Consider the following 55,731-nt stretch of genomic DNA (forward strand, 5'->3'; position numbering starts at 1 on the left):
TATCTGTCGCAACGACGGTTCGCCCGAGACCGGCGGCGATCGCGCGCTCGGCGACATGCACGATCATCGGCTTTCCCGCAATATCGGCCAGTGGCTTGTTGGGCAGCCGGGTCGAGGCCATCCGGGCAGGGATCAGGGTCAATATTTTCATCGTTGCACACGGTCTAAGGTGTCAAAAAGTCTCAGGCAGAAGCGCCCTTATATGTGTTGCAAGTCTTCAGCAAAAGACCTAGTTTCCGCGCGATCACGAGGGGACTCTTGTCAAGAAATGCAGCGCACTGCATTGACCAGATATTGAGAACCTCCGCAAGTGTGCTGAACATCGAGCCCTGCAATTGCTCCAGGCAAGCGTCAGAGTGGACTTGATATTGAGCGCACTTGAACAGGACACAAGTGGAGCACTGATCGACGATGGAATCGACCCCGTTCAACAAATATGCCATGGCGTTTCTGGCAACCGTGTTCGTTGTCATGACGGCAGGTATCCTGTCCGATTCTATTTTCGACTCGCATGCGCCAGAAAAGCCCGGCTTCATCATCCAGGCCGCCGAGGCCGGTGGTGAAGGCGAAGCCGGCGCTGCTGCACCCGCTGCAGAAGCCGTGCCGATCGCGACGCTGCTGGCTTCAGCTGATGCAACCCGCGGCGAAGCCGTTTTCAAGCGCTGCGCTGCCTGCCACACCGGCGAAAAGGGTGGCCCGAACAAGGTCGGTCCGAACCTCTGGGACATCGTCGATCGCCCGATCGCGACACATGAAGGCTTCAGCTATTCCTCGGCCATCAAGGATTTCTCCAAGGGCGGACAGGAAAAGTGGACTTTCGACCATCTCAACCACTTCCTGACATCGCCGAAGGGCTACATCAAGGGCACGGCAATGGGCTTTGCCGGCGACAAGAAGGATAATGAGCGCGCCGACCTCATTGCCTATCTGCGCACGCTGTCCGACAGTCCGAAGCCGCTTCCGACCGCTGATGCCGCACCTGCAGGCGGCGATGCCGCCAAGCCTGCCGACGCAGCAGCACCTGCCGCTCCTGCCGCGCCCGCTGCGGAGAAGCCGGCCGACGGCGCTGCTCCCGCTGCTCCGGAAGCACCGAAGAACTAAATCCGTCACAATTGCTTTAAAAAAGCCGGGCCTGCGCCCGGCTTTTTTGCATCAACTGCGCGTGTTTTTAACGTGAAGGCCTGTTCTCTGCCGCAATTTCTCTTAGAATTGTGACTGTAGAGAATCCGTGGAGACCTGATTTGCGATTTCGCCCCCTCATTGCCAGCCTTGCCCTTTTCGCCGCTTTCAGCGTCGCTTCCCATCAGAGTGTACAGGCTGCGGAACCCGAATGGAGAAAGGCCGCGAGCGTCCTCGGCGAACCAAAATACGGCGACGATTTCAAGCACTACGACTACGTCAATCCCGATCCGCCGAAAGGCGGGACGCTCAACCAGACCGCGTACGGATCGTTTGACAGTCTCAACCCCTTTGTCGTGCAGGGAACGCCAGCAGCGGGGCTGCCTGCCACCGTCGGCGGTGGCTTGCTTTACGATACGCTGCTCAGCCAATCCCTCGATCAGCCAGCGACAAATTACGGGCTCATCGCCGAGGCTATCGCCTATCCGGATGACTATTCCTCGGTAAAATTTCGCCTGAACCCCGCTGCGAGGTGGCATGACGGCCAGCCGATCACCGTGGACGATGTCATCTGGTCCTTCGACACGCTGAAAGCCCAAAGCCCCCTGTACAATAAATATTATCACGATGTGACCAAAGCGGAGAAAACCGGCGACCACGAGGTGACGTTCACCTTTTCGAGCGGCGGCAACCGCGAACTGCCGAGTATCATGGGCGATTTCCCGATCCTGCCCAAGCATTGGTGGGAGGGTAACGACGCGAGCGGCAAGAAGCGCGATATAAGCAAGCCAACAACAGAAATCCCACTTGGCTCATCCGCCTACAAGATCGAGAGCGTCTCACCCGGCAATACCATCGTCTGGAGCCGTGTGGCGGACTATTGGGGCAAGGACTTGCCGGTAAATATCGGCCGCAACAATTTCGATCGTATTCGCTACGAGTATTTCCGCGACCAGAATGCCGAGTGGGAAGCCTTCAAGAAGGGAGGCTTCGAGGACTACCGCCCGGAAGCCAGTATTGGCAAATGGATGCGCGGTTATGACTTTCCGGCCTTCCAGCGCGGCGATGTGGTCAAGGCCGTGTTTCCGCTACGTTCATCCGGGCGCATGCAGGGTTTCCTGATCAACACCCGGCGCGACAAATTCAAGGATCCGCGCGTCCGCCAGGCTCTGACCTGGGCTTATGATTTCGAGAGCATGAGCAAGAATCTCTTCTTCGGGCAATACAAGCGCATAAACAGCTATTTCTCCGGTTCGGAACTCGCGTCGAGCGGCCTGCCGACGGGCAAGGAGCTTGAAATCCTTGAAACAGTGAAAGGCGACGTGCCGGAGGAAGTTTTCACCAAGGAGTTCAAGCTGCCCGTATACGATACGCCCCAATCGCAGCGGGACAATCTGCGCCAGGCCGTCACGCTGCTGCGCGACGCGGGTTACGAGCAGAAGAACGGCAAGCTCGTCAATGCCAAGACCGGCGAACCATTCACCATCGAATTCCTGGCGGACGATCCGGCGGATGAGCGCTTTATCGGGCCGTTCATGGCCAGCCTTCGAAAGCTCGGCATCGATGCCCAGATCAGGGTCGTGGACAACGCCCAATATACCGCCCGGATCAATGATTTCGATTTCGATATCACCACCCCGAACGTCGTTCTTTCCCAAAGCCTGTCGCCGGGCAACGAGCAACGCGATTTCTGGGGTTCGGGCGCTGCCGACACACCCGGCAGCCGCAACTACATGGGCATCAAGAATCCGGCCGTCGACAAGCTGATCGACCGGATCATCTTTGCCAAGGACCGGGATGAACTCGTCGCCGCCACCCACGCTCTCGACCGGGTATTGTTGTGGAACTACTACGCCGTCCCGCAATGGTATGACGATCGCATCAAGATCGCCTACTGGAACAAATTCGGCATGCCGGCCAAACAGCCGGACTATGCAGGTATCGACCCGTTCTCATGGTGGATCGACACGGCCAAGGAGCAGGCGTTGAAAGCGCGCGCCGAATGACGCAGCTCAACCGGCGCGATCTTTTGAAGTTTTCGAGCGCAACACTTCTGACCGCTTGTTCGCCGCGCATTGCGTTTGCAGAGATTGCCACCGGGGTGCCGTTGCACGGTCTGTCGGCGTTTGGCGAGTTGAAATACCCGAAGGATTTCAAAAACTTCGACTATGCCAACCCGGATGCGCCGAAGGGCGGGACCTTCGCCTTTTCTCCGGCGAACTGGCTCTATAATCAGTCGCCACAGACCTTCAACACGCTCAATACCTATTCGGCCAAGGGTGATGCGCCGCCGCGCATGGAAATCTGCTACGACACGCTGATGGAGGAAGCGCTCGACGAGCCGGACTCGATCTACGGCCTCGTCGCGGAGAGCGTCACTGCCACGGCCGATCGCAACACATTCACCTTCAAACTGCGCCCCGCAGCGCGTTTCCACGATGGGTCGCCCCTAACGGCCCACGACGTCGTTTTCAGCTTCCAGTCGATCAAGGAGAAAGGGCATCCGGAGCTTCTGCTGTTGCTGACCGAGATGAAGGAGATCGTCGCCGAGGATGACCAGACGCTGCGCATCGCCTTTACCGGCAAACATTCCGACCGCGCGATACTCGATATCGCCAGCAACATGCCGATTCTTTCAAAGGCGTGGTTTGCTGGCCGCGCGTTCGATGCATCGACGCTCGAGACCCCGCTCGGCTCCGGCCCTTATCGTGTCGGCCGGATGGCACCGGGCAAGGGCATCGAATACCAGCGTGTCGATGAATACTGGGCGAAGGACCTTCCGGTACGGCGCGGACTGAATCACTTCGATACGATCAAGATCGAGTTCTACCGCGACCGCCAGCCCGAGTTCGAAGCCTTCAAGAAGGGTGACATATTCTGGCGCATGGAGCACACGGCAAAGACTTGGGTCACCGAGTATAATTTCCCGGCCATCCAGCAGAAGCGCGTGATCCAGCGTGAGTTTCCCGACGAGAAACGCCCGCACTTGCAAGCATGGGCGGTCAACCAGCGGCGGGAGCGCTTTCGCAATCCGAAGGTGCGGGAGGCCATTGCGCTGTGCTTCGACTTCGCGTGGACCCGGAAGAACCTGTTCTATGGCATGTACGAGCAGTCGCAGTCGCTGTTCGAGATGTCGGACTTTCGTTCGAACGGCATGCCCTCCCCGCAGGAACTTGCCATAATGGAGCCGCTGCGCGATCGCCTGCCGGAGGGCATTTTCGGCGAAGCGGTGATCCAGTCGACGACCGATGGTTCAGGGCGCGACCGCAAGAATTTACGCCGCGCTGTCGAGCTTCTACAGGAAGCAGGGTTCAAACGTGAGAACAACCGATTTGTCGACGGTGCCGGCAAATCGTTCGGCCTCGAAATACTGATCCAGGCGGAGGTGTTCACCCGCTCTTATTCGCCTTTCATCAACAATCTCCAGGCAATCGGCGTCAATGCCTCCCTGCGTCTTGTCGATCCGGCTCAATACCAGCTTCGGGTACAGGATTTCGATTTCGACATCATCGGTGTAGCCGTCATGCTGAACGCGACCCCGACGTCGGAATCGCTCACATCAATGTTCGGCTCGCGGTCGGCCTCGGCGCCGGGTTCCTATAACCTTCCCGGAATCGCCGATCCCGTTATCGACGCACTGATCGAGAAGGTTGGCGAAGCGCGTTCCCGCGACGATTTGGTCACAGTCATGCGTGTTCTCGATCGACTCTTGCGTATAAGACGCGACTGGATTCCAAATTGGTACTCAGCGAATCACCTCGTCGCCTATTGGGACATGTTCGGCTTCAAGGAGCCCAAGCCCGATTATGGCTTTCCGGTTGAGTCGCTGTGGTGGTTCGATGAAGCAAAGGCAAAGGCTATTGGCAAGGCTTGAAGATCAAGGAAACGTCCTGCGCGTTTCGTCTATCGATTTAATCTTTGGCGGAGTCGTTGCCTGATGGGAGCCTATATTCTCCGCCGTCTCCTGTTGATGGTTCCCACACTTTTCGGCGTCCTGCTTGTCTGCTTCGTGATCGTGCAATTCGTCCCTGGCGGCCCGGTCGAGCGCATCATCGGCCAGCTTACCGGTCAGGGCGGCAATGCGATGGACCGCATCGGCGGCGGCGGCGCTGACCTTGGCCAGTCGCAGGAACAGCTTGGGCTCGGCGAAGGCAATTCGAAATACCGTGGCGCCCAAGGCCTCGACCCTGCATTCATCGCCAGCCTCGAGAAGCAGTTCGGACTCGACAGGCCTCCGCTCGAGCGGTTTGGGCTGCTGGTATGGAATTATGTGCGCTTCGATTTCGGCAAGAGCTATTTCCGCGATATCAGCGTCGTGAATTTGATCAAGGAGAAGCTGCCGGTATCGATTTCGCTCGGATTGTGGATGACGCTGCTCTCCTACATGATCTCGATACCGCTCGGCATACGAAAAGCCATCAAGGACGGCTCGTCATTCGACATATGGACCAGCGGCATCATCATCGTCGGCTACGCTATACCAGGCTTCCTCTTCGGCATCGCGCTGATCGTATTCTTTGCCGGCGGGTCCTTCTTTGACTGGTTTCCAATTCGCGGGCTGACATCGAACGATTTTGAACAGCTGTCGCTGGGCGGAAAAATCATCGACTACGCATGGCACCTCGCTCTGCCGCTGACGGCCATGCTGCTTTCCGCCTTTGCGACGACGACGCTTCTGACCAAGAACTCGTTCCTCGACGAAATCCGCAAACAATATGTGACGACGGCGCGCGCCAAGGGCCTCAGTGAACGCCGTATTCTTTACGGCCATGTCTTCCGCAATGCGATGCTTATTGTCATTTCCGGTTTTCCGAGCGCCTTCATCTCGATCTTCTTTACCGGCCAGCTCCTGATCGAGGCGATCTTTTCGCTCGATGGACTTGGCCTTCTCGGCTACGAATCGATTATCAACCGCGATTATCCAGTGGTGATCGCGACCGTCTATATCTTCGCCCTTGTCGGCGTCGTCGTCAGCCTGCTTTCCGATCTTCTCTATACATGGATCGATCCGCGCATCGACTTTGAGCGGAGGGATGTCTGATGACCGATATTATCGGCACGACCCCAGCCCTTCCCGTCAAACGACCGCGACTTTCGCCGCTGAATGCCCGGCGCTGGCAGAACTTCAAGGCGAACAGGCGCGGCTGGTGGGCCCTGTGGATCTTCCTGTTCCTGTTCGTTGCTTCGCTCCTTGCCGAGTTCATAGCCAACGACAAGCCGATCATTGTTTCCTACAAGGGCGAGACCCTGTTTCCAGTCCTCGTCGATTATCCGGAAGAGAAATTCGGCGGCTTTTATGCCGTGACTGACTACCGCGATCCGGTGATCCAGGAGGAGATCAACCGCAATGGCTGGTCGATCTGGCCACCGGTCCGCTATTCCTATCGGACGGTCAATAATGAACTGCCCGATACGGCGCCATCGAAGCCGTTCTGGCTGTTTACGCCGGAGGAGCGCTGCGCCCGCTATCCGCAAGGCGTGGACGATCCAAACTGTGTTTTCGGCAACATGAATATTCTCGGCACTGACGATCAGGCGCGCGACGTCTTTGCCAGGGCGCTCTACGGGTTCCGCATCTCGGTGCTCTTCGGCCTGATCCTGACCGCAGCGTCTGCCGTGATCGGTGTCACCGCCGGCGCATTGCAAGGCTACTTCGGCGGCTGGCTCGACCTCATCGCGCAGCGTTTCATCGAGATATGGTCCTCCATACCGACGCTTTACCTACTGCTGATCATGGCATCGATCCTGCCGCCGGGCTTCTGGATCCTGTTGTGTATCATGCTGCTGTTCTCGTGGGTAAGCTTCGTCGGCATCGTTCGCGCCGAGTTTCTGCGCGCCCGTAACTTCGAATATGTCAACGCTGCACGGGCGCTTGGCGTGCGCAACCGGACCATCATGTTCCGCCACCTTTTGCCGAACGCCATGGTGACAACGCTGACCTTCCTGCCGTTCATTCTCAACGGATCGATCACGACATTGACTTCGCTCGACTTCCTCGGCTTCGGCTTGCCCCCGGGATCGCCCTCGCTCGGCGAATTGCTCGCACAGGGCAAGAACAATCTGCAGGCGCCCTGGCTCGGGCTTACAGGCTTCATCGTGATTTCGCTGATGCTGTCCTTGCTAATCTTCGTCGGCGAAGCCACGCGCGATGCCTTTGACCCGCGCAAGGCGTTCAAATGACCGCCCCGCTTCTTTCAGTTCGCGATCTTTCCGTCGCCTTTTCGCAGGGCGGCAAGGAGACGCTTGCCGTGGATCGCATATCCTTCGATATCGGCGAGGGCGAGACCGTGGCGCTTGTCGGCGAATCCGGTTCCGGCAAATCGGTCACGGCCCTGTCGGTCCTGAAGCTTCTGCCCTATCCGCCGGCGTCGCACCCGTCAGGACAAATTCTGTTCGGCGGCAAGGATCTTCTTGCAAGCAGCGAAAACGAGCTGCGCCGGGTGCGCGGCAATGATATCACCATGATCTTCCAGGAGCCGATGACGTCGCTCAATCCGCTCCATACGATCGAGGACCAGATCAGCGAAATCCTCAAGCTGCACCAGGGCATGGCTGACAAGGCGGCGCGGCAGCGCACGCTTGCGCTGCTGGAGGAGGTAGGCATTCGCGACCCGGAAAAGCGCATGAACGCCTATCCGCACCAACTGTCCGGTGGGCAGCGCCAGCGCGTGATGATCGCCATGGCGCTTGCCAACAAGCCGAAGCTTTTGATCGCCGATGAGCCGACCACCGCCCTCGACGTCACCGTGCAGGCGCAGATTTTGCAGCTTCTTGCCGATCTCAAGGCAGCGCAGGGCATGTCGATGCTGTTCATCACCCACGACCTCGGCATCGTGCGCAAGATCGCAGATCGCGTCTGCGTCATGACCGGCGGGAAGATCGTCGAAACCGGGCCGACGCGGGAGATATTCGAAAACCCGCAGCACCCCTATACGCGCCACCTTCTCGCCGCCGAGCCGAAGGGCAACCCGCCGGCGGCAAATGCTGCGGCGGCGCCGGTCATGCGCGGCGAAAATATCAAGGTCTGGTTCCCGATCAAGCAGGGCTTCCTGCGCAAGACGGTCGATCATGTAAAGGCGGTCGACGGGATCGATGTAACGATCCGCGCCGGCCAGACGCTTGGCGTTGTTGGCGAATCCGGGTCGGGCAAGACCACGCTCGGCCTGGCACTGTCGCGCATGATATCGTCGGAAGGGGTCATCCGCTTCGGCGAGACGGACATCAACAAATATTCATTCCGCGAGATGCGGCCGCTGCGCCGCGAATTGCAGATCGTTTTTCAGGATCCCTATGGGTCGTTGTCGCCGCGCATGTCGGTGGCCGATATCATTGCAGAGGGTCTTGAAGTGCACGAACCAAAACTCTCCGCCGATGAGCGCGACGCGCGGGTCGTCGCCGCCCTCAAGGAGGTCAACCTCGACCCGGAGAACCGCTTCCGCTATCCGCACGAGTTTTCCGGGGGCCAGCGCCAGCGTATCGCCCTCGCACGCGCCATGGTGCTCAATCCCCGTTTCGTCATGCTGGACGAGCCAACATCGGCGCTCGACATGAGCGTTCAGGCCCAGGTTGTCGACCTTTTGCGCGCATTGCAGCAGAAGCACAATCTGGCTTATCTTTTCATCAGCCACGATCTCAAGGTGGTGAAGGCGCTTGCCAATGAGGTGCTGGTGATGCGCAATGGCAAGGCAGTGGAATACGGGCCGTCGGAGGAGATTTTTGCGCGGCCCAAGACCGATTATACGAGAGCCCTGATGGCGGCGGCCTTCAGGATAGAAACTGCCGAACAGGGAGCGGTGAGTGAATGACTGGCAATGCAACCGATACGATCCTTTTGGCCGTGACGGGATGGGACCCGGACGTTTGGGTGTCCGAATTTGCCAAGGCCGCGCCGAAACGCAAACTGGTTCTCAACTCGACGGACAAGGATAAGATCCGCTACGCGCTCGTCTGGAAACAGCGCCAGGGCTCGTTGGCCGGCTTGCCTAACCTTGATGTTATTTTCTCGCTCGGTGCCGGCGTCGATCACATCTTCCATGACCAGCAGATACCGGACGTGCCGATCGTAAGAATCGTCTCGCCGGACCTGACTATGCGCATGAGCGAATATGTGGTGTGGCAGGTGCTCGACCATCACCGGCTCGGGATGCGCTATCGCCAGCAGCAGGGCCAACGCGTCTGGCACGAGGATCGGCGCCAGCCTGCGGCGCACGAGGTGAATGTCGGCATTCTCGGGCTCGGCGTGCTTGGCCGCGATGCGGCGCAGAAGCTGCGCGCGCTCGGCTTCCGCGTCAGCGGATGGAGCCGCCGCCTGCAGACCATGGAAGGCATTACGACCTATTACGGCAAGGATGGCCTCAAGGACTTCCTCAAGGATGTCGATATCGTCGTCTGCCTTCTGCCGCTGACGCCCGACACCAAGAGCATTCTTTCAATGAGCATGTTCGCGCAGATGAAGCAGCACGGGCCGCTAGGCGCCCCGACGCTGATCAATGCCGGACGCGGCGGGCTGCAGAACGAGCCCGATATTCTCGCGGCGCTCGACCGCGGCATGCTGTCGGCGGTGACGCTCGATGTGTTCAACCGCGAGCCCCTGCCGAAGGACAGCCCGCTGTGGACGCATCCGCAGGTAACGATCACTCCGCACGCGGCGGCAAGCTCGAGCCCGCAGGCGCTGGTCCCAGAGATCGTCGCCCAGATCGAATCCTTTGAACGCGGCGAACCGTTGAAGAATATCGTCGACCGCGCGGCCCAATACTAGGCTGGGCTTGACCACCTGGACCAATTCACTAGGGTGCAATCGTTAGTGTTCTCAGGGCGGGGTGAGATTCCCCACCGGCGGTAATCACCTTGCATCACCCGATGTCTGGTGCGAGCCCGCGAGCGCCTCCCGGTCATCCGGGAGGGTCAGCAGATTTCGGTGCAATTCCGAAGCCGACGGTATAGTCCGGATGAAAGAGAACAATCGAAAGTGAAGGCTGGCTCCGTGTCAGCCTTGCGCCTTTTTGGTTGTGCCCTGATTCACGTCCACTCGAAGGAGAAAGACATGGATCAGTTCCAGAATAACGTTCCCCAAGACCCAGCCCCGCGTATCGCCTTTGTGCAGGCGCGATGGCATGCAAACATTGTCGACCAGTGCCGCCTCGGCTTCGAGGAAGAACTGCGCCGGCAAGGTGTGACACCAGCCCGCTTCGATGTCTTCGACGTGCCCGGCTCTTTTGACATTCCGCTCCTCGCCAAAAAACTTGCTGAAAGCGGCCGTTACGACGCCATCGTAAGTACCGGGCTCGTCGTCGATGGCGGCATCTACCGGCACGATTTCGTCGCCGGCTCTGTCGTCAACGCGCTTTTGACCGCGCAGATGCAAACAGGCGTGCCGATGCTGTCGGCCGTTCTGACGCCGCACCACTTCCAAGAGACCGAGCAGCATATCGATTTTTTCACGCGGCACTTCCTCGTGAAGGGCGAGGAGGCGGCGCGGGCCTGCCTCCAGATCATCCGCACCTTGCGGCAGGTGAGCGAACTCACCGCCGCCTGAGTGCACAAACGGGTTGTGCCCGCTGCGCAGGTGGCGGGCACATCACGTGAGGCGACGAACGGCGGTCGGCTTGCCGTAGAGATAAGCGATGCGTTCGATCGCGTCGCGCAATGGCTCAAGCGTCACGCTCATCGTATGTCCGCTGGCGTGGAGCAGCGTCGAGTGGCTTGCCATCATTGCGGCGTGGCCTTTCCAGAAGACGAAATCGCCGCGCCTGAGATTATGATAGTCCGGGTCCGGTTCGATCGCCTCTCCGATCGAGGCTGCCTGCATGTCCGAATCCCGCAGGACGCCCTGCCCGGTCATGAGCAATGCCAGCTGAACGAGGCCCGAGCAATCGATGCCGAAGCCTGAAACGCCACCCCAGAGATAGGGCGTGTGCATCAGCGTCTCGGCGACGGCCACGTGGTCTTCCGCAACCTCGTCGATCGGCACCAGATGCTTTGCGATGATCGCCTCACCGCTCGGCAGCATGGCATAGAGTGTGCCCCGCCGTTCCTCACCGCCCGTAATCGTAACAAGCGAACCCATCGACAGGGCTTTGGTGCGCGGGAATTTCAGATCGGATCCGGGATAGACGAAGGTGCGGGGGGCAATGACGATATGCGTGGGATCGCCGGTTCGCCGGTCGAGACTCGTATCCACGACATAGCCCACATAGCCGTCGCGCTCATTCTGTATCCAGCACCAGCCATTGTCGTCCTCGAAAACGAGGACGTCGTCGCCATAGAGGAATTGCGTGGTGATCGGGGCATCGCCGCGCGGCTCGGACCTCACATCGACCACCGGGTCGGCAATGCGCATGGGCTTGCCGGGAACGAAGCGTTCCGCCTGCACCAGCCCACGCAGGCTTTCATCGGCTCGGTCGGGCCGATATGCATTCAGTCGTTTGTCCAGCGACACTGTTGGATCTGTCAAAGCGGTAATCCTCTTGCCTTGGCAATCACGAGATCGCCAAGCTTTTCAACATAAAGCGCACCTTTTACCGTTCTCTTGACGAGAACGTTGCGCTTGTCTTTTTCATCGCGATGCCGGTCAACCAGACCATAGCCGCCCATCGTATCGAGCGCGCGGGTTATGACCGGCTTGGTAACGCCGAGTTTCGCCGCCATGCCGCGTATCGTGTGCGGCGGCGGCTCGAGATAGACCGTCAGCAAGACGGCCATCTGCCGCAACGTAAGGTCATGTGCATCATCGCGCACCTCGGAGATCGCGATTTCCTTCCACAGCGTCAATGCCTGGATAGGCTTCAGTTCGATGAACATGGACGGTATCCGAGATCATTTCGGTTCCGTTCCATTCTACCCCCTTGGCCGACCCAGGCAAGCCGTTCATTTGCTGAGATAACGATGCTTCAGAAGATGGTAAAGGGCGCGTATCGCCTGAGCCTCACCACCTACCGGGGAATGCGGTTTCTCGACGGGATTCCAGCCGTAAATATCGAAATGCGCCCACACCTTGGCCTTGCCGACGAATTTCTGCAGGAAAAGCGCTGCGGTAATCGATCCGGCAAAGCCATCGGTGGTGACATTGTTGGTGTCGGCGACGCGTGAGGACAGTTTGCTTTCGTAGGGCTGCCACAACGGCATGCGCCAGACAGGATCGGCAACGGTGTCCGCCGCCCGGGCGACCTCGGCGGCGAACGTTTCGTCATTGGTGTAGAACGGCGGAAGGTCGGGGCCAAGCGCCACCCGGGCTGCGCCGGTCAGGGTTGCCATGTCGATCAGGATTTCCGGTTCCTCGTCATCCGCAAGCGCCAGCGCATCGGCAAGCACGAGGCGCCCTTCCGCATCGGTGTTGCCGATCTCGACAGTCAAACCCTTGCGGCTTGCAAGGATATCGCTTGGTCGAAATGCATTGGCCGAGATCGAATTCTCGACAGCCGGGATCAGGACGCGCAGCCGCACCGGCAACTTCGCATCCATGATGAGGCTCGCGAGCGCCAGGACATTTGCCGCTCCACCCATGTCCTTCTTCATCAAAAGCATGCTGCTCGAGGGCTTGATATCGAGCCCGCCTGTATCGAAGCAAACGCCCTTGCCCACTAGCGTCACGCGCGGCGCATCCTTCTTGCCCCATTCGACGTCGATCAGGCGCGGTTCCTCGCTCCCCGCACGGCCAACGGCATGGATCATCGGAAAGTTCTGCTTGAGAAGTGCGTCGCCCTTGATGACGTTCACCGAAGCCTTGTAGTTATCGGCAACCTTGCGGACCGCCTGTTCCAGCGCCTCGGGGCCCATATCGTTCGTCGGCGTGTTGATCAGGTCACGAGCCAGGGTGACGGCATTGGCAAGACGCCTCACATCGACCTTGTCGGCCCCTGCAGGCGAGGCAAGCGTCACATCCAGTTCGTCCTTCTTGCCATATTTTGTGAATTTGTATCCGCCGAGTAGAAAGCCGAGCGCGGCAAGGTTGGGCTCGCCCACGACATTGGCGAAATGCCAGCTCCCCTTGGGCAGACCCGTTGCAAGCTTGCCGGCAACAAGACGTGCATCGTCTTTGCCGGTACCGAGCAACGCTCCGGCAACTTCACCCTTGTCGTTGGGAATGATTAACAGGCGCGCGGACTGACCATCAAAACCGTTTGCCTTGGCCCAGTTCAGCGCACGGTCGTCTAGTCCCGCGTCGTTCAGTCCTCCGCTTCGCACCAGCCAGACGGGTTTGCTGCCATCGGGCATTTTGCCTTTGATTTCAATCGGCATCGGCGAATTTCTCCTTGGTCATTCTTGTGCTGCACCGCGGGTCGTTAACGGTCCGTTAGGGTTAACAGAATATTTCTAGTCCTGGGATTGGGTTAACACAGCTGATTTGCGTGGGTACGGGGCAAACTATGGTAATCGCAGGCATTATTCAACGTAATCGCCGCATGCTTTTCTCTGTGGCGATAGCGGGGCTCGTGGCGGGCATATCGGGCTGCACAACCACCGACAAGACGACGACAGGTTCCATTTCACCCGCTGTAGCGGCGACGGCAACGAGCGCAAGCGGCGATTTCGACCAGATGAACGAACAGCAGTTGATGCAGGCATCGACCAGCCTCGGTTCGCGCTATCAGGCTAATCCAAAGGACAAGGTCACGGCGATGAAGTTTGCCGCGGTCCTCAGGATGACCAATCGCAGCGATCAGGCCCTTGCCGTCATGCGCAGCCTCGCCATCGCCTACCCGCAGGATCGGGACGTGCTCGCCGCTTACGGCAAAGCGCTGGCAAGCGCCGGCGAGTTCGAAGCAGCGCTTGATGCGTTGCGACGGGCCCAGACGCCGGAATATCCGGACTGGAAGCTCTTGTCGGCGCAAGGCGCTATCCTCGACCAGTTGGGCAAGGAAAGCGAAGCCCGCGACCTCTACCGGCAGGCGCTGCAGATCAATCCCAACGAAGCCTCGATCCTTTCCAATCTCGGCATGTCCTACGTCCTCTCGGGCGATCTCGCCAGTGCCGAAAACTACATGCGCCAGGCGGTAAAGGCACCGGGGTCCGACAGCCGCGTCCGCCAGAACCTTGCGCTCGTGGTCGGACTTCAGGGTCGCTTCGACGAGGCCGAGACCATCGCCAACCAGGAGCTCTCGCCGCAGCAAGCGCAGGCTAATGTCAAATATTTGCGCACCGTCCTGGCCCAGCAGAATTCCTGGACCATGCTGAAAGACAAGGATAAGGCAAAGCCGAAAAGCTGAGTGCCACCAGGCCAACCAATAAAAAAAGCCGCCCCGAACCGGGCGGCTTTTTCGTTGATGGAAACGCTTCGATTTACTTCGGTGTTGCGTCGCCAAAGATGCCGCCTTGGGCGGAAATCTGGATGAAGGCCGGCCCCAAGATCACGGCGAAAAGCACCGGCAGCAGGAAGACGATCATCGGTACGGTGAGCTTCGGCGGCAGGGCCGCCGCCTTTTTTTCGGCTTCCATCAGGCGGGCGTCGCGGCTTTCATCGGAAAGGACGCGCAGAGCACCCCCGATCGAAGTACCATAGCGTTCCGATTGGGTCAGCGCCTGGACGACGGATTTGACCGGTTCGAGCCCGGTGCGGTTGGCGAGGTTCTCATAGGCCTGCCGGCGCTCGGGCAGGAACGACAGTTCGGCATTTGTCAGTACCAGTTCTTCGGCAAGTTCTGCGGATTGCGCGCCGATTTCCTCGGAAACCTTCTTGAACGCTGCCTCGATCGACATGCCGGATTCGACGCAGATCAACATCAGATCGAGCGCATCCGGCCACGCAAGCTTGATCGATTGCTGCCGCTTGGATCCGACGTTCTTGACGTAGAGATTGGGCAAGTAGAAGCCGACATAGGCACCGGCGAAGCAGGCGGCCATCCGTATCATGGTCGATTGTGCCGCAAGCCCGTCCATGCCGAAGATCCACAGTGTCGTCAGGCCGAGCGTGACAAAGGGCAGGCCAAAGCGAGCCGCAAGGAAGATATTGAGGGCGTTCTGCCCGCGAAAGCCGGCAATACGCAGAGAATTGACGGTATTCTCGTCGGCAAGAGCGCGCTGGAGATCAAGCCGCTCGACCAGTTGCCTGACACCCTGCCGCTCGGTCACGCGCAATGAACTCGCTCCATTCTTGCGCCGCGTCTCCGCATCCGCAGCCATGCGGGCCCGTTCGCGCGACCTGATCTGGTCGCGTTCCAGGGCAACCGACTTCATCCGCGTCTTCAGGCTGGTGCCGGAGAACATCGGCATCAGAAAAGTCATGAGCGTTGCAAATATCGATATGCCAACGAGCACCGCAAAGATGAAGGCGGGGTTGTGCATGGCTTTGGCGATGGTGGTGATCATTGATGGGCCTCGACTTTTCCGCTCAGAACTTAAAGTTGATCATTTTTTTCATGACCAGGATCCCGAGTGACATCCAGACGGCTGCGCAGCCCATGATGACGTGACCAGTGTCGGTCGTGAACAGAACCATGATGTAACCGGGGCTCGACAGGTAGACGAGCAAAGCAACCGCGAAGGGCAGTGAACCGATAATATAGGCAGAGGCCTTGGCCTCCATGGACAGCGCCTGAACCTTGACCGCCATCTTCTTGCGATCGCGGAGCACGCGGGAAAGATTGCCGAGCGCTTCCGAAAGGTTGCCACCGGCCTGCGACTGAATCTGGATCACGATCCCGAAAAAGCTTGCTTCCGGACAAGGCATGTATTCGGCCATTCGCATCGCGGATTCCGGGATGCTCACGCCGACCTGCTGCGCATCGACCATGCGCCGAAACTCGGCCTTGACCGGCTCTTGCGCCTCCTGGGCAATGAGCCGGATACCGTCATTGAGCGGCAGGCCGGATCGAAGCGCTCGCACGATGACATCGATCGCGTTCGGAAACTCCTTGAGGAATGCCTTTATCCGGCGGCCGCGGCGATAGTAGACGAACCAGCGTGGCAGGCCGAAGATGCCGGCAAGCAGCAAGCCCGGTGCAAGATAGAGCGGCGAGCCGAGGAAAAGCCCGGCGAAAGTAACGACAACGCCAACCACTGCGGAGTAGATATAAAAGCGCTGAACAGTCACCTTCATCCCGGCCTGCATGAGCAGCATCTTCAAGGGCGGCGACTTGGCGTTCTTGTCGCGCTGTTTCTGACGCTTTTCGATATCCTTCAGCGTATCCTGAACGGATCTCCGGCGCTTCTGCGCCTCTGCCAGCTTGTCGCGAACCACAAACTTGCCCATGCTTTCGCTGGCAGAGAGTTTGACGGAGTTCAGCCGTTCCTCCGTGCGCTTCTGCGATGCGATCGAATCGAAGAAGAAGACGTAGGCAAGTGCAGCGAAGGTAAGCGCTACCAGGGCAACGAAGACGATCTGCGGAAGGCTAAGCCCAAACATGGTGGAATTCTCCCGGCGTCATCATCCCTGCATGATTTCCATGGAATCAAGCGCCTGGGCGAGGCGGCGATCTTCGTTGAAATAGCGCGCGCGCTCCCAGAAATGCGGCCTCGCGATACCCGTCGAAACATGCTTGCCGATAAGGCGGCCATTCGCATCCTCGCCGGTGATCTGGTAGACGACGAGGTCCTGCGTGATGATGACGTCGCCTTCCATGCCGATGACTTCGGTCACATGCGTGATGCGACGCGAGCCGTCCCGCAGACGCGCCGCCTGGATGATGACATCGACCGAGCCGACGATGATTTCGCGCACTGTCCTTTGCGGCAGCGAAAAGCCGCCCATGGCGATCATGGATTCGATACGGCTCAGGCACTCGCGCGGACTGTTGGAGTGGATCGTTCCCATCGAGCCGTCGTGACCCGTGTTCATCGCGGACAGCAGATCGAATACCTCCGGTCCGCGCACCTCGCCGACGATGATCCGCTCGGGGCGCATGCGCAGGCAGTTCTTGACGAGATCGCGCATCGTGACCTCGCCCTCGCCCTCAAGATTGGGCGGGCGTGTTTCAAGACGCACCACGTGCGGCTGCTGCAGCTGCAGTTCGGCCGAGTCCTCGCAGGTGATGACGCGCTCGTCCTTGTCGATGTAATTCGTCAGGCAGTTGAGGAGCGTCGTCTTGCCCGAGCCGGTACCGCCGGAAATGACGAGATTGCAGCGGACGCGGCCAATGATCTGCAGCAGTTCGGCACCGGCCGGCGAGATCGCGCCGAAGCGCACGAGTTGATCGAGCGTCAGCTTGTCCTTCTTGAATTTACGAATGGTGAGGACCGGCCCGTCGATTGCGAGCGGCGGCGCAATCACGTTGACGCGCGAGCCATCCGGCAGGCGCGCGTCGCATATGGGGCTTGATTCATCGACGCGGCGGCCGACCTGGCTCACGATGCGCTGGCAAATATTGAGAAGCTGCTGATTGTCGCGGAATCTTACACCTGATTCCTGCACCTTGCCCTGCACTTCGATATAGGTCTTGCGCGCGCCATTGACCATGATGTCGGCGATGTCGTCGCGTGCGAGCAATGGTTCGAGCGGTCCATAGCCGAGTACGTCGTTGCAGATATCGTCGAGCAGTTCCTCCTGCTCGGAGATCGACATGGCAAAGTTTTTGATCGCGATGATGTCGTTGACGATATCGCGAATTTCCTCGCGCGCGACATCGGGATCGAGCTTCGACAATTGCGCAAGATCGATCGTGTCGATCAGTGCCGTGAAGACTTGCGATTTCGTGTCGTAATAGGCCTCGTTCTTCTCGCGGAGCACGACAATCGGCTTCGCGGCTTCAGCCGGTTGGCGTTTCGGCTCCAATATATCGCGCGGTAAGCGGGACGCCTCGGCCGGAATATTGCCGAGCGGCAGCGCCGCTTCCATCGCCGGGGCACGAAACTCCTGGACCTGTTGATTTCCTCCGCCGCGCTTGCCGAACATGATGCCTCTTCGATCTCGCTATTTCTTGCGCGTCAGCTTGGAGAAGACGGCTTTCAGTCCCGGCTTCTTTCTGGCTTTGTGCGTCATGCGGCCCGTCAAGATATGGGCCATTTCGTTGATGGTCTGAACAATGGGATTTGCCGCGTCCGTCTCAGCGAGCATCCGTCCATTGTTGGCGGCACTGCCGAAAAGTGCCGGTTCAAAAGGAAGGGTCGCCATCGCCGGGATGCCGAGCGGACCACAGAATTCGAGCGGCGCAATTTCGGGACGCTTCGGCACGCCGACCTGATTGAGAATGAGCCGCGGCGGCGCATCATTGGGGCGAAGCTGCTTCAGCGTGTCGAGGAGGTTTTTGGTGTTGCGCAGATTGGCAAGTTCCGGCGAGGCAACGATCACGACCTCGTCGGCACGGGCAAGCGTCGTGCGCGTCCAGCCGTTCCAGGAGTGCGGCACATCGAGAATGACATGCGGGACCGAACGCTGCGCGACATCGATCAGATGCGCAAAGGAGTCATCGCGGAAGTCGAAGACGCGATCGAGCGTCGATGGTGCCGCTAGGAGCGAGAGATTTTCAGCGCATTGCGCAAGCAGCCTGTCGAGATAGACATCGTCGATGCGTTCCGGCGAAAACACGGCTTCGGCAATGCCCTGTGCCGGGTCCTGGTCGAAATTGATGTTCGCGGTGCCATAGGGCAGGTCCATGTCGGCGATGACGACCTCGCTCTTGAACAGCGAGGAAATCGACCACCCGATATTGTGCGCAAGCGTGGAGGCACCGACGCCTCCCTTTGCACCTATGAAGGCTATCGCACTGCCGAGCGGCTTTGCCTCCGGATCTACGAACAGCGTGCCGATGACGCCGATGATGTCGGCCAGCTCGATCGGCGCGATCATATATTCGGAAATGCCGTTCCTGATCAGCTCGCGGTAGAGGGCGACGTCGTTGAAATGACCGATGATGACGACCTTGGTGCTGGGGTCGCACACTTCCGACAGGGCGGAAAGGCTTTGCAGCATGTCCCGCGGCGCTGCGGAGGTTTCGAGAAGGATCAGATTGGGCGTCGGCACCGTCTGGAACATTTCAACGGCGGTCGCGACACCTCCCATATGAATCTGGGCATGGGTCTTGGCCATGCGCCGGTCTTCATTGGCCTTGGCGATCTGGCGCGCGACCGCATCGGTTTCGCAAAATGCCTCGATCGATATGCGCGGGACCGGACGATAGGCGTGCAGGCCCGCTGACCGCTCTGTGCCTCCGCCTGCCGGGTCTTCTATGTCAAAGGCTAGACTCATCTTCAGATTCCGCGTTTCAGGGAGTTGGTCACCACGAATAATCGACTTCTGCTGCGCTGGGCGTATGCGGCCTGTCGGACGGAACCCCGCGATAGTCCTCGATCACGATGTTGCGGCGCTCCGCATCGATCGGCGAAGATGCCCGTGGTCCAAGAAGGTCGGCAGGGTTTGCGATCTGGGCGGCGAGATTATTCTGGCTGGCGCAGCCAAAATTCGCGTAATGGCGATTATCGGCCGTCTCGAGCAAATCCTTCGGCCATTGACCGCAGGGATGCGTGGACGCCGTCATTGCCGAATAGGAAAGCCTGATCGGCGCTGAATCCGAAGAACCTGCGCTGTAGCGCTCACTGTTTATGTTGAACGGCTTGACCCCGCCCTTGCGCAGAACTGCTGCGATATCGTCGCGCAGGCCAGCCGCAGCGTGTTCGTTGGGCGAGCCCGCCGGCAACAGGATGTGAACCATGCCGGAACCGTTGGCCCGATAATTGGCGATGACCTGTTCGACGATGCTTCGCTGTGTAATCGACAGTTTGCGGTCAGCATGACCGACCGGAATATCGGCGACCTGCTCCTTCTCGGAGATGATTATCGGATGGTTGGTGCGATAGTCGTCCGGAATGCTCCCCGTCATCTCGCGTGGTGCGCAACCTGCAAGCAGGGTTACGGCAAGCAATGCAAGGACGGGCTTTATACGACGAATGGTGGTTGTGGCTGACATGTCCGCGTCCCTGCTCACTTGTAAATGTAACCGATTGTGCCTTCGTATCGACCTTCAGGCAGGCTGGCTTCCTTCGTGCCGTAGACACGATTGACCTTGCCGAGGAAGATGCCTGCGGCATCGCTGGCTGGATTGAGATTGTCGTCAGGCCTTGCAAGCGCCGTGCGGGCGACCGGACGCACCAGATAGGGCGTGATGATGATCACGAGTTCGCTCTCGTTGCGAATGAAGTCGCGGCTGCGGAACAAGGTCCCGAGGACCGGAATCTTGGAAATTCCAGGCAGTCCCGAGATCGCGGCGCGGTTGTCGTCGCGCATCAGCCCGGCGATCATCATCGAGCCGCCCGACGGCAGTTCCACGGTGGTGTCGGCGAGACGTTTGCGCAATGAAATGATGTTGGTGGCGAGGTTCTGGGCCTGGTTCTTGTTCGTCGTTCCGTTGTAGGTCGGATTGACGCCAGCACCGAGCGGGATCGATTGTTCAAGTGTCGGTTCGGAAACCGAGGTCCGTACCTTCAAGCTGATGCGTCCGGGTGAGAGGACGACGGGCAGGAACTCGAGGCCGATGCCGTATTCGATCTTGGTAAGCTGATACTGGGCGCCCTGCGCATTCGAAGTCTGGCCGGTGATCATGTTGTATTCGCCGCCGACCTTGAACGTCGCCTGTTCGCCCGAGATGGCGGTCAAGGACGGTTCTGCGAGCGTCTTCATGACCCCCGCCACTTCCATGGCATTCAGGTAGGAATCGATCGTTGCGCTGCCGATCGAGATCGGCACGGTAACGCCGGACGTTGTCAGGCTTTTGCCGGCCAGCGATGCGATGTTGGTCGAGCTGAAGAATATCCCGTCCGACTTGGTCTTGCCGACGAGATTGACACCAAGCTGCTTCATTACCGTGCGGCTGACTTCAGCCACTGTTACCTTCAAGGTAACCTGGTCGTCGCCGGCAATTTGAATGAGATTGACGATCTTGCTTTTCTGGCGCGCCTCGTCCGGGTCGCTGATGGCAACGTCCGACCCACCGCCGCCATTGGTGCCGCCCTGGCCGGAGGCCGTGATCGCATATTGTCCCGTCGTTGCTTCACCGCCGGAAACGAGAAGGTTGGCAAGGTCGCTTGCCCGCTTGGCGTCGAGCGGCGTTTGAACCGTTCCGGTAAGGATGACATTGTCGTTCATCAACTCGACCTTGATGTCGGAGTCCGGAATATATTTCCGCAGGCTTTCCTCGAGCCCCGCCACATCGCGTTCGATGACGAGATCGAAGCTTGCGAGTTGCTCACCATTCGGGCCAAAGACGAAGATGTTGGTTTGCCCGACCATCTTGCCGAAAAGATAAATCCGCCGCGCCGTGCGGGTGACGGCATCGGCAACGGAAGGATTGGCCACGAGAATGTCGTAGGCATCCGCCGGCAGATCGATGACGAGCGACTTGCTCAGTCCAAGGTTGATCCGCTTGCCAGCGGTCTGGCTCTGGTTGAGCCTTACGACAGCGTCTTCCGCAGCGGCCGCATTCTGCAATGGCAGAACGGCTATGCTGCAGCCGAGCAGCACGCGGGCCGCCTTCATCAGCGGCGACATAGGGGATGCGCATTTGAGCTGCATAATGTTGATTTCGTGCCCCATTTTTTTATTTCCGCCCCATGACTTCGACCATGGTTCCAGACTTGATCAGTTTCACATTGCCGCTACGGCCGGGCGAATTGACGAGATATTCGGCGCCAGGTCCTGTCTGTTCCTGGGCGTCCTGAACCGAGCGGAGAACGAGCGACAGGCGCGCAGCCATCTGTTGCGCGACGGTGATGACTTCGGCCTGTTCCGGCGTCAGTTCGAGCGTTGCGGTGGACCCCAGCTTGGTCTTTTCACCGTTCTCGTCCTCTTGGATCGTCTGATCGATCGCCAGCACGCGAATGTTGCGAAGGACGGTTTCCGTAATGTATTGCTTCGCCTGGCCCTGTGTTTCGATCTCGTGGACCATAATGACATCGACATAGTCATCGGGCAGAATGAAGCCGCCCGCCGATGTCTCCGAGGCAATCTGCGTCGCCACAGCGCGCATGCCGGCCGGAAGTTGCGCCGCCATGAAGCTCTGCCCCTTGCCGATGAGCTTTGCTTCACGAACCGGTTCGCCCGTGAATATGCGCAATCGAACCGTCGAGCCCTTGAGTTCCTCGACGGCGTTCGGACGGTCAGCGCGCTTTATATATCCGTCGGCAAGGGCATCGACGGGCCAAGGCTGCCAGCGCAGCTGGCCGTTCAGTTCCGTGCCGACGCCGAGATTGTCCGTGGCAACGAGAATATCCTGCAATTTCATCTGTGGTTGGGGTGCTGACTGTACGACGGTAACGTCGGGCTTCATCTGCGTCGCGATATAGCCCGCGGCGCCCGCGGCAGCGACCGCGACGGTCAAAATGACAAGTCGTGCTCTTTGCATTCAATGCACCCCGTTAGACTTTTGTCTAAGATTACCCACGGTTGCACTTTGACTTGCCAATCGTGTAATTATGGTTAACGCATTGCTTAAATCTATGCTTAACGGCGTTTAACCGTTAGACTTTCGATCTATGAATACTCAGCGGGTCAAATTGAGAACGTCAGTAGCTGATACGACGCAGCGGAACGTCGCGCGTGGCGACATGGATCATGGCTTCTGAAACGTTGATGCGGGCCGCGTGGCTATCGTCATCCAGCCCGCTCCTCACGGTCTTATTTGTATCGCCGTTCAGCTTAGTTCTTGGGCAAGACCGATGAGAAGCCCTTCAGGCCCGCGAATGTAGCAGAGCCGATAGGCGTCTTTATACTGGACCACTTCGCCGACGAGCTGCGCGCCGTGGGCACTCAGTCTTTCAAGCGTCTCGTCGACATCGTCCACGGTAAACATGGCGCGCAGGTACCCCAGCGCGTTGACCGGCGCTTTTCGGTGATCTGCGACGACAGGCGGTGAAATGAAGCGCGAGAGCTCGAGCCGGCTGTGACCGTCCGGCGTGCGCATCATGGCAATCTCTACGTGCTGATCGCCCAGTCCGGTGACGCGTCCGGCCCATTCGCCTTCGATCGTCGCCCGCCCTTCGAGTTCGAGGCCAAGTTCGCGAAAGAAATCGATCGTCGCTTCGAGGTCTTCAACGACGATACCGACATTGTCCATCCGCTTTAGCGCCATGTTCAAATCTCCAGGGTGTCGATCCAATCTACAAGGTGACGCCCAGTCTAACAATGCACGCTTCTGATGGTTTAGATCCAGGAAAAGCCCTGGGATACGAACTCAATCAGAGGTGCGCCAGGCGATCGATTACCCATTGGCATAGGGGGGAGCTTGGAAATGCAAGGAGGCCGGCGCCGCCAAGGGCGATGCCATAGGGGACGCCCTCTTCCTTGCGCGCGAGCCGCCGCATGAACTCGATCCGGTCCGCATATATTATTGCAGCATGGGAATTGCGGTAGTTGAGAATTGCGAGGGTAAGCACGCCGCCCAGCACAGACATCATCAACAAATATTCGGCAAGGCCCATGTTCCAGCCGAGCCAAAGCGCGGTCGCCGACATCAGCTTGGCGTCGCCGCCGCCCATCGTGCCGGTCGCGAAAAGGCCGAATGTTACCGTGAGAACCGCAGCGCCCGCGGCAAAATGCATTGCATAGGCTTCCCAGCCCATGCCGGTCAGCGGCGCCAGGATTACAAATGAAACGACAAGGATGAGCGAAACGCGATTTTGAATTGTCATCGACAGGAGATCGGAGATCCCCGCAAAGGCCATTGCAAACGGAAAGATGACGAGGATGGCGGCTTCAATCATGACCTTACCTGTTTGGCGCCTGGGCAACCTTGTCCGCAAGGGAGCCGTAAAGGGTCTGTACCGATGATCCAAGCACGTTCGCGCCGGCCAGAATGGCGATGCTTAGGATCGAAGCGATGAGCGTATATTCAATAGCCGTAGCGCCGCACCGGTTGTGCAGGAAGCGAGCGAACACGTCGAGGATCGCATTCATCGTGCCTGTCATCTGGAATGTCCTCGCTCGTACCACTGGTTGCGCCTGATCGAACGCTAGTGGCAGCGAATTTCATTCATCTTAAGGAACACCGTTACAAAATAGTAAAGCTTTGGCAACTCGAAATAGAGGTGACTAAATGGTAAATCGTATAGTTAGAATTTGCATAAAATTTTACCGTTTGTACGTCGTCTTGCGCCGTTATGATTAACAAAAGCTTTGCGGGCTTAAGCTTTCCTTCACCAATCCACGCCATGTTTGAGAAGCATTCGTTTCGAGGGGCTCTTATCCATGGTCGACAATAAATTCCACACTGTTTCTGCGTACGGATTGACCATCGCCTTGGCGCTTGTCGCCATTGCGCTCGCCCCCGCCCCCGCGAGCGCCGATACGGGCATCCATGTGATCATGAACCAGGCAAGAATATTGAGACTCGCGCGTCCGGCGGATACGGTCGTCGTCGGCGATCCCGCCATTGCCGATGCGGTCGTCAAGGATGCGCGCACCGTAATTTTGACGGGGAAAGGCTTCGGCATGACCAATATTGTCATTCTGGACGCCGATGGCAGCCCGATTGTCGATGATCAGGTCATGGTGAGCCGCAGCGTTGCCAACACGACGCGCGTCTATCGGCGCGCTTTCGTCCAGACACTTTCCTGTACGCCCTATTGCGAAACAGCGCAGAAGACGACTGCCGAAACCGAATCCGATCAAAAAATCGGCGGCAACTGAGCTGGCGCTACTCACGGTTGAAAAATCGTGAAGGAATTTACTGCAATTTCCACCGCGGATCGAACGGGATTCTAACTTCTGAATGCTAGGAATTTTCTTGCCTTAAGTGGTCGGGGAATTCCATCCATGTTCTACAACGATAAAAACAATCAATCGCATGAAGGTGTCGCGGCAGCCTCTGCCGCCCTACGCTGCACAGGGCGCGTCAGGCAAAGCCGGCTCGTGGCGCTGCTTGCCCGCTTCAGGCGCAACCGACGCGGCACTGTTGCCATCGAATTCGCCATGATCGCGCTGCCATTCTTCCTGCTGATCTTCGTCATATTCGAAGTTGGAATGACCTTCATGGCGCAGCAGGTCATGGCAAACGCTACCGATGAGATCGCAAGGCGCTTGCGTACCGGCGAGTTAAGGGCTGCAAATATCTCGGGGAACCAGCTGCGCGACCGCATCTGCGCAAAGCTTATCCTGCCCGAAGCCGGCTGCGCCAACCTCGTCGTTGACCTGAAGACCTATGCGAACTTCACCAACGTTCCCGTCACCATCCCGCTAAAGCCGAATGGGGACGTCGATTCGACGGGTTTCAAGAACAATGTCGGCGGTGCGGGCACGATCAACCAGCTGCGCGTTTTCTATCGCTGGCCAATCCTCACCAATCTCATGCGCAATCGTATCGAGACAATCGACGGAACGGGGAGGACTCTGCTGTTCTCTACCGCGACCTGGAGAAACGAACCGTTCGTCTGATGCTCAATTCCGGCATAGCTTCGAAAGTGTGACGCATGAACAACCAAAAACAACAAAAGACCGCGAAATATTTGGCCCTCGTGATGAAGCGCTTTATCGGCGACAAGCGAGGCGTCGCAGCGCTTGAATTCGCACTCATTGCCCCCGTCCTCATCCTGCTCTACCTCGGTACGGTCGAAACGACCGAGGGGGTAAACGTCAACAAGGACCTCGGCCGGGCGGCGACGATGGTGGCCGATCTCGTCACGCAACAAACGACTGTCACGACTGCCCAGCTCGGCGACATCATGAAGATCGGGCAGGCGACGGTGCTGCCCTATCGCCGGGATACGCCGCAGATCACAATAACCTCCATCGATATATCCGCCGCCGGCAATGCGACCGTCCTCTGGTCGCGGCGGGTGGTAAATGGCACCGAGTCAAGGCCGTTCAACGCCGGCAGCGCCGTGACGCTCGACGCCAATCTGCGCATCCCCAGCACCACCGTGGTGCAAGTTAAGGCCGAACTTGCCTATGTGCCGATCATCCCCTGGACGATCACCGGGCAGACGAACACCGCCGCCGGTGCTTCGGTTATCGGAATTCACATGTCGAAGAATACCTATGGCCGCATCCGGCAGGGTTCAAACGCGGTGACCTGCACCAACTGCTGAGGACGCTCCGCCACCATTGATTTGTCACGGCGCGCCGTTTGACCTATCTGTGATGTCTGATTTTACTCGGAGTATCGCATGGCTCGCGCTTTCCTTTTCGTTCTCGACTCCTTCGGCATCGGCGGCGCACCGGATGCCAAGGCTTTCGGCGACGAAGGTTCAAATACGTTCGCGCACATCGTCGAACGATGTGCTGCCGGCGAGGCCGACAAGGAGGGCCTGCGCCAAGGCCCTCTGCTTGTTCCCAATATGAGCTCGCTCGGCCTCTTCCACGCCGCCAACATCGCCTCGGCTTTTCCGGTATCATCGCGGGCCCCTGCCCCGGTCGGTTTGTGGGGCGCGGCCGAAGAAACCTCGAAGGGAAAGGATACCCCTTCCGGTCACTGGGAAATTGCCGGCGTTCCGGTGGCATTCGATTGGGGCTATTTTCCCCAGACCGTCCCGACATTCCCCGAAACCTTGATCGCCGACACGGTTCGGCTTGCACAGCTTCCAGGCATCCTCGGTAACAAACACGCCTCGGGAACTGACGTGATCGAGGAACTTGGCGAAGAACACATCCGGACGGGCATGCCCATCTTCTATACATCCACCGATTCCGTGGTCCAGATTGCCGCGCATGAGACGTATTTCGGGCTGGAACGCTTGTACAAGCTTTGCGAAACCGTGCGCGAGCTGGTCGATCCGCTGAATATTGGCCGCGTTATTGCCCGGCCATTCATCGGTGAGGCGAAGGAAACATTCGAGCGCACCGGCAATCGCCGCGATTATTCCGTGCCGCCACCAGAGGCGACGCTGCTGGACCGCCTTACCGATGCCGGCCGCATGGTCATCGCCATCGGCAAGATCGGCGATATCTATGCGCATAAGGGCGTAGGTCAGGTGCGCAAGGCCAACGGCAACATGGCGCTCTTCGATGAAACCCTGGTCGCGATGGACGACGCACAGGATGGCGACCTCGTGTTTACCAATTTTGTCGATTTCGACATGCTCTACGGCCACCGGCGCGATGTCGCAGGCTATGCGGCAGCGCTAGAGGCCTTCGACATGCGCCTTCCCGAGGCTATCGCCAAGCTCCGTCCGGGCGATCTCATGATCCTTACCGCCGATCATGGCTGCGACCCGACCTATCAGGGCACGGACCACACGCGCGAACGGGTTCCAGTGCTTTGCTACGGTCCGGATCTGCCCAAAGGCTCGTTCGGCGTACGCCCGACCTTCGCTGATATTGGCGAGACGGTCGCCGCCCATCTCGGCATTTCCCCCGGCCTCCACGGCAAGAGCTTCCTCAAGGGCACGGGAGAGCGCAGCCCAGATGCCTGAACTACCTGAGGTTGAAACCGTCCGGCGCGGTCTCCAACCCGTCATGGAGGGCGCGACCATACTTGGCGTGGAGCAGCGGCGCCCCGACCTGCGCTTTCCCTTCCCCGAGCGCTTCGCCGAGCGTTTGACGGGCCGGCGCATCGAAGCGCTCGAACGGCGCGCCAAATATCTCATCCTTCATCTCGATAACGGTCTCGGCGTCATCAGCCACCTTGGCATGTCGGGATCCTATCGCATCGAGCAAGGCGAAGCGGCGGAAACGCCCGGCGATTTTGCCCATGAGCGCTCGAAGAACGCGCTGCACGACCACGTGGTGCTGCAACTCGCCGCCAAGGACGGCAAGACGAGCCGCGTCGTCTATAATGATCCGCGGCGCTTCGGCTTCATGCTCTTTGCCGAGCCCGGCGAACTCAACAACCATCCGCTGATCAAGGGTCTTGGCACCGAACCGACGGGAAACCGCCTCGACGGCGCCTTGCTGGCGAAGCTCTTTCACAAGAAGGCGGCGCCGTTGAAGGCGGCACTTCTCGACCAGAGGTTGATAGCCGGGCTTGGCAACATCTATGTCTGCGAAGCGCTGTGGCGCGCGGAACTCTCGCCATTGCGATCGGCAGGGAGCATTTCCGGCACGGATGGCGCGCCAACCGATGATGCAAAGCGACTCGCGACAGCGATCCGGGCTGTCATCGTTGACGCGATCAAGGCCGGTGGATCGAGCCTCAAGGATTACCGGCAAGCCGATGGCGAACTTGGCTATTTCCAGCATTCGTTCTCGGTCTATGACCGTGAAGGCGCCCCGTGCCCGCGCAAGGGTTGCAATGGCACGGTGTCGCGTATTGTCCAAAGCGGGCGCTCGACCTTCTATTGCCCCGTGTGCCAGCATTAGCGATTGAGGAGGATCAACCATGACTTATGAAAACATCATCGTCGAGACGCGCGAAAAGGTGGGCTTCATCCGGCTCAATCGTCCGCAAGCGCTCAATGCGTTGAATTCGGCGCTGCTCGCAGACCTTGCAGGCGCACTTGAAGCGTTCGACAAGGACAACGATATCGGCGCGATCGTCATCACCGGGTCGGAAAAGGCTTTTGCCGCCGGCGCCGACATCAAGGAAATGCAGACGCTTGCATTCGCCGACGCCTATCTCGGCGACTATTTCAGCGAGTGGGAGCGCGTGACCCGGCTGCGCAAGCCGTTGATTGCTGCGGTCGCTGGCTATGCACTTGGCGGAGGCTGCGAACTCGCCATGATGTGCGACTTCATAATTGCCGCCGACACCGCGAAATTCGGCCAGCCCGAGATCACTCTCGGCGTAATGCCGGGAATGGGCGGATCGCAGCGCCTCACCCGTTCGGTCGGCAAGTCGAAGGCAATGGACCTGTGCCTGACCGGTCGCATGATGGATGCGGCCGAGGCCGAGCGTTGCGGCCTGGTGTCCCGGGTGGTTCCTGCGGCGGACCTCGTGGCCGAGGCCGTCAAGGCGGCCGCGAAGATTGCCTCCTTCTCGCTGCCCGTCGTGATGATGACCAAGGAGACCGTCAACCGCGCCTATGAGACGACGCTCTCGGAAGGCTTGCGCTTCGAGCGCCGGGTGTTCCACTCGATGTTTGCGCTCGAGGACCAGAAGGAAGGCATGGCGGCCTTTGCCGAAAAGCGGGCGCCGTCCTTTAAAAATCGCTGAACGAAAATATCCCCGAATTCATCAGCGATTCCAAGTTGACGCAAAAGCAAACGTCATCTATAAGCCCCCCAACGTTCGGTGGCCCCTCGGCCACCCTATTATTTTGTGACGGCTGCTTTCAGGCTGCCGATTAGCTGACAGAAAAGAGAGGCATCATGGCCAACACTCCTTCGGCCAAGAAAGCGGCGCGCAAGATCGAAGCCCGCACCGAAGTCAACAAATCCCGCCGCTCGCGCGTGCGCACCTTCCTGCGCAAGTTCGAAGATGCGGTTGCAAGCGGCGACCAGGCGGCTGCCGCCATCGCCTTCCAGGCTGTCGAGCCGGAAGTCATGCGCGCTGCCTCGAAGGGCGTCCTTCACAAGAATACTGCCTCGCGCAAAGTATCTCGCCTCTCGGCTCGCCTGAAGGGCATGTCTGCTTAATCAGACCTTCATATTTATATTTGAAAACCCGGCATCTATTTAGCCGGGTTTTTTTATTTGGGCCTGATTCTGGGAATAAATTCGTTACCCGGGGAAAAGATTGTGGCTTATCAAAACCATGACATCTGGTGGTCACAAATCGATTAGGACAAAAAGCGTCAATCATCAATTTGTGTGTTTTTTCAACGGGTTATAAAAGGTAGTAATTATAACTCGGGACCGTCCGGTGGAATCTCCGACCACACCCGCTGTCAAGCGTAAATTTATAAATTTTTTTTCTGTGTGTCTGGTCGCAGTGCAACAAAATCTGAGCCTCAAAAAAAGCCTTGAATCCGAACGGTTTTTCCAAGTTGAGCCGGGGACACTTAAAAAAAATCAAATTCCATTAACCTTTTATTCATCAAAAAACCCTTGGGCCGGACTTGCTCTTCCTGCAAAGGTTTTTGTAAGGTCCAAGACATCGAAGGGGTGGGCAAAACCCATTTAACAGGCTTATTAAATAGTGGGTTCGGGCGCAGATTTGACCGTTTGCGTAACGAGTGGTTTTTGTCAGTACTCAGCCCATCGGGGTTGGGTTGTTTCATAAATCGAGCGGGTTGGCGACGCTGGCGTGAGCCGGGCGTAAGGCTTGACGCGCCTAACGAGAGGGATGCGAACGTGGTTGTGACAGATATTCTGAACAAGTTATATTCAGTACAACACTGCGTGATCGCCAAATCCTCAATCTGTTAGTTACGGCATTAACCAGACGAGCCACTGGGGCGGCTCGTCGGTCATCACTGCCTGACGGTGATACGTCGGCAAATAGAAAACACGGGCGTCTCTACGACCCGAATGAAATACCAGGATGAGGCGATGACAATGACCAGCGGAATAATGGAAAACGGCACAAATGCCATGGTCCCGCTCCATGTGGATGAGGGGAAAGACATGGCTTCGGCCGGCAGCGAAATGATATTCGAGCGTGTCAAAAGCAAGCTCAAGGCGAAACTCGGCAGCGAGGTCTATTCGAGCTGGTTCGGCCGCTTGAAACTCGACGAAACGTCGAAGAGCATCGTCCGGCTGTCCGTGCCGACCGCCTTCCTGCGCTCGTGGATCAACAATCATTATTCCGACATGATCACCGCGCTCTGGCGCGAGGAAGAAGAGCAGGTTCTGAAGGTCGAGATCGTCTTCCGCAGCGCCAGCCGTGCCATCCGACCGATCTGTGACGCTGAGGCACCCCAGCGTGCCGAGACCCGTGCGCTGGCCCGTGAGAAGCCGGTCTTCCCGGTCGGCACCACCTCGCAGGAAAAGAAGGCTCCAGCGCATTTCGCCGATCGTTCGCAGAACTCGGTTTTTGGCTCGCCGCTTGATCCGCGCTATACGTTCGAGACATTCGTCGACGGTACGCCAAACCGCGTGGCGCTTGCTGCGGCGCGCACCATCGCAGATGCCGGCGCCAGCGCCGTCCGCTTCAATCCGCTGTTCATTCATGCGTCAGTCGGGCTCGGCAAGACCCATCTCCTGCAGGCTATCGCCGCCGAGGCGCTGAAGCGCCCGGAGCGTGCCCGCGTCGTCTATCTCACCGCCGAATATTTCATGTGGCGCTTTGCGACAGCAATCCGCGACAACAATGCGCTATCGTTCAAGGAACAGCTTCGCGATATCGACCTTCTCATCATCGACGACATGCAGTTCCTGCAGGGTAAGTCGATCCAGCACGAATTCTGCCACCTGATCAATACGCTGCTCGACAGTGCCAAGCAGGTCGTCGTTGCTGCCGATCGTCCGCCTTCCGAGCTTGAATCGCTCGATGCCCGCGTGCGCTCACGTCTGCAGGGCGGCGTTGCCCTGGAGATGATTTCGCCAGACTATGCGATGCGTCTCGAAATTCTCAAGCGCCGTCTCGCTGCTGCCCAGCAAGAAGATCATTCGCTGGATATTTCCATGGAAATTCTCGACCACGTCGCCCAGTCCGTGACCGGCAGCGGCCGCGAACTTGAAGGCGCGTTCAACCAGTTGCTGTTCCGCCAGACGTTCGAACCGAACCTTTCCGTCGACCGCGTTGATGAACTCCTCAGCCATCTCATGCGTGGCGGCGATGCCAAGCGCATCCGCATCGAGGAAATCCAGCGCATCGTCGCTCGCCACTATAACGTGTCGAAGCAGGACCTTTTGTCGAACCGGCGTACACGCACGATCGTCAAGCCGCGCCAGATCGCCATGTACCTCGCCAAAATGCTGACGCCGCGTTCCCTGCCGGAAATCGGCCGTCGTTTCGGCGGTCGCGATCATACCACTGTCCTTCATGCCGTGCGCAAGATCGAGGACATTGTCGGCAAAGACCAGAAACTCTCGCAGGAACTCGAACTGTTGAAGCGCCTGATCAACGAACAGGCCCAATAGGACACATCTTATCAACAGAAAGCCTGCGGTATGGTACGCTGATGCCTGCCGCAGGCTTGCTTTTTAAGGCGAAGTTCTGCCAATTTGCTTGACCCTGGGGAATAAGCGCCCCGCACCGGAGGAGGATTGCAGATACGCCGCCCTCCTGCCGGAATAGAAGTCAGCGAGACCGGTTTATCATGCGTGTAACTCTTGAACGTTCCAACCTTCTGAAGTCGCTCAATCATGTCCACCGCGTGGTCGAACGGCGCAATACCATTCCGATCCTGTCGAATGTCCTGCTCAATGCCGACGGCGCCAGCCTCGCCTTGAAGGCTACCGATCTCGATCTCGAAGTGACGGAAGCAACAAGCGCGCAAATCGAGCAATCCGGTGCGACGACTGTTCCGGCCCACCTCCTCTACGACATTGTCCGTAAGTTGCCGGACGGTGCCGAGGTGATGCTGGCCACCAATACGGATGGCAATTCCATGGCCGTCACGTCCGGCCGCTCGAACTTCCGCCTGCAGTGCCTGCCACAGTCCGACTTTCCGGAGCTGACCGCTGGCTCGTTCAGCCACACCTTCCGCATGCCGTCGAGCGCGCTGAAAAGCCTCATCGAGCGCACGCAATTTGCCATCTCCACCGAAGAGACGCGATATTATCTCAACGGCATCTATTTTCATGCCATCGAGAGCGACGGCAAGCTGAAGCTGCGCGCTGTCGCCACCGACGGCCATCGCCTTGCCCGCGCCGAACTCGAAGCGCCCGCCGGGGCCGAGGGCATGCCGGGGATCATCATCCCGCGCAAGACCGTCGCTGAATTGCAGAAGCTCGTCGATGATCCGGATATTACGGTGACTGTCGAACTCTCCGAAACCAAGATCCGCTTCACCATTGGATCGGTCGTCCTTACCTCGAAGCTCATCGACGGCACGTTCCCGGATTATCAGCGCGTCATCCCCTCGGGCAATGACAAGAAGCTGTCAATCGACCGGCAAAGCTTTGCTTCGGCTGTCGATCGTGTCTCGACGATCTCGAGCGAGCGCGGCCGTGCCGTAAAGCTTACGATCGGCGATGGACTGCTGACGCTGACCGTCAACAACCCGGACTCCGGCAGTGCCACCGATGAAATTGCCGCAGATTATGACGCCGATCCGATCGAGATTGGCTTCAATGCCAAGTACCTTCTCGATATTACCGCGCAGTTGACCGGTACAGAGGCAGTGTTCATGCTGGCCGATGCGGGTTCACCGACACTGGTGCGCGATACGGGCGATGAAAATGCGCTCTATGTCCTCATGCCGATGCGGGTTTAGGGCAATCGCCGCAGCATCCAATGGGTGAACTTGTTATAGTCCCGTCACCCTCCTCTGCGTGGAAGCGCAGTCGGGGGTCGAGTGGCCTTCCAGGGGGCATGCGGTAGGCCTCCATGGAAAATAGTCTCCCACCAGCGCGCGTTTCGATCAGCCGGCTGAAGCTCGCCAATTTCCGCAACTATGAGAGCCTCTCGCTGCGGCTCGGGCCATCGCATGTGGTGTTGACGGGTGAAAACGGTGCGGGGAAGACCAATCTCCTCGAAGCAATTTCGTTTCTTTCGCCTGGCCGTGGATTGCGCCGCGCCGTTTATACGGATGTAACCCGCAGCGGAGCACCTGACGGTTTTGCCATCCATGCCGCCATTGAAACGGAGGAAGGCTCGGTCGATGTCGGAACCGGCCTTGCCGGCAATGCGCCGGGCGAAAGCGGACGGCGCGTCCGCGTTAACGGTGTTACCGCCACAAGCGCCGATGAACTTCTCGACTACGCGCGTATCCTCTGGCTCGTGCCGGCGATGGACGGCCTCTTTACTGGCCCTTCCGCCGACAGGCGGCGTTTTCTCGACCGCATGGTTCTCGCCATCGACCCCGCCCACGGCAAGCGCGTGCTCGATTATGAAAAGGCGATGCGCAGCCGTAATCGACTGCTTACCGAAGAGCGTGCCGACGACGCCTGGCTCGATGCAATCGAAACCCCGATGGCCGAACTCGGCATAGCGATTGCCGCAGCGCGCGCCGAACTGATGCGGCTGATCAATAACATGATCGAACGCTCGCCCGACGACAGTCCCTTCCCCAAGGCCGATTGCCTCATCGAGGGCGCCCTTGAGCAGCGCATCGGCATTGAGGCGGCAACCGATGTGGAGGAGATTTTCAGGCGAGCGCTTCGCGATGGCAGAAGCCGCGACCGCGCCGCCGGGCGCACGCTCGACGGTCCGCACCGCTCCGATCTCCTCGTCCGCCACCGACCAAAAGCGATGCCCGCCGAGCTGTGCTCGACAGGTGAGCAGAAGGCACTGCTGATCGGTCTTATCCTTGCGCATGCGCGGCTGACCGGAAAGCTTGCCGGCATGGCGCCCATCCTGCTGCTCGATGAAATAGCCGCGCATCTCGACGAGGGCCGCCGGGCGGCCCTGTTCGACATTATCGAGGAACTTGGCGGCCAGGCATTCATGACCGGCACGGACACTTCGCTGTTCGACAGCCTTCGCGGACGGGCGCAATTCTTCAACGTGTCGCATGGTGCGGTCGCGCCGAACTGATCGCTATTCCCTTGGCATGTTGTCGGGTTCGGCCGCCATTCCAACTTTCGGCGGCGATTTATCCGCGAAAAGCAGATGCCAGGCGAGCAGAACTGGTTCGAGGATTACGATGCCGAGCAAAATTCCAGCCAGGCGGTTCAAACCCGGCTCCGGCGCGGCATTCATGTAGTTGTCGGGAACGAGAACGACAAGGAAAGCAAGCGCGAACTGGATGCCGATATAGCTCGTCGCCGGATTGCCGTTCTCGACGTGCCGTCCGATAATTACGGCAACGCAAAGGGCAAGCGTCATCAGCAAGGGGGAATGATGGCTGCTCAACAGGACCGCGATGGCGAGCACGCCGCCGGCAGCGCAACCGACAAAGCGCATCGCGATCTTCGAGGTGACCGGATTCAATACGCTTGATTCAAGCGTTGCCACGGGCAACAGCATGACAGCCATGATGGTAACGCTCGACTGGCTGAGCGATGCAAAGCCGGTCCACCGCCAGATGAACGGGATGAACGCCAGCGCGATCCCGGCCTGGAGCGCGTGGAGCGCAGCGCCCTTGTGCCAAAGCGTTGCAGCCGGGGTCGCGAGGGGCGTCGCAGTCTTCGGCTCGTCTCGCCGCAGCGCGCGGCGAATGGTCCAGTTGGACAAGGCGCTGACGATGATGCAGGCGAATGTGCCAGCAAGGATTTCGACGATACGCGACCGGGCAAAGGGAAACACCGAGCTCGCGGGCTGCATCATGCCTTCGATCAGGATCATGCAGAAGGTAAGTCCCGTGAAAAGCCAGGCATAGCTGCGCCGGCTGACAAGCGCGAAATAGAGCGTCGTTGCCCCGATCAGCGCCAAGGCCAAGGCGAGCGGAAACGATTTGTCGGCGATAAGCGGCGCGAGGATAAGCGCAACGATCGCGCCTGCTATCGTTCCCGTGATCCGAAGCGTCCCGCGCATGACACTTTCCGACAGCCGCGAGCGCATGACGGCATAGCCGCTGAATGCGGCCCATCCGACATATTGCGCTCCAAGCGCATGGGCGAAGACAATTGCAAGCAACACCGACAGGACGCATTCAAGCTCATCGACGAGCCGGGGCCCCGGGCGGCCGACCGAACGGAGTTCATCCGTAATCGCCTTCCAAAGGCTGCGGGAGACACCGAAGAGATGCCGAATGAAGTTCATGAGGATGTTTTAGAGTTTTGCGCACTTAAATAGAAGCGCTCCGGAAATACAAACGCGCGGCGCCGTTGCGAGCGCCGCGCGGCTGCGTTGCTGTTACTGCGTCACCAAGGGCTGCAAGGCAGGCGCGACAATGACGGCCGGCGGGTTCCATTTTCCCGTGAGGGCCTCGGATCGCGGCCCATAGAGCCGCATCGTCAGGTTGAATGGACCTTCAGGCGCGGGCAACCAGTTGGCTTCTTTGTCGGCGCCGGGGCTCTTGTTTTGGAAGTAGAGATCGAGCGAACCGTCGGCATTATAGCTGAACGGCATCCAACTGCTGACAGCAAAGCGATTGAGCGGATTGCCAACCTGGAAACCCTCCATATCATAGAGCGTGACCGACCAGAATGCATCGACCGGCGGGAGTGATTGCTTGTCGAAATGCAGGGTGTAATTCCGGGCGCCGGTCAGAGGATCGCCTTTTTCATCTGCGAGATTGAGCGGGTAGATCGCGTCCTCAGGCAGGTTTGCACCCAGACCGAGTTGCGCCACAATCGCCCGCTTGAGGTAGTAATTGCCGTAAACGCCCATCGTATCGGTATTCATCGACCAATAATTGGCGACGCGAGCAAGCGTCGGCACCTTCCACTCCATAAGCTTTCGCGCTTGGGCGGGCACGTCTTGCAGCCCTTTTGCAACGGCCGGATCGAGCTTGCCTGCGTCGAAGCTCTTGCCGGGTTCGATGCCGATCCGCTTCATGCGTGCGATGATCGGCTGATCGGTGATATGCGGCGGATTGACTTTCAAGACGTCGGCCGCGTAGGCGAAGAATTCGTTTGCGGACATGCTGTCGACCGTCTTTTTAGGCGGCGTCTTCATATCGACCGAGGGATCGATCGTCACCTTGGCGGCTTCTGCAGTCTTTCCCCATTGCGATAGCGGAGTGATCTTGTAGCCCGCCTGGATCTTGTGAACCGCGTCGTAGTCTTCCGGTCCATCGGTCTTGGTACGGCCGATGATCCAGACATGGGGAGTCGGCGCGTCTATCCGCTGGAGCCCTTCTGGCAGATCTTTGCCTTGCCAGCCGGGTGGCACCAGCACGTAATCGGCCTTGGCCGTACCAGTGGTCCGCCAGCCGGGTGATGCGAAGACGTCCGACCACAGGTCGAGCATGGGAAGGAGGTAATAGCGCCCGCCGGTATCGGGTGCGGATACGACCATAGGCTCCTTGGTCATGTCGAGCCAGGCGGAGGAATAGAGGGTGTCGAAGTTGGGCCTGACCACATCGCGGTAGTCTGCGGTCGGAAATTCCGGAACGTTGACGAAGGTGTTGGCCGGCCCTCGCCCCATGACTTTACCGGCCTCGATATTTGTTGCTTGCCGCCGCGTCACGTCCATCGTCACCATGGGATAGAAGTAGACATAGGCATCTATGCCGATCGTCGCGGCCTCCTCCTCGGTAATAGCGTCAGCTGCTGCTGCGCCATGAACCAATGCGCCCATAACAATGAGCGCGGCAGCCACTTGGCTTATTATTCTCACTTTCATGTTGGCCTCCGTTGGAAGTCCGCGCGCCATTCATTGGTTTCATGCAATGGGCTTGCGTCCGGTTTTCTTGAGATCGTCTGTTCGCGTCACAAGCTGCGACGCCGATGCGGCATGAAACTGCGTGGAAGATTTGCGTGAGTTGGAACTGCATCCCAGCAAAAGCATTCTGCTTCCATTGGTGACCAGCAACCCGTTTACACGCAAGTATGTTACGGTAACACACGTCTGGATTGTGTTGAGTTGCTTCGAGACGTCGGCGAAAGGCATCGGACTTATCAAACGCTTTTGTGAGTAAGTCGCCTTGCAATATTGGACTTTCGACGTACCAACTAGGGACAAGACCGATTCATCTGCCACATACATTCGTCATGGAGCGTATTCAACATGTGGAATCAGGTTTACAACCCCTTCAATAACGCCGTTCTATCGACTATCGCCGCATCGATACCTGTTGTCGTTCTGCTTGCGATGATCGCATCGAACAAGGTCAAGGTGCACATCGCCGCGATCATCGCCCTGGTCGTTGCCAATCTTGTCGCCATCTTCATCTTCACAATGCCCGCCGGCATGTCGGTCAGGGCATCGCTGCTTGGCGTTGTAACCGGCTTCTTTCCGATTGGCTGGATCGTCCTCAACGTCATATTTCTCTACAGACTGACCGTCGAGAAGGGCATCTTCGAGACGCTGCAGAACACGATCGGCGGCGTTACCCGCGACAGGCGCTTGCAGATCCTGCTGATCGCCTTTTCTTTCGGTGCCTTCTTCGAGGGCGCGTCGGGATTTGGCACGCCGGTTGCAGTCACCGCAGCGATCCTTATCGGCCTCGGCTTCTCGCCGCTTGCCGCATCAGGCCTGTCGCTGATTGCCAACACCGCCCCGGTCGCCTACGGCGCGCTCGGCACACCCATCGCCGGCCTGTCGAGCGTGACGGGTATTGACCCGTTTCTGCTCGGCGCCATGGTGGGACGGCAATTGCCGTTTTTCTCGCTGATCATACCATTCTGGGTCGTCTGGGCGTTTGCCGGCTGGCGAGGCATGAAGGAAGTCTGGCCTGCCATTCTCGTCACCGGCGTTTCCTTCGCCGTGCCCCAATTCCTGATTTCCAATTTCGTCAACCCCTGGATCGTCGATATCGGCGCTTCCCTGATCTCCATGGCCTGCCTCATAGGCTTTCTTCGCATCTGGCAGCCGCAGGTCATCTGGACCTCGGCCAAGCTGCGCATCCGCGACGACTCCGCAAGCCAGGTCCCACCGGTGAAGGCAAACAAGCGCGAGCCGACGCGCAAGGAGGTCTGGGCCTCACTGACGCCGTGGATCATCGTCTGCGCGGTGCTTCTGCTTTGGGGTACTGATTGGTTCAAGGGCATGGTCAATCCATGGGCGACGTTGAGCTACGAGGTGCCGGGCCTCAACAACCAGATCATGAAAGTCGCGCCGATTGCTGCCACCCCGACGCCGGAAAAGGCAGTCTTTGCCTTCACCTGGCTCTCCTTTACCGGGTCCGGCATGCTGATTGCAGCCATCATTTCCGGCTTCATCATGGGTTACAAACCACTTGAATTGATCACGGCCTATGGCCGCACGATAAAGCTGTGCGCCTACTCGCTGATCACGATCTCGGCGATGCTTGCCATCGGAACGCTCACCCGCCTCTCCGGCATCGATGCGACGCTCGGCCTCGCTTTCGCCGCGACCGGTGTGCTCTATCCCTTCTTCGGAACCTTGCTCGGCTGGCTGGGCGTCGCCCTGACGGGATCGGATACCGCCTCCAACGTGCTCTTTGGCAATCTGCAGAAGATTACCTCCGAACAACTCGGTCTTTCACCGATACTGATGAGCGCGGCCAATTCGTCAGGCGGCGTCATGGGCAAGATGATCGATGCCCAGTCGATCGTCGTCGCCTCCACCGCTACCAACTGGTACGGGCATGAGGGGACGATCCTGCGCTTTGTCTTCAAGCATTCGATCGTGCTGGCCTGCCTCGTCGGCATTCTGGTCATGCTCCAGGCCTATGTGTTCACCTGGATGATTGTCACGCCGCCTTGATTTTGGCCCTCGAGCCTGACTAGTGCGGGCCCGAGGATCAACGTCGAGCAGATTACGTCCGTGTGATCGAGACACCGCCATCGACCAGCGAGGCCGTGCCGGTCACGAACGAAGCGTCGTCGGAGGCCAGGTAGACCACGGAGCGCGCCAGTTCCTCCGCGGTCGCGACCCGCTTCAAGGCATGAAGGTTGGTGATGAATGCCTTTGACTCAGGCGTATTGTTCATCTCGCGGTACATGTCCGTATCGACCGCACCTGGCAGGATCGCATTGACGCGTATATTCTGCGGTCCGTACTCGGCGGCCAGCGACTGGGTGAGGCCTATAATGCCGGATTTGCTGGCGGCATAGGCAGCAACGCCCGGGAATGCGAAGCTGTAGCCGACGAAGGTGGACGTGAAGATGATCGATCCGCCACCGTGCTTCAGCATCTCCGCGACCTGATGCTTGGCGGCAAGGAAAGAGCCGGTCAGGTTGATCGCAATGGCATCGTTCCAGCCTGCTTCAGAAACGCCGGTCGTTGGGCCCGCTTCTCCCATAACGCCGGCATTGTTGAAGGCGATGTCGAGCCTGCCGTAATGTTCCGCAGCGAGTTGGACGAGGCCCTTGGCATAATCTTCCGAACGCACGTCGCCGGCAAGGGCAACGGCATCGCCGCCATCGCTCTCGATTTCGAGCACCAGTGCGTCAAGCTCTTCCTTGCGCCGCGCGCCGACGACAAGCTTTGCGCCCTCCATGGCGAACAGCTTTGCCGTCGCCCGACCGATACCGGCGCTCGCACCGGTAACGATCGCCACTTTTCCAGATAATCTGCTCATGTTCTTCTCCTGATGTCTGATGCGGGCTGAGGGTCAGCCGCTATTGTTGGACTTGATAGTGGTGATTGGCCTCGGTTCGAAGTAGGTGGCAGATGGCGGAACTGGTTTTCGGAAAAGCCGAACAATCACAGGAACTCGCCAACGTGGATGCGCGTTCGCCTGCATGCTAGCCTACCCGCTCCAGAATCAAATCCCCCCAAGGAGACGTGAATGTCCGATCTATCCGCTTTCCCCATTGCCAGCCGTTGGCCGGCACAATATCCGGACCGGCTGCAGCTTTATTCTTTTCCGACCCCGAACGGGGTCAAGGTGTCGATCGCGCTGGAAGAACTTGGGCTGCCCTACGAGCCGCATGCGGTCAATATCGGCAAGAATGAAAGCTGGACGCCGGAGTTCCTGTCGCTCAATCCCAACGGCAAGATCCCCGCGATCATCGATCCCGATGGTCCGGGCGGCAAGCCGCTCGGCCTCTTCGAATCCGGTGCCATCCTGCTTTATCTCGCCGAGAAGACCGGCAAGCTCATTCCCGCGGACCCGAGCCTGCGGTACGAGACCATCCAGTGGGTTTTCTTCCAGATGGCCGCAATCGGGCCGATTTTCGGACAGGTCGGATTCTTTCACAAGTTCGCAGGCCGCGAGATCGAGGACAAGCGGCCGCTCCAACGCTACGTTGATGAATCGAAGCGCCTGCTCGGCGTAATCGAAACGCGGCTCAGCGGGCGTGAATGGATCATGGGCGACGAATACAGCATAGCCGATATCTCCATGCTCGGCTGGGTGCGCAACCTTGTCGGGTTCTACGGCGCGCGGGAAATCGTTGATTTCGACAGGCTCAAATATGTCCCCGGCTGGCTGGAGCGCGGACTTGCCCGGCCCGCCGTGCAGCGTGGCCTCGATATTCCACAGCGTCCGGCAGCCTAGCGCCATGCAGCCTCGGAGCGGTTGATGGCGCGTAAGAAGGTCATACTGAGCGAGGTTGCCGAGCTTGCCGGAGTTGGTATCGCTACGGTCGATCGTCTGCTCAATGAGCGCGGCAACGTCAAACCGGAAACGGCCTTGAAGATCATTCGGGCTGCGCGACAGCTCGGTTTGCAGCGCATCCTGCCCGCGACCTATCATAAGGGACTGCGCCTGGAGGTAATACTCGCGCGGCCCTATTTGCCCCTGATCAAGCGCATGAACCAGGCGTTCATGCAGCTTGCACCCAGCCTCGACCGCTCGGTTACCATTCAGCGTAGCTTGCTCAAGGACGACAAAGCGGAACACATTGCCGAGCGTATCCGCGCCACGACTTGCAATGCGGTGATCATCTATGCGCAGGAGGATCCCGCGATCATCGGCGCCGTCGGCGCCATAACCGCAGCGGGTATTCCGGTGATCACCGTCATCTCCGACCTGCCAACCTCAGCGCGCTTCGCCTATGCCGGAATAGACCATTACGCTGCCGGGCGGACGGCGGGCTACTTCATGGCTAAGTTTGCGCGGCAACCGGGTCGCGTCATTGCCCTGTGCTATGACCTCGGAATCAGGGGCCATGCCGACCGCATTCGGGGTTTGACAGATGCAATCAATGTCCACGGCGCCGGGCTTACACTGGCGGAGCGTCTTGAGGGGCGCGACGATTCTGAAATTTCCGAGCGGCTCCTGGTCGATGCACTGAAATGTCACCGCAATATTGTCGGCGTCTATAATGCCGGTGCTCCGAATGACGCCGTTGAACTCGCCCTTCGCAAGAGCGCGCTGCAGCAACAACCCATCTTCATCGGGCACGAGTTAACCCCGCAATCGTGTAAAATGTTGCGAGAGGGTACGATGACGCTCGCCATCGACCAGAACCCGCAGCAGCAGGCGCGGCTCGCGGTCGACATCCTGCTGCACCACTTCGGCTATGCCGAGCATCCCGAATTCAAGACACCTTATAGCGCGACGATCGACTTCACGCTGCACGGACCGGAGAATGTCGGGAAGACATCCGATCGCACGGCAAGCTAACCAACGGAGATGAGGACTTTCCCGTATTCGACCTTGACCGGATAGGTACGCAGGTTCACGCAGACAGGAGCGCCCTTGGCCGCGCCGGTTCGGTAATCGAAGCGGCCATTATGCTTTGGGCACTCAATGACATGGTCCATGACGAGCCCGTCAGCAAGATGCACCTTCTCATGGGTGCAGAGGCCATCGGTGGCATAATACTCGTCGTCCGGCGAGCGGAAGATCGCGAAAGTGCGACCGTCGTGGTCAAAGCGGATAACATCCTCCTCGTCGATGTCATCGGCGTCGCACGCTTCGATCCAGGTCTTCGAAACAGCATTCATCGTCAGTTCTCCTCAAAATTATTGTTCACTCGGCGGGCGCGGCAAAGCGCATGTCGGGTGCGGCCCGAATCGTTCCCGGCAGCGGCCGCTGGACAAAATAGCCGGGGTCCTTCACCTGCCTGATCAGCGCCGGGATGATTTCGCGGTAAACGTCCCAGATGGACGGATAGACCGGAGGGCACTGGTCCTTGATCATGGCATGCAGTTGCGGGAGGGCATAAAACGGCACCATAGGGAACATGTGGTGCTCGATGTGGTAGTTCATGTTGATGTAGAGGAAGCGGAACACAGGATTGGTCTCGAATGTCCGCGTGTTGAGCCGGTGGTCGTAGACATCCTCGTCGAGCCCCGCATGCTGCGTGATGTTGAAGAGCTGCGCCAGCGGACCGCCATAAAAGCGCGGCAGGACGATGTACAGGGCAGGCAGGATCGAGGCAAAATACCAGCAGGCGGCTCCGGTCGCGACGAAGATCGCAACGTAGATGCGTGACGACCAGAACACCTTGGGCTGTTCGCTGTCAGGAACGAAGTGACGGCCTTCCCCGTTCAGGCTGCCACAGGCGTGGCGAAGGATCGAAGCCATCTGGATCAGGCCGGACTTCAGGAAGAAGAAATCGAGAATGATACCTGGAATATCGGGCGGACGCGGCACTGCAATTTCGGGGTCGCGGCCGACGATGATCGTGTCTGTATGATGCCGCGAATGGCTCCAGCGCCAGTAAAAACCCTCATGCAGGGTCATGAAGCCGTTGAGGTGGTAAAGCGCCTCGTTGATCCAGCGCGTCTTGAATGGCGTCCCGTGCGAAAGTTCATGCGCGCGGTGATCGCTGGCAGCGTAGAGAACACCATAGGCGGCGAAGAATGGAACGCACCAAAGCGTGCCCCATGTCAGAAAAGCGCCGGCACCCGATACGGCAAGCAATGCGAGCCAGAGCCCAAAATGGCGCAGCGAGACCAGGTCTGAACGCTTCATCAACTGCTTGAAGACCTTGCGGTCGACTTTTGCGGAAAACCATTCGGATTCGACGCGGTGCTCGAAGCCAACGTCGGTCAGTACCGCGGCTCGCGCTGCGTCGCCAACAAGCGCATAGCTTTTCGTCATTTGATTATCCTCCGCAACTGCGCCCCGCCGGCCTCTTATTGCCCGTGCATCGAAATTACCTTTCCGAATGCAGCCCGGTCCATTTGGATATTGATGGTTTTCCATCATCTCGCCTGTGGGCGGGCGGATTGTCCGGAGGATATTTCAAATAGGGAGAACAGGCCCGATGCGCCCTTATCGGCGCTGAAGCGTTCCAGGGGCGCCGCAATCAATGCAGCGATATGATGCCGTCCACTGCGCGCCATTCACGCGGCGAAATCAGGTGCTGGTGGACGATCCGGACTGAGTGTAGCGGCCCCTCGATGTCCTTGCACCAGAAATCAAGAAAGCCTTTCAATTCCGGGAAAGACGGAGCAAGATCGTATTCCTGCCAAATGTAAAGCTGCAGAAAGCTCGGGTGGTCGGGAAGGCGATAATGTATCTCGGCCGTTGTCAGACCGTAGCCTTTTAGCTGAAGTTCGAATGCTCTGCTTGTTGTCATGAATATTTCCCTTGTGGATCAACTCATGCGTCACTGTGAATCTTGTCAGATTCCGCTGTGTTTTCAAGGAAAATTACAGAACTTGTAAAAGGGAGGAGTGAGGACCATGGCTGCAAAAGAAGTCAAATTCAGCGCCGAAGCGCGCGATCGCATGATGCGCGGCGTCGATATACTTGCCAACGCCGTCAAAGTGACACTCGGTCCCAAGGGCCGCAACGTCGTGATCGAGAAATCCTTCGGAGCGCCGCGCATCACCAAGGATGGCGTCACCGTCGCCAAGGAAATCGAACTCGAGGATAAATTCGAGAACATGGGAGCCCAGCTGCTGCGCGAAGTCGCTTCGAGGACGAGCGATGTTGCCGGTGACGGCACGACGACAGCTACCGTTCTTGCCCAGGCCATCGTGCGCGAGGGCGCGAGGGCTGAAGCTGCGGGCATGAATCCGATGGATTTGAAGCGCGGCATAGATATCGCCGTGGAAGCAGTCGTTGCGGAACTGAAGCGCAATGCCCGTAAAATCTCCAACAATTCCGAAATTGCCCAGGTGGGAACCATCTCCGCCAACGGCGATATCGAAATCGGCCAATATCTGGCCGACGCCATGGGGAAGGTCGGGCACGAAGGCGTCATCACTGTCGAGGAGGCAAAAACCGCCGAGACCGAACTCGAAATCGTCGAGGGCATGCAATTCGACCGCGGTTATCTCTCCCCCTATTTCGTCACTGACCAGGACAAGATGCGGGTCGAATTCGAAGATCCCTATATCCTCATCCACGAGAAGAAGCTCTCGAACCTTCAGGCAATGCTGCCCATTCTCGAAGCCGTCATCCAGTCGGGAAGTCCGCTGCTGATCATCGCAGAAGATGTGGAGGGCGAGGCATTGGCCACGCTCGTCGTCAACAAATTGCGCGGTGGGTTGAAGGTCGCAGCGGTCAAGGCGCCTGGCTTCGGCGATCGGCGCAAGGCCATGCTCGAGGACATAGCGATCCTCACCGGCGGCACCGCGATTAGCGAAGACCTCGGCATCAAGCTCGAGAACGTCACACTCGACATGCTCGGCCGTGCCAAGAAGACGATCGTCGAGAAGGAAACGACGATTATCGTCAACGGCGGCGGCACGAAAGCCGATATCGATGCACGAATTGTGCAGATCAAGGCCCAGATCGAGGATACGACATCCGACTATGACAAGGAAAAGCTGCAGGAACGGCTTGCCAAACTTGCCGGCGGCGTTGCCGTGATCCGGGTTGGCGGCTCGACCGAGGTCGAGGTGCGCGAACGCAAGGATCGCGTCGACGACGCGCTTCACGCGACACGGGCGGCCGTGGAAGAAGGAATACTTCCCGGTGGCGGCGTTGCGCTCCTGCGTTCAGCCAAAGTGCTTGAGGGCCTGCAGGTCAAGAATGCGGACCAGCGCGTCGGTATCGAGATCGTGCGGCGGGCCATCGAGATGCCCGTGCGACAGATTGCGGAGAATGCTGGCGCGGAGGGCTCGCTGATCGTCGGCAAATTGCGCGAGAATAGCGACTTTGCATTTGGGTGGAACGCCCAGACCGGCGAATATGGCAATCTTTACGAGATGGGCGTGATCGATCCGGCAAAGGTGGTGCGCAGCGCGCTGCAAGGCGCTGCCTCGATTGCGGGTCTCCTCGTCACGACCGAAGCGATGGTCGCCGATATTCCCAAGAAGCCCGCGGCTCCAGCCATGCCTGCGGGCGGCGGTATGGACTACTGATCAAGTCTTTGCGGGTGCGTCTGTCGCAGGCCTTGCATTGTTCCACCCTGCCAACAGGACTATAGTTAATCCGGGGATGCGGAGGGAGCAAAATCGCGGCCACCGGCACGAGCCGTGCCGCGGGGGAGGTTAGCGATGACCACATATGTTGTTCTCTTGAACTGGACTGAACTTGGCCTCAAGAACGCCGGGGACTCGCCTAACAGGCTCGACGGTGCGAAGAAAATGCTCAAGGAAATGGGTGGTTCGTTCGATCAGTTTTTTCTGACGATGGGCGAATATGACATGGTCGGCATTATGACGGCGCCCGACGACGCGGTCATGGCGCGCTTTACGCTCGGCCTTGGGCAGAAGGGTTTTGTGCGCACGCGTACGCTGAAGGCTTTCCCGGAGGCAGCCTATCGCGAAATCATCAAATCGCTGGGCTGATTGTCGTCTGAAAGGAACAAAGGAAGCCGCAAGTCATGCTTGCGGTTTCCGCGCTGCGGCGATTTCACCAATCCTATGAGACCATGCGTTGCTGTGGGGCAAATGTGCTGAGGCCGAGCCATTGCTGCATGGCGCTCGCAATGCTGGGGTCGCCGTCGAATTCGACGCGGCCTGCTTCGACCTCGCGCCTGACGGCCGAAAGTCCCATCCAGATCGCCGTCATGCTCTTCAGCGAGCTTGTCACCAGAAGATCGACATCGAATCCCGGATCGAAGCCGCAAAGGTCAACGGAACTGCCGTCGACAACCAGCCAGAAATTCTGCCTGGTTTCCGGCAGTTCGGGGTACAGAAACTGAATCGTGCAGCGCCGTTTTGGCAGCGGCTTCGGATTGAGGTTGCGGCGCATGTCCCACATCAGCAGGGAGGGATCGAGATTGCGCAGCGACAGTTCCGATTCAACCCAGCGCTGCCCCCAGGAGCCAATGCCGAGCACGATTGCCCGCAGGTCTTCGCCAGCGGGCGAGAGATGATACTCGGTCGTGCCGTTGGCGTTGGTTACGACCTCTACCACCCCCGCACGTTCAAGCTCTTTCAACCGTTTGGACAAAAGCGCAGGCGACATGCGCGGCACGCCGCGGCGCAGATCGTTGAAACGCGTCGTTCCCATCAGCATTTCGCGTATCACGAGCGTCGTCCAGCGCGAGCACAATATCTCCGACGCCATCGCAACCGGACAGAACTGCCCGTATCCTCCACGTTGTTCCATTGTTCCCACCGGTCTTCCTGACCCTTTTCTTAAGGCAAGAATACCCTAAAACGCGGTCGAATCCTACCGGCTGGACATTTCGGGTCGGAACGTTGCCTTGTGCCGAAGTCTGCGGATACAACTATGCCCTGTCTTTTAAACGCTGCTCGAAAGGTTGGACGTATGACCGATACTTCGAATGAACCGCGTACGGTTGCCCAAAAGAAACCGGGCAAGACCGTCAAGAAGAAAGCGAAGGAACTCTCCGGCAAATCACCTGCCCGCAAGCCCCAAGGCACCCCCGCAGAGCCCAAGCTCTTGTCGGGCGGAAACCCTCAGATTGCGAAAGCTGACGGCGACGCGCCCGTTCAGGCCTATATCGCGGCGATGCCCGGCTGGAAAAGCGAGGCCGGCCGACGCCTGGACGCGCTGATCGCTCGCACCGTTCCTGATGTGCGAAAGGCGGTGAAATGGAACTCGCCGCTCTACGGTATTGAAGGTCAGGGATTCTTTCTCGGCGTCCACTGCTTCGACAAATACATAAAGGTCGCTTTCTTCCACGGCGCGTCGCTGAACCCGATGCCGCCTGTCGAATCCAAGGACAAGAACACCCGTTACTTTCACATCCATGAGAACGACGCGATCAATGAGGAGGAACTGGCGGCGTGGATCCGTCAGGCCGCCGCCCTGCCCGGCTGGGTCCCCTGATTTGATCAAGTAATATAGGCTTGCCTGCACGAATCGGGTCCGGAACTGGAGGAACAGTACCCATGAATCCCTCGGAACATATTGACCAGCTTATCGAAAAACTCGGCGACTGGCGCGGGGAGATGCTCGCAAGCCTCCGCAAGACTTTCCTTGAAGCCGACAAGGAGATCGTCGAGGAATGGAAGTGGATGGGTAGCCCTGTCTGGGAGCGCGACGGGATCATCGCGGTGGGCAATGCCCACAAGGAAAAGGTGAAGCTGACGTTCTCGCACGGCGCAAGCCTTCCGGATCCAGATAAGCTTTTCAACAATGGCTTCGGGGGCAAAGTGTGGCGCGCGATCGACGTCCACGAGGGTGACAAGGTTGACAAGGACGCTTTGAAAAAGCTCATTCGCGCCGCCGTCGAATTCAACCAAGCCAAGAAACTGGCAAAGAAAGCCGCGCCACGCACACGGGCGAAAACGGCCAAGGGCGAAGCCGAATAGGCTAGTACATTTCCTGAACTGGACGAATTGCAGCGTTGAGAGGATCCTCTGCGCATGGGCTGCTGAAGCCCCAAGGAGGACCTATGAACAGCATGGCACATACATCATCCATTGCGGACGAAGCTTCGTCCGGGAGTGCCGTAGATATCGCGCACTCTTTGACACCAACTCTCGCTGCGAGGGCGGCGGAATTTGACGAGACCGACACTTTCGTTGCGGAGAACTATAAGCTCCTCAAGGAGGCCGGCCTCGTCCATGCCGGCGTGCCCCACGAACTTGGCGGCGGCGGCGCCGACGTTGGCGAGCTTGCCGAAATGCTGCGCGTGCTCGCGCATGGCTGCTCGTCGACCGCGCTCGCTTTCTCGATGCACACGCATCAAGTCGCGATCCCTGCCTGGCGCTGGCGCCACCAGAAGGCTTTGGCCGTCGAGCCCCTTCTGAAGCGTATTGCCGCTGAAAAGCTGATCCTGTTGTCGAGCGGGGGCTCGGACTGGATCGGCGGCTCAGGCGATGCAACCAAGGTCGAGGGCGGCTACCGCATCAAGGCGCGCAAGGTGTTCACCTCAGGCGCCAATGCCGGAGACATCCTGATGACCGGCGCAATCCTTCGTGGGGAAGACGGTTCGGCTCAGGTGATCCACTTTGGCGTTCCCATGAAGTCAGCCGAAGTGAAGGTTGTCGATACCTGGAAAGCGCTCGGAATGCGAGGCACCGGCTCCAACGATGTTGCGATCGAAGACTTCTTTGTGCCTGACGCCAGCGTCGCGTTTTCGCGCAAGGCGGGCGAATGGCATCCGGTTTTCCAGATCATCGCAACAACGGCATTTCCGCTGATCTATGCTGTGTATCTCGGCGTTGCCGAAAGCGCGCGGGACATTGCCATCCATCTTGCCAAGAAGAAGCAGCCGACCGAGACCTCCATGAACCTCGCCGGTCGCATGGACACCTCGCTGCGCGCCGCCCAGCTTGCACATCAATGGATGGTAAAAATTGTCGAGCGCAATTCGCCTTCCGCCGAAAGCGTCAACGAGGTCATGATCGGACGTTCACTGGTAGCGGAACATGCAATCAAGACAGTGGAGCTTGCTCTCGAGTTGGCGGGTGGTGCCGGTTTCTATCGCTCGAACGGTCTGGAACAGCGTTTCCGGGATATCCAGGGCGCGCGGTTCCACCCGCTCCAGCAAGGCCCGCAAGCGCGGTATGCCGGAGCGATGGCGCTCGGACAATCGGTGAATACCGTATTCTAGAGTGCCCTACAAAAAACGGGCGTTGGCAGGCGTGGGGTCGGCTTCCGCAAGAAGCGGATTACCGCGATGCAACGCTCGTCGTCGATGCCGGCATCCGGGCGACGACGACAAGCTGCGTGACCTCACCCCGCTTGAAGGCCGCAAGGAACCGGCGGTAATCCTTGAACGACACGCAGCCATTTGAATCGCCGCGCGGGCCGAGCATGTAGGTATGGGCTAGCAGTCCGTCGCGGCCAAAAAGCTTGCTCGGATCGAGTGGGTTGAGCCGGATCGCCTCGACGCCGTGGAAGAGGGCCTCGCGCATCGTCAACCGGTAGGTATGTGGCGGCGTGGCACCGCGCATCTTCTTGTGTACGGAGCGTGGATCGTCACGCAGCGGACCAAGTCCGGAATGCGCCTCAAGACGCTCGCCATTGGGCATGTAGACCGTCTTGGCCGAGATATCGTAGATCGCGGTGCGATTGCGGGCAAAGAGGCGGGCCGCCGGCGGTTCGTAGGACGGCGCAACATCGCGAATGTCGTTGTCCTGCGGCGCATAGGCAAGAAGCTGCGGCGTTGCGCGCTTGGCCAGCCGGGCCGGGCGGTTGGGACGGATGCCGGGTAGCGGGACTTCAGCCGCATCGTCTGCATCGTCAAGCCCGGGGGCCTTTTCAGCCAATACCAGGCTGAACGGACCGTCTGACGGATAACCCGCAGCGGCGGGCGCACCGGCCAAGGCGACTTGCGGCGAAGGCGGCTCGTCGAAGGTGCTGTAGGAACGCACGGAAGCGACATGCATTGTATCGAGGCCCGAAGCCCGGACACCGAACGCATCCTCTTCAAGCGGCGCCGTTGCCGCCAGAACGAACTTCGGCTTCGGCGGCGTGATGACGACGATCTCGCCGGTAGCCGAGATCACCGAGCCCTCGTCCATATCGGTAGCCTGCCAGGCCGTGCCGGTGAGTTCCGGAACGCGGGGATATTTGGGATTGACGCGAACCGGGACGAGGTTGGGTGCGAGGGCGATGCTGCTCGGGCCAAACGCCCGTTCACCCGGCCTGTAGCTGTCAGCGAGCGCGCTGCCCTCGGACCGCGAGGCGACGGCATGGTGCAGTGTAACGGCAAGAATGATCGCTCCGAACGCGGTCATGATTCCGAGGCTTGCAAGAAAGGCGGCGGAGGTTAGTCCGGGACCCCGACGACGGCCATTTTTTTGCGAAGGCTTTCCGCCCGCCCCGACTGCAAACGCCATGATACTCGTACCCACACTGCTCAACCCACGCGACAGTCCGCGCAAAACCACGCTTACCGTGGCAAAACTGAGGCTGCGGGCAACAAAACCGCGTCCTCAATCCGCGACTGTCCTGCATGAACAATGAAGAATCTTGGTTACCAATTGATTGAGAGAGAGACGGATTTTTTCCATTTCCCGCGGCAGCGCTCACGTACATCCGCGATGGCTCCTCGGGTCAGGCCCGAGGATGGTGGCAGGGGTGTGCAGGTTGGCGAAGAGGTCGCTAGGAGGTAGCTGCTGCGAGCACGATGAACCGCATGTCATTTACTGCAGCCGGGCCACGATCTGCGCATAGCCTTTCGCGCGTGCGTGCTGCAGCGCCGTGACGCCGTCCCTATCGGCAAGCGCCTTGTTCGCACCCGCATCGACAAGCAGCTTGACGATTGCAATATGGCGGGGACCGCCGTCGCCGAGAATGACCGCCTCGAGGAGTGCTGTCCAGCCGAGCTTGTTGACATGGTCGACATCAACGCCGGCCTCGATGAGCGTGCGGACGGTTTCGACGTGACCGCGCTCTGAAGCCGGGATCAGTGCCGTGCCGCCGTAGCGATTGGTGCTCTTTAAATCCGCGCCATGGGCGAGCGTCATGCGAAGTATTTCGAGGTGACCGCGGGCGCCGGCATACAGATAGGGACTATCCTCGATCCTGTCCTTGGCATTCACGTCGGCGCCGGCCTCGATCAGCATGCGTGCCGCTTCTATGCGGTTGGCATGTGTTGCGACGAGCAGCGCCGTTTCGCCGCGTTCGTTCCGCACATCGGGATCAACCCCTTGCGCGAGTAACGACCGCAAGGTCGTCGTGTCGCCGCCATGCGCGGCTTCAATCAGTTCAAGTGCCTTCGTGTCAGCCATCGCAACTCCCCGCGTAGATATCAGCGTCATGCATACTAGGAGCGCCCGCTGGGTTAAACCGTTCGGGAGCTTCCGATCATTGTTCATCCTTATTTTCTCCATGCTGTTGCGTGCCGGAACAGGTGAATGGGGCTCGCTGTCGCCCCTTCATCGGCCTTGAACATAAACAACAAAATTAGTCATCACGCGACAGGCTTGCCATTCACATTGCCGTTTCCTAAATAGACCTCGTGAGGACGACCTCAACGCCGCTGGATTTCCGGCGCTTCCAGACAAATCCGGGACGGCCCGAGCAAATATGTGAAGGAGGTCGTCATGGCCTGGATAATACTCGTCGCTGCGGGACTCTTTGAAATCGGTTGGGCCATCGGGCTCAAATATACCGATGGCTTTACCCGCCTTACTCCCTCGATCCTTACCGCCGGCAGCATGGTCATCAGCGTTGTGCTGCTTGGCCTGGCTCTGCGCGATCTTCCCGTCGGCAGTGCCTATGCGGTCTGGACGGGTATCGGAACGGTCGGCACTGCACTTCTAGGCATGTATCTTTTTGCCGAGCCCGCCACCGTCGTCCGTCTTGTCTGCATCGGCTTGATCGTTGCCGGCATCGGCGGGCTGAAATTTCTCGCCTGAGTGCAAATCGGCCGTGCATTTCGAGGCGTTCTTGCTCTAGTGTCGGTCTCGACGAGCGCCTCCAAGGGCACCAATCGCATTGGAGGCTGACCGGCAAAGTGGATAGCCAGCGCAGAAAATGATCGACGAGCAAAACACCGCCCTCTCCCAAGCTGAAATCGAACGCTATGCGCGCCATATCATCCTTGGCGAGATCGGCGGTCCGGGCCAGCAGAAGCTGAAACGTGCCCGGGTGCTCGTTGTCGGTGCCGGCGGCCTCGGCGCTCCGGTGCTGCAGTATCTCGCGGCCTCAGGTGTCGGCACGCTCGGGATCATTGACGATGATCGCGTTTCGCTCTCAAACCTGCAGCGCCAGATCATACATAGCTCCGACCTCGTCGGATCGGCCAAGGTCGAAAGTGCCGCGCGGGCTATCGCCGCTATCAACCCGCATGTCATCGTCGAGACCCATGAGACGCGTATCGCCAGGGAGAATGCCGCCGATCTCGTGCGCCGCTACGATATCATCGTCGACGGATCGGACAATTTCGATACGCGCTATTTGTTGGCCGACGTTTGCCTTAAGGAAAAGCGGCCGCTGATTTCGGCAGCGCTTGGACGGTTCGACGGTTCGGTCACGACGTTGATGCCCTATGCGGCGAACCCTGCCGGCGAGGCCAATCCATCCTATCGCGATCTCTTTCCCAATCCGCCACCACCGGGACTGCTTCCGGCCTGTGCCGAGGCCGGCGTACTCGGTGTTCTGCCAGGCGTCATTGGCACCTTGCAGGCGACGGAAGTCATCAAGCTCATTACCGGAATTGGCGAACCGCTGGTCGGACGGCTTCTTCTCTATGATGCGCTGACCTCGCGTTTCGAAATCATCAAGTACAAGGCGCGCAAGCGGTCGGATGATGCCGCTTGAACTGACTGCGGAACAGCAATCGATTGCCCAAGGTGCGGGCGGAGAAGGCGCAGCGATGGCGATGCGGATCGTTGCAGCAACGGCGCGGCTGATGGGGGCGCCCTCGCTCATCCCCATTGCTTCAGCCCATATTGACGGTGCGCTTTACCACGGTGACTCCGGAACGCTTTTTGCCGAGAAGCTCGTTGAAGGCAGGGCAAAAGTCGCCGTACGCGCCACACTCAATGTGGGCTCCATCGATCTTACCGGATGCTCAAGGAACCGGCTGCCGCCGCATGAGCGGGTGATGGCGCGGCGCATGATGGACGCCTATCGCAAGCTTGGCTGCGAGCCGAGCTGGACCTGCGCGCCCTATCAGGCGGGCCATCGGCCGGCCCCCGGCACGGACGTCGCCTGGGGCGAATCCAATGCGGTCGTGTTCTGCAATTCCGTACTGGGCGCCCGCACCAACCGCTATGGCGATTTTCTCGACATCGCCTGCGCGATTGCCGGCTTTGCGCCCTATTACGGTTTTCACCTCGAGGAGAACCGCCGCGCAACCGTGGTGTTCGATGTGTCGGGTCTCGACTCTGCCTTTCTGGCTTCCGAAGTGGCCTTTCCCATTCTTGGCAGCCTCTACGGCCGTGAGCTTGGCGGCGCGGTCGGCATTGTTTCGGGGCTTGCCCGCCATCCCGGCGAAGACGCTTTGAAAGCCTTTGGCGCAGCGGCCGCTTCAGCGGGAGCAGTCGGGCTTTTTCATGTGTCGGGCGTTACGCCGGAAGCACCCGATCTCAATATCGCGCTCCAGCATCAGCCGCCGGAGATGACTATCCATGTCAGCGAGGAAATGGTCGCAGACTCGCGCCGGCGGCTCTCCACCGTTTCAGGCACAGACAGGCTCGATGCCGTCGCCATCGGCAGTCCGCATTTGTCGGGTGACGAGTTCAACCAGCTTCAACAGCTCGTTGCCGGCCGCAAGCTCAAAATCCCGCTCTATGCCTGCACCAGCCGCCACGCATTGGCGGAGCTGGAAGCCGATGGCGGTCGCAAATCTCTCGAAGACGCCGGCATTGTCATCGTTGCTGATACCTGCGTCGTCGTCACGCCCATCTTGCCCGAGGCAGAAGGTGCCGTGCTGATGACCAACTCCGGCAAGTTCGCCCACTACGCGCCCGGCAATACCGGGTATGGCGTGCTCTATGGGTCGATGGCCGAATGTGTGGAAAGCGCCGTTGCAGGTCGGCCGCGCTTCGGAGGCGCGCCATGAAGGCGAAGGTTCTTGTTGCAGGCGCGGCAGCCGAGGGCCCGGCACTCGTCCTTTCTGCGCCGATCAGTTTCTGGGGCGGGGTCAATCCCAAGACGGGGTTGATCGAAGACGTGCGCCATCCGGAGCACGGTGCCTCGATTGCCGGAACGATTCTTTGCCTGCCCGGGACAATCGGTTCCTCTTCGGCCGCCGCCGTGCTGCTTGAGCTGGTGTCCGTCGATCTTGCGCCTGCGGCAATCATTCTTCACGAACCGGATGCGATTCTCCTTCTCGGGCTCATCGTGGCACAGGAGATGGGCTACCAGACGCCGATCGCCATTGAACTCGACCGCGAGAAATTCGAAGGGCTGAATGGAGAGAAAGTCCGGATCGCCGTCGATGGTGATATCGCTGTCGCCGCCTGAATTCCGCCGTCAAACGCGATCGGGCAAGACGCGATCCGGTGGACGGTGACCATCGATAAAGGTGCGGATATTGATGATCACCTTCTCGCCCATGTCGATGCGCCCTTCGAGGGTCGCCGAGCCCATATGCGGCAGGATGACCACTTTGCCCTGTTTGGCGAGCTTGCGCAGCTTGGAATTCACGGCGGGTTCGTGCTCGAACACGTCGAGGGCCGCGCCGGCGAGCTTGCCCTGTTCCAGCTGTTCGATAAGTGCGTGCTCGTCGATGATCTGGCCGCGCGCCGTATTGACGATAAACGCCGTCGGCTGCATCAGCGCCAGGCGTCTTGCCGAAAGCAGGTGGAACGTGGCCGGGGTCGACGGGCAATTGACCGAGATGATGTCCATGCGGGCCAGCATCTGATCGAGGCTCTCCCAATAGGTCGCCTCTAGTTCCTCTTCGGTACGCGGGTTGACCGGCTTGCGGTTGTGGTAATGTATGGAAAGGCCAAAAGCCTTGGCGCGGCGCGCAACCGCAGTGCCGATGCGGCCCATGCCGACGATGCCGAGGCGCTTGCCCCAGATGCGGCGGCCGAGCATCCAGGTCGGACCCCAGCCCTCCCACTTTCCGTCGTCGAGAAGGATCGATGCGCCTTCGACCAGGCGGCGCGGGGCGGCGAGCAGAAGAGCCATGGTCATGTCGGCCGTGTCTTCGGTCAGAACGTTCGGCGTGTTGGTAACGGTAATGCCGCGCTTGCCGGCGGCAACGACGTCAATATTGTCGGTACCGTTGCCGAAGTTGGCGATCAACCGGAGGTTGGGTCCCGCGGCGGCAATAATCTCTTCGCTGATGTGGTCGGTGATGGTGGGGACGAGCACATTGGCAGTTTTGACCGCCTCGATCAGCTCCGCCTTGGTCAGACGCCGGTCATCGACATTCAGCCGGGCCTCAAAAAGCTCGCGCATGCGGGTTTCAATGGGATCCGGCAATTTGCGAGTTATGACGACCAGAGGCTTCTTGCTCACCAATATTCCCCTCCCATTTGACAGCGCTATTGAGACCTCTTTAACCAAGTCATTGCAAACTGCAATTGCTCTTTGCGCTCCTCCACTTGTCTATCAAGGCGGCGCATCAAAGACAAAGAAAAATAGGGATCGTCCGCCATTCTGCCGAAAAACGCGCGGATTGAGGCCCGGACGACG

Annotated in this window: 55 protein-coding genes and 1 riboswitch (1 of these 56 running past the window's edge); of the genes, 31 read left to right on the forward strand and 24 right to left on the reverse strand. The window is 59.1% G+C overall.

The window, feature by feature from the left end:
- A protein-coding gene (locus HQ945_RS05835; protein ID WP_174207794.1) for a 3-deoxy-manno-octulosonate cytidylyltransferase crosses the window boundary here: on the reverse strand, window positions 1-151 show its beginning. Its footprint begins 590 nt before the window's first position; 151 of the gene's 741 nt are visible here — the first part of the coding sequence; its start codon is at window positions 149-151; its stop codon lies off the left edge, out of view.
- A 260-nt stretch (window positions 152-411) separates the two neighbouring features.
- Between HQ945_RS05835 and HQ945_RS05840 the strand changes: the two genes are divergently transcribed.
- The 8 genes from HQ945_RS05840 to HQ945_RS05875 all read left to right on the forward strand — a co-directional run bounded on the left by HQ945_RS05840 (window position 412) and on the right by HQ945_RS05875 (window position 10,654).
- The gene (locus HQ945_RS05840) at window positions 412-1,101 is read left to right on the forward strand and encodes a c-type cytochrome (RefSeq protein WP_027230411.1); all 690 of its coding nucleotides are present in this window, start codon (window positions 412-414) and stop codon (window positions 1,099-1,101) included.
- A gap of 158 nt (window positions 1,102-1,259) precedes the next feature.
- Window positions 1,260-3,125 carry an extracellular solute-binding protein gene (locus HQ945_RS05845; protein WP_343051189.1) on the forward strand — a complete coding sequence of 622 codons (1,866 nt, stop codon included), beginning with the start codon at window positions 1,260-1,262 and terminating at the stop codon, window positions 3,123-3,125.
- The gene (locus HQ945_RS05850) at window positions 3,122-4,993 is read left to right on the forward strand and encodes an extracellular solute-binding protein (RefSeq protein WP_174207796.1); all 1,872 of its coding nucleotides are present in this window, start codon (window positions 3,122-3,124) and stop codon (window positions 4,991-4,993) included. Before HQ945_RS05845 ends, HQ945_RS05850 begins: the two co-directional genes overlap by 4 nt.
- Window positions 4,994-5,056: 63 nt before the next feature.
- Window positions 5,057-6,160: a microcin C ABC transporter permease YejB gene (locus HQ945_RS05855; RefSeq protein WP_091919882.1), complete on the forward strand. Its 1,104-nt coding sequence runs from the start codon at window positions 5,057-5,059 to the stop codon at window positions 6,158-6,160.
- Window positions 6,160-7,299: an ABC transporter permease gene (locus HQ945_RS05860; RefSeq protein WP_174207797.1), complete on the forward strand. Its 1,140-nt coding sequence runs from the start codon at window positions 6,160-6,162 to the stop codon at window positions 7,297-7,299. The genes HQ945_RS05855 and HQ945_RS05860 overlap by 1 nt, the downstream gene beginning before the upstream one ends.
- Window positions 7,296-8,924, forward strand: coding sequence for an ABC transporter ATP-binding protein (locus tag HQ945_RS05865; protein WP_174207798.1), 1,629 nt, complete (start codon window positions 7,296-7,298; stop codon window positions 8,922-8,924). The genes HQ945_RS05860 and HQ945_RS05865 overlap by 4 nt, the downstream gene beginning before the upstream one ends.
- A complete protein-coding gene (locus HQ945_RS05870; RefSeq protein WP_027230417.1) occupies window positions 8,921-9,877 on the forward strand; it encodes a 2-hydroxyacid dehydrogenase in 957 nt (318 codons plus the stop codon). The genes HQ945_RS05865 and HQ945_RS05870 overlap by 4 nt, the downstream gene beginning before the upstream one ends.
- Window positions 9,878-9,920: 43 nt before the next feature.
- Window positions 9,921-10,083: riboswitch (FMN riboswitch) on the forward strand.
- Between the two features lie 79 nt (window positions 10,084-10,162).
- Complete coding sequence (locus HQ945_RS05875; protein WP_113279742.1) at window positions 10,163-10,654, forward strand: 6,7-dimethyl-8-ribityllumazine synthase; 492 nt, start codon at window positions 10,163-10,165, stop codon at window positions 10,652-10,654.
- Window positions 10,655-10,696: 42 nt separating this feature from the next.
- Here HQ945_RS05875 and HQ945_RS05880 read toward each other — a convergent pair whose 3' ends face one another.
- From HQ945_RS05880 to HQ945_RS05890, 3 genes are all read right to left on the reverse strand, one after another.
- Window positions 10,697-11,572: a C40 family peptidase gene (locus HQ945_RS05880; protein ID WP_174207799.1), complete on the reverse strand. Its 876-nt coding sequence runs from the start codon at window positions 11,570-11,572 to the stop codon at window positions 10,697-10,699.
- Window positions 11,569-11,919 carry a MarR family transcriptional regulator gene (locus HQ945_RS05885; RefSeq protein WP_027230420.1) on the reverse strand — a complete coding sequence of 117 codons (351 nt, stop codon included), beginning with the start codon at window positions 11,917-11,919 and terminating at the stop codon, window positions 11,569-11,571. Before HQ945_RS05885 ends, HQ945_RS05880 begins: the two co-directional genes overlap by 4 nt.
- Window positions 11,920-11,985: 66 nt before the next feature.
- A complete protein-coding gene (locus tag HQ945_RS05890) occupies window positions 11,986-13,356 on the reverse strand; it encodes a leucyl aminopeptidase family protein (protein WP_113279741.1) in 1,371 nt (456 codons plus the stop codon).
- 164 nt (window positions 13,357-13,520) lie between these two features.
- Here HQ945_RS05890 and HQ945_RS05895 point away from each other — a divergent pair, with 164 nt between their 5' ends.
- On the forward strand, window positions 13,521-14,324 hold the full coding sequence (locus HQ945_RS05895) for a tetratricopeptide repeat protein (RefSeq protein ID WP_246272547.1): 804 nt from the start codon (window positions 13,521-13,523) through the stop codon (window positions 14,322-14,324).
- 73 nt (window positions 14,325-14,397) lie between these two features.
- On the opposite strand, the gene HQ945_RS05900 is transcribed toward HQ945_RS05895, so the two are convergent.
- The 10 genes from HQ945_RS05900 to HQ945_RS05945 all read right to left on the reverse strand — a co-directional run bounded on the left by HQ945_RS05900 (window position 14,398) and on the right by HQ945_RS05945 (window position 23,947).
- On the reverse strand, window positions 14,398-15,423 hold the full coding sequence (locus HQ945_RS05900; protein WP_027230424.1) for a type II secretion system F family protein: 1,026 nt from the start codon (window positions 15,421-15,423) through the stop codon (window positions 14,398-14,400).
- A gap of 22 nt (window positions 15,424-15,445) precedes the next feature.
- Complete coding sequence (locus tag HQ945_RS05905; RefSeq protein ID WP_174207801.1) at window positions 15,446-16,459, reverse strand: type II secretion system F family protein; 1,014 nt, start codon at window positions 16,457-16,459, stop codon at window positions 15,446-15,448.
- A 21-nt stretch (window positions 16,460-16,480) separates the two neighbouring features.
- Window positions 16,481-17,944, reverse strand: a complete 1,464-nt coding sequence (locus HQ945_RS05910) for a TadA family conjugal transfer-associated ATPase (protein ID WP_113279739.1) — start codon at window positions 17,942-17,944, stop codon at window positions 16,481-16,483.
- An 18-nt stretch (window positions 17,945-17,962) separates the two neighbouring features.
- Entirely contained in the window at window positions 17,963-19,237 is a 1,275-nt protein-coding gene (locus HQ945_RS05915) for a CpaE/TadZ family protein (RefSeq protein WP_091919894.1), read from the reverse strand.
- Window positions 19,238-19,265: 28 nt separating this feature from the next.
- The gene (locus tag HQ945_RS05920; RefSeq protein ID WP_113279738.1) at window positions 19,266-19,955 is read right to left on the reverse strand and encodes a CpaD family pilus assembly protein; all 690 of its coding nucleotides are present in this window, start codon (window positions 19,953-19,955) and stop codon (window positions 19,266-19,268) included.
- Between the two features lie 14 nt (window positions 19,956-19,969).
- Window positions 19,970-21,577, reverse strand: a complete 1,608-nt coding sequence (locus tag HQ945_RS05925) for a type II and III secretion system protein family protein (protein WP_425500619.1) — start codon at window positions 21,575-21,577, stop codon at window positions 19,970-19,972.
- A gap of 4 nt (window positions 21,578-21,581) precedes the next feature.
- The gene (gene cpaB / locus HQ945_RS05930) at window positions 21,582-22,385 is read right to left on the reverse strand and encodes a Flp pilus assembly protein CpaB (RefSeq protein ID WP_113279737.1); all 804 of its coding nucleotides are present in this window, start codon (window positions 22,383-22,385) and stop codon (window positions 21,582-21,584) included.
- A gap of 288 nt (window positions 22,386-22,673) precedes the next feature.
- Window positions 22,674-23,111: a VOC family protein gene (locus HQ945_RS05935; RefSeq protein WP_113279736.1), complete on the reverse strand. Its 438-nt coding sequence runs from the start codon at window positions 23,109-23,111 to the stop codon at window positions 22,674-22,676.
- 106 nt (window positions 23,112-23,217) lie between these two features.
- Window positions 23,218-23,742 (reverse strand): A24 family peptidase, encoded by a 525-nt coding sequence (locus HQ945_RS05940; protein ID WP_113279735.1) that lies wholly within the window; start codon window positions 23,740-23,742, stop codon window positions 23,218-23,220.
- 4 nt (window positions 23,743-23,746) lie between these two features.
- Window positions 23,747-23,947, reverse strand: a complete 201-nt coding sequence (locus HQ945_RS05945) for a Flp family type IVb pilin (RefSeq protein WP_228017117.1) — start codon at window positions 23,945-23,947, stop codon at window positions 23,747-23,749.
- A gap of 279 nt (window positions 23,948-24,226) precedes the next feature.
- Here HQ945_RS05945 and HQ945_RS05950 point away from each other — a divergent pair, with 279 nt between their 5' ends.
- From HQ945_RS05950 to recF, 10 genes are all read left to right on the forward strand, one after another.
- Window positions 24,227-24,667, forward strand: coding sequence for a pilus assembly protein N-terminal domain-containing protein (locus HQ945_RS05950; protein ID WP_113279734.1), 441 nt, complete (start codon window positions 24,227-24,229; stop codon window positions 24,665-24,667).
- 126 nt (window positions 24,668-24,793) lie between these two features.
- Entirely contained in the window at window positions 24,794-25,411 is a 618-nt protein-coding gene (locus HQ945_RS05955; protein ID WP_091919900.1) for a TadE/TadG family type IV pilus assembly protein, read from the forward strand.
- Window positions 25,412-25,446: 35 nt separating this feature from the next.
- Entirely contained in the window at window positions 25,447-26,064 is a 618-nt protein-coding gene (locus tag HQ945_RS05960; RefSeq protein ID WP_051614603.1) for a TadE/TadG family type IV pilus assembly protein, read from the forward strand.
- A 78-nt stretch (window positions 26,065-26,142) separates the two neighbouring features.
- Window positions 26,143-27,387 (forward strand): phosphopentomutase, encoded by a 1,245-nt coding sequence (locus HQ945_RS05965; protein WP_113279733.1) that lies wholly within the window; start codon window positions 26,143-26,145, stop codon window positions 27,385-27,387.
- A complete protein-coding gene (mutM, locus tag HQ945_RS05970) occupies window positions 27,380-28,273 on the forward strand; it encodes a bifunctional DNA-formamidopyrimidine glycosylase/DNA-(apurinic or apyrimidinic site) lyase (RefSeq protein WP_113279732.1) in 894 nt (297 codons plus the stop codon). The genes HQ945_RS05965 and mutM overlap by 8 nt, the downstream gene beginning before the upstream one ends.
- A 19-nt stretch (window positions 28,274-28,292) precedes the next feature.
- Window positions 28,293-29,066, forward strand: coding sequence for an enoyl-CoA hydratase (locus tag HQ945_RS05975; protein WP_091950600.1), 774 nt, complete (start codon window positions 28,293-28,295; stop codon window positions 29,064-29,066).
- A 155-nt stretch (window positions 29,067-29,221) separates the two neighbouring features.
- Complete coding sequence (gene rpsT, locus HQ945_RS05980) at window positions 29,222-29,488, forward strand: 30S ribosomal protein S20 (protein ID WP_027230438.1); 267 nt, start codon at window positions 29,222-29,224, stop codon at window positions 29,486-29,488.
- 876 nt (window positions 29,489-30,364) lie between these two features.
- Entirely contained in the window at window positions 30,365-31,876 is a 1,512-nt protein-coding gene (gene dnaA / locus HQ945_RS05985; protein ID WP_425500629.1) for a chromosomal replication initiator protein DnaA, read from the forward strand.
- A gap of 179 nt (window positions 31,877-32,055) precedes the next feature.
- Window positions 32,056-33,174, forward strand: a complete 1,119-nt coding sequence (dnaN, locus tag HQ945_RS05990) for a DNA polymerase III subunit beta (protein ID WP_113279731.1) — start codon at window positions 32,056-32,058, stop codon at window positions 33,172-33,174.
- 113 nt (window positions 33,175-33,287) lie between these two features.
- On the forward strand, window positions 33,288-34,436 hold the full coding sequence (gene recF, locus HQ945_RS05995; protein ID WP_113279730.1) for a DNA replication/repair protein RecF: 1,149 nt from the start codon (window positions 33,288-33,290) through the stop codon (window positions 34,434-34,436).
- A 3-nt stretch (window positions 34,437-34,439) separates the two neighbouring features.
- Here recF and HQ945_RS06000 read toward each other — a convergent pair whose 3' ends face one another.
- Window positions 34,440-35,603: an FUSC family protein gene (locus tag HQ945_RS06000; protein ID WP_113279729.1), complete on the reverse strand. Its 1,164-nt coding sequence runs from the start codon at window positions 35,601-35,603 to the stop codon at window positions 34,440-34,442.
- Between the two features lie 93 nt (window positions 35,604-35,696).
- Window positions 35,697-37,130, reverse strand: a complete 1,434-nt coding sequence (locus HQ945_RS06005; RefSeq protein ID WP_113279837.1) for a DUF1254 domain-containing protein — start codon at window positions 37,128-37,130, stop codon at window positions 35,697-35,699.
- Between the two features lie 384 nt (window positions 37,131-37,514).
- On the opposite strand from HQ945_RS06005, the gene HQ945_RS06010 reads away from it, so the two are divergent.
- A complete protein-coding gene (locus HQ945_RS06010; protein ID WP_027230443.1) occupies window positions 37,515-39,176 on the forward strand; it encodes an L-lactate permease in 1,662 nt (553 codons plus the stop codon).
- A gap of 52 nt (window positions 39,177-39,228) precedes the next feature.
- On the opposite strand, the gene HQ945_RS06015 is transcribed toward HQ945_RS06010, so the two are convergent.
- The gene (locus HQ945_RS06015) at window positions 39,229-39,993 is read right to left on the reverse strand and encodes an SDR family oxidoreductase (RefSeq protein WP_027230444.1); all 765 of its coding nucleotides are present in this window, start codon (window positions 39,991-39,993) and stop codon (window positions 39,229-39,231) included.
- Between the two features lie 210 nt (window positions 39,994-40,203).
- Here HQ945_RS06015 and HQ945_RS06020 point away from each other — a divergent pair, with 210 nt between their 5' ends.
- On the forward strand, window positions 40,204-40,914 hold the full coding sequence (locus HQ945_RS06020) for a glutathione S-transferase N-terminal domain-containing protein (RefSeq protein WP_174207802.1): 711 nt from the start codon (window positions 40,204-40,206) through the stop codon (window positions 40,912-40,914).
- A gap of 24 nt (window positions 40,915-40,938) precedes the next feature.
- Window positions 40,939-41,985 (forward strand): LacI family DNA-binding transcriptional regulator, encoded by a 1,047-nt coding sequence (locus HQ945_RS06025; RefSeq protein ID WP_174207803.1) that lies wholly within the window; start codon window positions 40,939-40,941, stop codon window positions 41,983-41,985.
- On the opposite strand, the gene HQ945_RS06030 is transcribed toward HQ945_RS06025, so the two are convergent.
- The 3 genes from HQ945_RS06030 to HQ945_RS06040 all read right to left on the reverse strand — a co-directional run bounded on the left by HQ945_RS06030 (window position 41,982) and on the right by HQ945_RS06040 (window position 43,891).
- A complete protein-coding gene (locus tag HQ945_RS06030) occupies window positions 41,982-42,308 on the reverse strand; it encodes a MocE family 2Fe-2S type ferredoxin (RefSeq protein ID WP_027230447.1) in 327 nt (108 codons plus the stop codon). The two genes, HQ945_RS06025 and HQ945_RS06030, sit on opposite strands and share 4 nt — an antisense overlap.
- Window positions 42,309-42,333: 25 nt before the next feature.
- A complete protein-coding gene (locus HQ945_RS06035; RefSeq protein WP_174207804.1) occupies window positions 42,334-43,410 on the reverse strand; it encodes a fatty acid desaturase family protein in 1,077 nt (358 codons plus the stop codon).
- Window positions 43,411-43,618: 208 nt separating this feature from the next.
- Entirely contained in the window at window positions 43,619-43,891 is a 273-nt protein-coding gene (locus HQ945_RS06040) for an usg protein (protein ID WP_027230449.1), read from the reverse strand.
- 106 nt (window positions 43,892-43,997) lie between these two features.
- On the opposite strand from HQ945_RS06040, the gene groL reads away from it, so the two are divergent.
- Both groL and HQ945_RS06050 read left to right on the forward strand, forming a co-directional pair.
- The gene (gene groL, locus HQ945_RS06045) at window positions 43,998-45,626 is read left to right on the forward strand and encodes a chaperonin GroEL (protein ID WP_174207805.1); all 1,629 of its coding nucleotides are present in this window, start codon (window positions 43,998-44,000) and stop codon (window positions 45,624-45,626) included.
- A 135-nt stretch (window positions 45,627-45,761) separates the two neighbouring features.
- Entirely contained in the window at window positions 45,762-46,055 is a 294-nt protein-coding gene (locus tag HQ945_RS06050) for a GYD domain-containing protein (RefSeq protein ID WP_027230451.1), read from the forward strand.
- A gap of 73 nt (window positions 46,056-46,128) precedes the next feature.
- Here the strand turns inward: HQ945_RS06050 and HQ945_RS06055 are convergent, their stop codons facing one another.
- Window positions 46,129-46,821, reverse strand: coding sequence for a winged helix-turn-helix transcriptional regulator (locus tag HQ945_RS06055; protein ID WP_027230452.1), 693 nt, complete (start codon window positions 46,819-46,821; stop codon window positions 46,129-46,131).
- 162 nt (window positions 46,822-46,983) lie between these two features.
- Between HQ945_RS06055 and HQ945_RS06060 the strand changes: the two genes are divergently transcribed.
- From HQ945_RS06060 to HQ945_RS06070, 3 genes are all read left to right on the forward strand, one after another.
- Window positions 46,984-47,508 carry a DUF1801 domain-containing protein gene (locus HQ945_RS06060; protein ID WP_174207806.1) on the forward strand — a complete coding sequence of 175 codons (525 nt, stop codon included), beginning with the start codon at window positions 46,984-46,986 and terminating at the stop codon, window positions 47,506-47,508.
- Window positions 47,509-47,570: 62 nt separating this feature from the next.
- Entirely contained in the window at window positions 47,571-47,993 is a 423-nt protein-coding gene (locus HQ945_RS06065; RefSeq protein WP_174207807.1) for a DUF1801 domain-containing protein, read from the forward strand.
- Window positions 47,994-48,085: 92 nt separating this feature from the next.
- Window positions 48,086-49,240: an acyl-CoA dehydrogenase family protein gene (locus tag HQ945_RS06070; protein ID WP_174207808.1), complete on the forward strand. Its 1,155-nt coding sequence runs from the start codon at window positions 48,086-48,088 to the stop codon at window positions 49,238-49,240.
- A gap of 58 nt (window positions 49,241-49,298) precedes the next feature.
- Here HQ945_RS06070 and HQ945_RS06075 read toward each other — a convergent pair whose 3' ends face one another.
- Both HQ945_RS06075 and HQ945_RS06080 read right to left on the reverse strand, forming a co-directional pair.
- Window positions 49,299-50,369 (reverse strand): DUF2778 domain-containing protein, encoded by a 1,071-nt coding sequence (locus HQ945_RS06075; protein ID WP_246272554.1) that lies wholly within the window; start codon window positions 50,367-50,369, stop codon window positions 49,299-49,301.
- Window positions 50,370-50,777: 408 nt separating this feature from the next.
- Window positions 50,778-51,365: an ankyrin repeat domain-containing protein gene (locus tag HQ945_RS06080; protein WP_246272558.1), complete on the reverse strand. Its 588-nt coding sequence runs from the start codon at window positions 51,363-51,365 to the stop codon at window positions 50,778-50,780.
- 315 nt (window positions 51,366-51,680) lie between these two features.
- Between HQ945_RS06080 and sugE the strand changes: the two genes are divergently transcribed.
- The 4 genes from sugE to HQ945_RS06100 all read left to right on the forward strand — a co-directional run bounded on the left by sugE (window position 51,681) and on the right by HQ945_RS06100 (window position 54,549).
- Entirely contained in the window at window positions 51,681-51,995 is a 315-nt protein-coding gene (gene sugE / locus HQ945_RS06085; protein WP_027230456.1) for a quaternary ammonium compound efflux SMR transporter SugE, read from the forward strand.
- Between the two features lie 118 nt (window positions 51,996-52,113).
- Window positions 52,114-52,899, forward strand: coding sequence for a molybdopterin-synthase adenylyltransferase MoeB (gene moeB / locus HQ945_RS06090; protein WP_113279721.1), 786 nt, complete (start codon window positions 52,114-52,116; stop codon window positions 52,897-52,899).
- A complete protein-coding gene (locus tag HQ945_RS06095; protein ID WP_281358712.1) occupies window positions 52,886-54,145 on the forward strand; it encodes an aconitase X in 1,260 nt (419 codons plus the stop codon). Before moeB ends, HQ945_RS06095 begins: the two co-directional genes overlap by 14 nt.
- Window positions 54,142-54,549, forward strand: coding sequence for an aconitase X swivel domain-containing protein (locus tag HQ945_RS06100; protein WP_091919933.1), 408 nt, complete (start codon window positions 54,142-54,144; stop codon window positions 54,547-54,549). The genes HQ945_RS06095 and HQ945_RS06100 overlap by 4 nt, the downstream gene beginning before the upstream one ends.
- Window positions 54,550-54,558: 9 nt before the next feature.
- Here the strand turns inward: HQ945_RS06100 and HQ945_RS06105 are convergent, their stop codons facing one another.
- Entirely contained in the window at window positions 54,559-55,560 is a 1,002-nt protein-coding gene (locus HQ945_RS06105) for a 2-hydroxyacid dehydrogenase (RefSeq protein WP_027230460.1), read from the reverse strand.
- Window positions 55,561-55,731 lie beyond the last annotated feature (171 nt).

This window comes from Phyllobacterium pellucidum (assembly GCF_013327855.1).
Taxonomy (GTDB): domain Bacteria; phylum Pseudomonadota; class Alphaproteobacteria; order Rhizobiales; family Rhizobiaceae; genus Phyllobacterium; species Phyllobacterium pellucidum.

Excerpts from the sequence above, each read along its gene's own strand:
- groL (WP_174207805.1), top strand. The coding sequence starts at position 43,998 with ATGGCTGCAAAAGAAGTCAAATTCAGCGCCGAAGCGCGCGATCGCATG.
- HQ945_RS05935 (WP_113279736.1), bottom strand. The coding sequence starts at position 23,111 with ATGGCGCTAAAGCGGATGGACAATGTCGGTATCGTCGTTGAAGACCTC.
- HQ945_RS05840 (WP_027230411.1), top strand. The coding sequence starts at position 412 with ATGGAATCGACCCCGTTCAACAAATATGCCATGGCGTTTCTGGCAACC.
- mutM (WP_113279732.1), top strand. The coding sequence starts at position 27,380 with ATGCCTGAACTACCTGAGGTTGAAACCGTCCGGCGCGGTCTCCAACCC.
- HQ945_RS06075 (WP_246272554.1), bottom strand. The coding sequence starts at position 50,369 with ATGACCGCGTTCGGAGCGATCATTCTTGCCGTTACACTGCACCATGCC.
- HQ945_RS06030 (WP_027230447.1), bottom strand. The coding sequence starts at position 42,308 with ATGAATGCTGTTTCGAAGACCTGGATCGAAGCGTGCGACGCCGATGAC.
- HQ945_RS06095 (WP_281358712.1), top strand. The coding sequence starts at position 52,886 with ATGATGCCGCTTGAACTGACTGCGGAACAGCAATCGATTGCCCAAGGT.
- cpaB (WP_113279737.1), bottom strand. The coding sequence starts at position 22,385 with ATGCAAAGAGCACGACTTGTCATTTTGACCGTCGCGGTCGCTGCCGCG.
- HQ945_RS06025 (WP_174207803.1), top strand. The coding sequence starts at position 40,939 with ATGGCGCGTAAGAAGGTCATACTGAGCGAGGTTGCCGAGCTTGCCGGA.
- dnaN (WP_113279731.1), top strand. The coding sequence starts at position 32,056 with ATGCGTGTAACTCTTGAACGTTCCAACCTTCTGAAGTCGCTCAATCAT.
- HQ945_RS06000 (WP_113279729.1), bottom strand. The coding sequence starts at position 35,603 with ATGAACTTCATTCGGCATCTCTTCGGTGTCTCCCGCAGCCTTTGGAAG.
- HQ945_RS05915 (WP_091919894.1), bottom strand. The coding sequence starts at position 19,237 with ATGAGTCTAGCCTTTGACATAGAAGACCCGGCAGGCGGAGGCACAGAG.
- dnaA (WP_425500629.1), top strand. The coding sequence starts at position 30,365 with ATGGAAAACGGCACAAATGCCATGGTCCCGCTCCATGTGGATGAGGGG.
- HQ945_RS05955 (WP_091919900.1), top strand. The coding sequence starts at position 24,794 with ATGTTCTACAACGATAAAAACAATCAATCGCATGAAGGTGTCGCGGCA.
- HQ945_RS06035 (WP_174207804.1), bottom strand. The coding sequence starts at position 43,410 with ATGACGAAAAGCTATGCGCTTGTTGGCGACGCAGCGCGAGCCGCGGTA.
- HQ945_RS05875 (WP_113279742.1), top strand. The coding sequence starts at position 10,163 with ATGGATCAGTTCCAGAATAACGTTCCCCAAGACCCAGCCCCGCGTATC.
- HQ945_RS06020 (WP_174207802.1), top strand. The coding sequence starts at position 40,204 with ATGTCCGATCTATCCGCTTTCCCCATTGCCAGCCGTTGGCCGGCACAA.
- HQ945_RS06050 (WP_027230451.1), top strand. The coding sequence starts at position 45,762 with ATGACCACATATGTTGTTCTCTTGAACTGGACTGAACTTGGCCTCAAG.
- HQ945_RS05965 (WP_113279733.1), top strand. The coding sequence starts at position 26,143 with ATGGCTCGCGCTTTCCTTTTCGTTCTCGACTCCTTCGGCATCGGCGGC.
- moeB (WP_113279721.1), top strand. The coding sequence starts at position 52,114 with ATGATCGACGAGCAAAACACCGCCCTCTCCCAAGCTGAAATCGAACGC.
- HQ945_RS05945 (WP_228017117.1), bottom strand. The coding sequence starts at position 23,947 with ATGACAGGCACGATGAATGCGATCCTCGACGTGTTCGCTCGCTTCCTG.
- HQ945_RS06100 (WP_091919933.1), top strand. The coding sequence starts at position 54,142 with ATGAAGGCGAAGGTTCTTGTTGCAGGCGCGGCAGCCGAGGGCCCGGCA.
- recF (WP_113279730.1), top strand. The coding sequence starts at position 33,288 with ATGGAAAATAGTCTCCCACCAGCGCGCGTTTCGATCAGCCGGCTGAAG.
- HQ945_RS06015 (WP_027230444.1), bottom strand. The coding sequence starts at position 39,993 with ATGAGCAGATTATCTGGAAAAGTGGCGATCGTTACCGGTGCGAGCGCC.
- HQ945_RS06060 (WP_174207806.1), top strand. The coding sequence starts at position 46,984 with ATGACCGATACTTCGAATGAACCGCGTACGGTTGCCCAAAAGAAACCG.
- HQ945_RS05885 (WP_027230420.1), bottom strand. The coding sequence starts at position 11,919 with ATGTTCATCGAACTGAAGCCTATCCAGGCATTGACGCTGTGGAAGGAA.
- HQ945_RS05950 (WP_113279734.1), top strand. The coding sequence starts at position 24,227 with ATGGTCGACAATAAATTCCACACTGTTTCTGCGTACGGATTGACCATC.
- HQ945_RS05975 (WP_091950600.1), top strand. The coding sequence starts at position 28,293 with ATGACTTATGAAAACATCATCGTCGAGACGCGCGAAAAGGTGGGCTTC.
- HQ945_RS05890 (WP_113279741.1), bottom strand. The coding sequence starts at position 13,356 with ATGCCGATTGAAATCAAAGGCAAAATGCCCGATGGCAGCAAACCCGTC.
- HQ945_RS06070 (WP_174207808.1), top strand. The coding sequence starts at position 48,086 with ATGGCACATACATCATCCATTGCGGACGAAGCTTCGTCCGGGAGTGCC.
- HQ945_RS05850 (WP_174207796.1), top strand. The coding sequence starts at position 3,122 with ATGACGCAGCTCAACCGGCGCGATCTTTTGAAGTTTTCGAGCGCAACA.
- HQ945_RS05960 (WP_051614603.1), top strand. The coding sequence starts at position 25,447 with ATGAACAACCAAAAACAACAAAAGACCGCGAAATATTTGGCCCTCGTG.
- HQ945_RS05905 (WP_174207801.1), bottom strand. The coding sequence starts at position 16,459 with ATGTTTGGGCTTAGCCTTCCGCAGATCGTCTTCGTTGCCCTGGTAGCG.
- HQ945_RS06065 (WP_174207807.1), top strand. The coding sequence starts at position 47,571 with ATGAATCCCTCGGAACATATTGACCAGCTTATCGAAAAACTCGGCGAC.
- HQ945_RS05860 (WP_174207797.1), top strand. The coding sequence starts at position 6,160 with ATGACCGATATTATCGGCACGACCCCAGCCCTTCCCGTCAAACGACCG.
- HQ945_RS05940 (WP_113279735.1), bottom strand. The coding sequence starts at position 23,742 with ATGATTGAAGCCGCCATCCTCGTCATCTTTCCGTTTGCAATGGCCTTT.
- HQ945_RS05900 (WP_027230424.1), bottom strand. The coding sequence starts at position 15,423 with ATGATCACCACCATCGCCAAAGCCATGCACAACCCCGCCTTCATCTTT.
- HQ945_RS05870 (WP_027230417.1), top strand. The coding sequence starts at position 8,921 with ATGACTGGCAATGCAACCGATACGATCCTTTTGGCCGTGACGGGATGG.
- HQ945_RS06010 (WP_027230443.1), top strand. The coding sequence starts at position 37,515 with ATGTGGAATCAGGTTTACAACCCCTTCAATAACGCCGTTCTATCGACT.
- sugE (WP_027230456.1), top strand. The coding sequence starts at position 51,681 with ATGGCCTGGATAATACTCGTCGCTGCGGGACTCTTTGAAATCGGTTGG.
- rpsT (WP_027230438.1), top strand. The coding sequence starts at position 29,222 with ATGGCCAACACTCCTTCGGCCAAGAAAGCGGCGCGCAAGATCGAAGCC.
- HQ945_RS05865 (WP_174207798.1), top strand. The coding sequence starts at position 7,296 with ATGACCGCCCCGCTTCTTTCAGTTCGCGATCTTTCCGTCGCCTTTTCG.
- HQ945_RS06080 (WP_246272558.1), bottom strand. The coding sequence starts at position 51,365 with ATGGCTGACACGAAGGCACTTGAACTGATTGAAGCCGCGCATGGCGGC.
- HQ945_RS06040 (WP_027230449.1), bottom strand. The coding sequence starts at position 43,891 with ATGACAACAAGCAGAGCATTCGAACTTCAGCTAAAAGGCTACGGTCTG.
- HQ945_RS06005 (WP_113279837.1), bottom strand. The coding sequence starts at position 37,130 with ATGAAAGTGAGAATAATAAGCCAAGTGGCTGCCGCGCTCATTGTTATG.
- HQ945_RS05855 (WP_091919882.1), top strand. The coding sequence starts at position 5,057 with ATGGGAGCCTATATTCTCCGCCGTCTCCTGTTGATGGTTCCCACACTT.
- HQ945_RS06055 (WP_027230452.1), bottom strand. The coding sequence starts at position 46,821 with ATGGAACAACGTGGAGGATACGGGCAGTTCTGTCCGGTTGCGATGGCG.
- HQ945_RS05920 (WP_113279738.1), bottom strand. The coding sequence starts at position 19,955 with ATGTCAGCCACAACCACCATTCGTCGTATAAAGCCCGTCCTTGCATTG.
- HQ945_RS05925 (WP_425500619.1), bottom strand. The coding sequence starts at position 21,577 with ATGGGGCACGAAATCAACATTATGCAGCTCAAATGCGCATCCCCTATG.
- HQ945_RS05895 (WP_246272547.1), top strand. The coding sequence starts at position 13,521 with ATGCTTTTCTCTGTGGCGATAGCGGGGCTCGTGGCGGGCATATCGGGC.
- HQ945_RS05910 (WP_113279739.1), bottom strand. The coding sequence starts at position 17,944 with ATGTTCGGCAAGCGCGGCGGAGGAAATCAACAGGTCCAGGAGTTTCGT.